Annotated in this window: 62 protein-coding genes and 1 tRNA gene (2 of these 63 only partly in view); 43 read left to right on the top strand and 20 right to left on the bottom strand. The window is 57.4% G+C overall.

The features are described 5' to 3' along the window. The 5 genes from SJY29_RS12880 to SJY29_RS12860 all read left to right on the top strand — a co-directional run. A protein-coding gene (locus tag SJY29_RS12880) for an acyl-CoA dehydrogenase family protein (RefSeq protein ID WP_400083593.1) crosses the window boundary here: on the top strand, nucleotides 1–1,064 show its 3' portion. 97 nt of this gene lie to the left of the window's left edge; the window shows 1,064 of its 1,161 coding nt (coding positions 98–1,161); its start codon lies off the left edge, out of view; it ends in the stop codon at nucleotides 1,062–1,064. Next, nucleotides 1,064–3,094, top strand: a complete 2,031-nt coding sequence (locus SJY29_RS12875) for an acetate--CoA ligase family protein (protein WP_400083591.1) — start codon at nucleotides 1,064–1,066, stop codon at nucleotides 3,092–3,094. The genes SJY29_RS12880 and SJY29_RS12875 overlap by 1 nt, the downstream gene beginning before the upstream one ends. Then, complete coding sequence (locus SJY29_RS12870; protein WP_400083589.1) at nucleotides 3,087–3,872, top strand: carnitinyl-CoA dehydratase; 786 nt, start codon at nucleotides 3,087–3,089, stop codon at nucleotides 3,870–3,872. The genes SJY29_RS12875 and SJY29_RS12870 overlap by 8 nt, the downstream gene beginning before the upstream one ends. Nucleotides 3,873–3,994: 122 nt before the next feature. Further along, nucleotides 3,995–5,029, top strand: coding sequence for a Fe(3+) ABC transporter substrate-binding protein (locus SJY29_RS12865; RefSeq protein ID WP_400083587.1), 1,035 nt, complete (start codon nucleotides 3,995–3,997; stop codon nucleotides 5,027–5,029). A 127-nt stretch (nucleotides 5,030–5,156) separates the two neighbouring features. Beyond that, on the top strand, nucleotides 5,157–5,426 hold the full coding sequence (locus tag SJY29_RS12860; protein WP_400083585.1) for a hypothetical protein: 270 nt from the start codon (nucleotides 5,157–5,159) through the stop codon (nucleotides 5,424–5,426). A 3-nt stretch (nucleotides 5,427–5,429) separates the two neighbouring features. Here the strand turns inward: SJY29_RS12860 and SJY29_RS12855 are convergent, their stop codons facing one another. Further along, nucleotides 5,430–7,088: an ABC transporter permease gene (locus tag SJY29_RS12855; protein WP_400083583.1), complete on the bottom strand. Its 1,659-nt coding sequence runs from the start codon at nucleotides 7,086–7,088 to the stop codon at nucleotides 5,430–5,432. Nucleotides 7,089–7,280: 192 nt separating this feature from the next. Between SJY29_RS12855 and SJY29_RS12850 the strand changes: the two genes are divergently transcribed. The 3 genes from SJY29_RS12850 to cueR all read left to right on the top strand — a co-directional run bounded on the left by SJY29_RS12850 (nucleotide 7,281) and on the right by cueR (nucleotide 10,914). Then, nucleotides 7,281–8,000, top strand: a complete 720-nt coding sequence (locus SJY29_RS12850) for a DsbA family protein (RefSeq protein ID WP_400083581.1) — start codon at nucleotides 7,281–7,283, stop codon at nucleotides 7,998–8,000. Between the two features lie 68 nt (nucleotides 8,001–8,068). Then, nucleotides 8,069–10,528: a heavy metal translocating P-type ATPase gene (locus SJY29_RS12845; RefSeq protein WP_400083579.1), complete on the top strand. Its 2,460-nt coding sequence runs from the start codon at nucleotides 8,069–8,071 to the stop codon at nucleotides 10,526–10,528. Continuing rightward, entirely contained in the window at nucleotides 10,525–10,914 is a 390-nt protein-coding gene (gene cueR, locus SJY29_RS12840; protein ID WP_110278156.1) for a Cu(I)-responsive transcriptional regulator, read from the top strand. The genes SJY29_RS12845 and cueR overlap by 4 nt, the downstream gene beginning before the upstream one ends. Nucleotides 10,915–10,972: 58 nt before the next feature. On the opposite strand, the gene rpsU is transcribed toward cueR, so the two are convergent. Continuing rightward, on the bottom strand, nucleotides 10,973–11,179 hold the full coding sequence (gene rpsU, locus SJY29_RS12835; protein ID WP_007206547.1) for a 30S ribosomal protein S21: 207 nt from the start codon (nucleotides 11,177–11,179) through the stop codon (nucleotides 10,973–10,975). Between the two features lie 107 nt (nucleotides 11,180–11,286). Between rpsU and SJY29_RS12830 the strand changes: the two genes are divergently transcribed. Both SJY29_RS12830 and SJY29_RS12825 read left to right on the top strand, forming a co-directional pair. Next, a complete protein-coding gene (locus SJY29_RS12830; protein ID WP_400083576.1) occupies nucleotides 11,287–11,985 on the top strand; it encodes a COQ9 family protein in 699 nt (232 codons plus the stop codon). Between the two features lie 12 nt (nucleotides 11,986–11,997). Then, a complete protein-coding gene (locus SJY29_RS12825; protein ID WP_400083574.1) occupies nucleotides 11,998–12,969 on the top strand; it encodes an NAD(P)H-quinone oxidoreductase in 972 nt (323 codons plus the stop codon). A 3-nt stretch (nucleotides 12,970–12,972) separates the two neighbouring features. Here the strand turns inward: SJY29_RS12825 and rnhA are convergent, their stop codons facing one another. The 5 genes from rnhA to SJY29_RS12800 form a co-directional block, all read right to left on the bottom strand. Further along, the gene (gene rnhA, locus SJY29_RS12820) at nucleotides 12,973–13,416 is read right to left on the bottom strand and encodes a ribonuclease HI (RefSeq protein ID WP_400083572.1); all 444 of its coding nucleotides are present in this window, start codon (nucleotides 13,414–13,416) and stop codon (nucleotides 12,973–12,975) included. Nucleotides 13,417–13,418: 2 nt separating this feature from the next. Beyond that, nucleotides 13,419–14,012: a class I SAM-dependent DNA methyltransferase gene (locus SJY29_RS12815; RefSeq protein ID WP_400083570.1), complete on the bottom strand. Its 594-nt coding sequence runs from the start codon at nucleotides 14,010–14,012 to the stop codon at nucleotides 13,419–13,421. Beyond that, on the bottom strand, nucleotides 14,012–14,461 hold the full coding sequence (locus SJY29_RS12810) for a DUF3429 domain-containing protein (protein ID WP_110278161.1): 450 nt from the start codon (nucleotides 14,459–14,461) through the stop codon (nucleotides 14,012–14,014). Before SJY29_RS12810 ends, SJY29_RS12815 begins: the two co-directional genes overlap by 1 nt. 5 nt (nucleotides 14,462–14,466) lie before the next feature. Then, the gene (ispH, locus tag SJY29_RS12805) at nucleotides 14,467–15,417 is read right to left on the bottom strand and encodes a 4-hydroxy-3-methylbut-2-enyl diphosphate reductase (RefSeq protein WP_400083568.1); all 951 of its coding nucleotides are present in this window, start codon (nucleotides 15,415–15,417) and stop codon (nucleotides 14,467–14,469) included. Nucleotides 15,418–15,527: 110 nt separating this feature from the next. After that, nucleotides 15,528–16,103: an NYN domain-containing protein gene (locus SJY29_RS12800; RefSeq protein ID WP_400083566.1), complete on the bottom strand. Its 576-nt coding sequence runs from the start codon at nucleotides 16,101–16,103 to the stop codon at nucleotides 15,528–15,530. A 183-nt stretch (nucleotides 16,104–16,286) separates the two neighbouring features. Here SJY29_RS12800 and folK point away from each other — a divergent pair, with 183 nt between their 5' ends. From folK to recO, 12 genes are all read left to right on the top strand, one after another. Next, the gene (gene folK / locus SJY29_RS12795) at nucleotides 16,287–16,805 is read left to right on the top strand and encodes a 2-amino-4-hydroxy-6-hydroxymethyldihydropteridine diphosphokinase (protein ID WP_400083564.1); all 519 of its coding nucleotides are present in this window, start codon (nucleotides 16,287–16,289) and stop codon (nucleotides 16,803–16,805) included. A 100-nt stretch (nucleotides 16,806–16,905) separates the two neighbouring features. After that, nucleotides 16,906–17,259 carry a DNA-directed RNA polymerase subunit omega gene (gene rpoZ, locus SJY29_RS12790; protein ID WP_110278165.1) on the top strand — a complete coding sequence of 118 codons (354 nt, stop codon included), beginning with the start codon at nucleotides 16,906–16,908 and terminating at the stop codon, nucleotides 17,257–17,259. Nucleotides 17,260–17,299: 40 nt separating this feature from the next. Next, nucleotides 17,300–19,450, top strand: a complete 2,151-nt coding sequence (locus tag SJY29_RS12785; protein ID WP_110278166.1) for a bifunctional (p)ppGpp synthetase/guanosine-3',5'-bis(diphosphate) 3'-pyrophosphohydrolase — start codon at nucleotides 17,300–17,302, stop codon at nucleotides 19,448–19,450. 6 nt (nucleotides 19,451–19,456) lie between these two features. Beyond that, on the top strand, nucleotides 19,457–20,098 hold the full coding sequence (locus SJY29_RS12780) for a DUF2062 domain-containing protein (RefSeq protein ID WP_110278167.1): 642 nt from the start codon (nucleotides 19,457–19,459) through the stop codon (nucleotides 20,096–20,098). 26 nt (nucleotides 20,099–20,124) lie between these two features. Next, nucleotides 20,125–20,868, top strand: coding sequence for a pyridoxine 5'-phosphate synthase (locus tag SJY29_RS12775; protein WP_400083561.1), 744 nt, complete (start codon nucleotides 20,125–20,127; stop codon nucleotides 20,866–20,868). 17 nt (nucleotides 20,869–20,885) lie between these two features. Next, nucleotides 20,886–21,347 carry a deaminase gene (locus SJY29_RS12770; protein ID WP_400083559.1) on the top strand — a complete coding sequence of 154 codons (462 nt, stop codon included), beginning with the start codon at nucleotides 20,886–20,888 and terminating at the stop codon, nucleotides 21,345–21,347. Further along, nucleotides 21,344–21,745, top strand: a complete 402-nt coding sequence (acpS, locus tag SJY29_RS12765; RefSeq protein WP_110278169.1) for a holo-ACP synthase — start codon at nucleotides 21,344–21,346, stop codon at nucleotides 21,743–21,745. The genes SJY29_RS12770 and acpS overlap by 4 nt, the downstream gene beginning before the upstream one ends. A gap of 53 nt (nucleotides 21,746–21,798) precedes the next feature. Continuing rightward, nucleotides 21,799–22,635 (top strand): signal peptidase I, encoded by an 837-nt coding sequence (gene lepB, locus SJY29_RS12760; protein WP_400083557.1) that lies wholly within the window; start codon nucleotides 21,799–21,801, stop codon nucleotides 22,633–22,635. Further along, nucleotides 22,632–23,312, top strand: a complete 681-nt coding sequence (rnc, locus tag SJY29_RS12755; protein WP_400083555.1) for a ribonuclease III — start codon at nucleotides 22,632–22,634, stop codon at nucleotides 23,310–23,312. Before lepB ends, rnc begins: the two co-directional genes overlap by 4 nt. Continuing rightward, a complete protein-coding gene (gene era, locus SJY29_RS12750; RefSeq protein WP_400083553.1) occupies nucleotides 23,309–24,226 on the top strand; it encodes a GTPase Era in 918 nt (305 codons plus the stop codon). The genes rnc and era overlap by 4 nt, the downstream gene beginning before the upstream one ends. Beyond that, a complete protein-coding gene (locus SJY29_RS12745) occupies nucleotides 24,223–24,549 on the top strand; it encodes a DUF1491 family protein (RefSeq protein WP_400083551.1) in 327 nt (108 codons plus the stop codon). The genes era and SJY29_RS12745 overlap by 4 nt, the downstream gene beginning before the upstream one ends. Nucleotides 24,550–24,814: 265 nt before the next feature. Then, nucleotides 24,815–25,540, top strand: coding sequence for a DNA repair protein RecO (recO, locus tag SJY29_RS12740; protein ID WP_400083549.1), 726 nt, complete (start codon nucleotides 24,815–24,817; stop codon nucleotides 25,538–25,540). Here the strand turns inward: recO and SJY29_RS12735 are convergent. Continuing rightward, nucleotides 25,537–26,565: an SDR family oxidoreductase gene (locus tag SJY29_RS12735; RefSeq protein WP_400083547.1), complete on the bottom strand. Its 1,029-nt coding sequence runs from the start codon at nucleotides 26,563–26,565 to the stop codon at nucleotides 25,537–25,539. The two genes, recO and SJY29_RS12735, sit on opposite strands and share 4 nt — an antisense overlap. A 57-nt stretch (nucleotides 26,566–26,622) precedes the next feature. Then, nucleotides 26,623–28,308, bottom strand: coding sequence for an acyl-CoA dehydrogenase family protein (locus SJY29_RS12730; protein ID WP_400083545.1), 1,686 nt, complete (start codon nucleotides 28,306–28,308; stop codon nucleotides 26,623–26,625). Nucleotides 28,309–28,485: 177 nt separating this feature from the next. Here SJY29_RS12730 and SJY29_RS12725 point away from each other — a divergent pair, with 177 nt between their 5' ends. Then, nucleotides 28,486–29,226, top strand: coding sequence for a sulfite exporter TauE/SafE family protein (locus SJY29_RS12725; RefSeq protein WP_400083543.1), 741 nt, complete (start codon nucleotides 28,486–28,488; stop codon nucleotides 29,224–29,226). Nucleotides 29,227–29,265: 39 nt separating this feature from the next. Here the strand turns inward: SJY29_RS12725 and SJY29_RS12720 are convergent, their stop codons facing one another. After that, on the bottom strand, nucleotides 29,266–30,864 hold the full coding sequence (locus tag SJY29_RS12720) for a phosphoenolpyruvate carboxykinase (RefSeq protein ID WP_400083541.1): 1,599 nt from the start codon (nucleotides 30,862–30,864) through the stop codon (nucleotides 29,266–29,268). A gap of 313 nt (nucleotides 30,865–31,177) precedes the next feature. Between SJY29_RS12720 and SJY29_RS12715 the strand changes: the two genes are divergently transcribed. Genes SJY29_RS12715 through SJY29_RS12685 form a run of 7 tightly spaced genes read left to right on the top strand, consistent with a single transcriptional unit; the run spans nucleotide 31,178 to nucleotide 36,537 of the window. Continuing rightward, the gene (locus SJY29_RS12715) at nucleotides 31,178–31,879 is read left to right on the top strand and encodes a response regulator transcription factor (protein ID WP_055295931.1); all 702 of its coding nucleotides are present in this window, start codon (nucleotides 31,178–31,180) and stop codon (nucleotides 31,877–31,879) included. 3 nt (nucleotides 31,880–31,882) lie between these two features. Then, a complete protein-coding gene (locus tag SJY29_RS12710; RefSeq protein WP_400083539.1) occupies nucleotides 31,883–33,619 on the top strand; it encodes a sensor N-terminal transmembrane domain-containing protein in 1,737 nt (578 codons plus the stop codon). 11 nt (nucleotides 33,620–33,630) lie between these two features. Next, nucleotides 33,631–34,056 carry an HPr kinase/phosphorylase gene (locus tag SJY29_RS12705; protein WP_400083537.1) on the top strand — a complete coding sequence of 142 codons (426 nt, stop codon included), beginning with the start codon at nucleotides 33,631–33,633 and terminating at the stop codon, nucleotides 34,054–34,056. Then, nucleotides 34,053–34,970, top strand: a complete 918-nt coding sequence (gene rapZ, locus SJY29_RS12700) for an RNase adapter RapZ (protein ID WP_400083535.1) — start codon at nucleotides 34,053–34,055, stop codon at nucleotides 34,968–34,970. Before SJY29_RS12705 ends, rapZ begins: the two co-directional genes overlap by 4 nt. Then, nucleotides 34,967–35,362 carry a PTS sugar transporter subunit IIA gene (locus SJY29_RS12695; protein ID WP_400083533.1) on the top strand — a complete coding sequence of 132 codons (396 nt, stop codon included), beginning with the start codon at nucleotides 34,967–34,969 and terminating at the stop codon, nucleotides 35,360–35,362. The genes rapZ and SJY29_RS12695 overlap by 4 nt, the downstream gene beginning before the upstream one ends. Beyond that, nucleotides 35,359–35,628 carry an HPr family phosphocarrier protein gene (locus tag SJY29_RS12690; protein ID WP_076660943.1) on the top strand — a complete coding sequence of 90 codons (270 nt, stop codon included), beginning with the start codon at nucleotides 35,359–35,361 and terminating at the stop codon, nucleotides 35,626–35,628. The genes SJY29_RS12695 and SJY29_RS12690 overlap by 4 nt, the downstream gene beginning before the upstream one ends. A gap of 30 nt (nucleotides 35,629–35,658) precedes the next feature. Further along, a complete protein-coding gene (locus tag SJY29_RS12685) occupies nucleotides 35,659–36,537 on the top strand; it encodes a lysophospholipid acyltransferase family protein (RefSeq protein ID WP_400083531.1) in 879 nt (292 codons plus the stop codon). Here SJY29_RS12685 and SJY29_RS12680 read toward each other — a convergent pair. Then, entirely contained in the window at nucleotides 36,534–37,409 is an 876-nt protein-coding gene (locus SJY29_RS12680; RefSeq protein ID WP_400083529.1) for a 3-hydroxybutyryl-CoA dehydrogenase, read from the bottom strand. The two genes, SJY29_RS12685 and SJY29_RS12680, sit on opposite strands and share 4 nt — an antisense overlap. A 159-nt stretch (nucleotides 37,410–37,568) precedes the next feature. On the opposite strand from SJY29_RS12680, the gene SJY29_RS12675 reads away from it, so the two are divergent. Next, on the top strand, nucleotides 37,569–38,414 hold the full coding sequence (locus SJY29_RS12675; RefSeq protein ID WP_110278183.1) for a DUF6473 family protein: 846 nt from the start codon (nucleotides 37,569–37,571) through the stop codon (nucleotides 38,412–38,414). A 49-nt stretch (nucleotides 38,415–38,463) separates the two neighbouring features. On the opposite strand, the gene SJY29_RS12670 is transcribed toward SJY29_RS12675, so the two are convergent. The 5 genes from SJY29_RS12670 to SJY29_RS12650 form a co-directional block, all read right to left on the bottom strand. Next, nucleotides 38,464–39,390 carry an electron transfer flavoprotein subunit alpha/FixB family protein gene (locus tag SJY29_RS12670; protein WP_400083527.1) on the bottom strand — a complete coding sequence of 309 codons (927 nt, stop codon included), beginning with the start codon at nucleotides 39,388–39,390 and terminating at the stop codon, nucleotides 38,464–38,466. Beyond that, complete coding sequence (locus SJY29_RS12665) at nucleotides 39,390–40,148, bottom strand: electron transfer flavoprotein subunit beta/FixA family protein (protein WP_400083525.1); 759 nt, start codon at nucleotides 40,146–40,148, stop codon at nucleotides 39,390–39,392. Before SJY29_RS12665 ends, SJY29_RS12670 begins: the two co-directional genes overlap by 1 nt. Before the next feature lie 206 nt (nucleotides 40,149–40,354). Further along, nucleotides 40,355–40,930, bottom strand: a complete 576-nt coding sequence (locus tag SJY29_RS12660; protein WP_076660947.1) for a cob(I)yrinic acid a,c-diamide adenosyltransferase — start codon at nucleotides 40,928–40,930, stop codon at nucleotides 40,355–40,357. Nucleotides 40,931–40,933: 3 nt separating this feature from the next. Continuing rightward, on the bottom strand, nucleotides 40,934–41,140 hold the full coding sequence (locus SJY29_RS12655) for a twin transmembrane helix small protein (protein ID WP_400083523.1): 207 nt from the start codon (nucleotides 41,138–41,140) through the stop codon (nucleotides 40,934–40,936). Nucleotides 41,141–41,199: 59 nt separating this feature from the next. Further along, the gene (locus SJY29_RS12650) at nucleotides 41,200–42,027 is read right to left on the bottom strand and encodes an SDR family NAD(P)-dependent oxidoreductase (protein ID WP_400083521.1); all 828 of its coding nucleotides are present in this window, start codon (nucleotides 42,025–42,027) and stop codon (nucleotides 41,200–41,202) included. A 145-nt stretch (nucleotides 42,028–42,172) separates the two neighbouring features. Between SJY29_RS12650 and SJY29_RS12645 the strand changes: the two genes are divergently transcribed. The 5 genes from SJY29_RS12645 (at nucleotide 42,173) to SJY29_RS12625 (ending at nucleotide 48,445) form a co-directional block, all read left to right on the top strand. Continuing rightward, nucleotides 42,173–44,515: a DNA topoisomerase IV subunit A gene (locus SJY29_RS12645; RefSeq protein WP_400083519.1), complete on the top strand. Its 2,343-nt coding sequence runs from the start codon at nucleotides 42,173–42,175 to the stop codon at nucleotides 44,513–44,515. A gap of 71 nt (nucleotides 44,516–44,586) precedes the next feature. Beyond that, nucleotides 44,587–45,021, top strand: a complete 435-nt coding sequence (locus SJY29_RS12640) for a c-type cytochrome (protein WP_400083517.1) — start codon at nucleotides 44,587–44,589, stop codon at nucleotides 45,019–45,021. A gap of 173 nt (nucleotides 45,022–45,194) precedes the next feature. Continuing rightward, on the top strand, nucleotides 45,195–46,370 hold the full coding sequence (gene tuf / locus SJY29_RS12635) for an elongation factor Tu (RefSeq protein ID WP_110278189.1): 1,176 nt from the start codon (nucleotides 45,195–45,197) through the stop codon (nucleotides 46,368–46,370). Nucleotides 46,371–46,544: 174 nt separating this feature from the next. After that, nucleotides 46,545–47,189 carry a CatB-related O-acetyltransferase gene (locus SJY29_RS12630; RefSeq protein ID WP_400083514.1) on the top strand — a complete coding sequence of 215 codons (645 nt, stop codon included), beginning with the start codon at nucleotides 46,545–46,547 and terminating at the stop codon, nucleotides 47,187–47,189. A gap of 107 nt (nucleotides 47,190–47,296) precedes the next feature. Further along, on the top strand, nucleotides 47,297–48,445 hold the full coding sequence (locus SJY29_RS12625) for a CynX/NimT family MFS transporter (RefSeq protein ID WP_400083512.1): 1,149 nt from the start codon (nucleotides 47,297–47,299) through the stop codon (nucleotides 48,443–48,445). Here SJY29_RS12625 and SJY29_RS12620 read toward each other — a convergent pair. Continuing rightward, entirely contained in the window at nucleotides 48,442–49,131 is a 690-nt protein-coding gene (locus tag SJY29_RS12620) for a lysophospholipid acyltransferase family protein (protein ID WP_400083510.1), read from the bottom strand. The genes SJY29_RS12625 and SJY29_RS12620 overlap by 4 nt on opposite strands. A 213-nt stretch (nucleotides 49,132–49,344) precedes the next feature. Between SJY29_RS12620 and SJY29_RS12615 the strand changes: the two genes are divergently transcribed. The 5 genes from SJY29_RS12615 (at nucleotide 49,345) to nusG (ending at nucleotide 51,846) form a co-directional block, all read left to right on the top strand. After that, on the top strand, nucleotides 49,345–49,644 hold the full coding sequence (locus SJY29_RS12615) for a hypothetical protein (protein ID WP_400083508.1): 300 nt from the start codon (nucleotides 49,345–49,347) through the stop codon (nucleotides 49,642–49,644). 174 nt (nucleotides 49,645–49,818) lie between these two features. After that, nucleotides 49,819–49,894: transfer RNA gene (locus SJY29_RS12610), tRNA-Trp, on the top strand. Nucleotides 49,895–49,940: 46 nt separating this feature from the next. Next, complete coding sequence (locus SJY29_RS12605; protein ID WP_400083506.1) at nucleotides 49,941–50,837, top strand: hypothetical protein; 897 nt, start codon at nucleotides 49,941–49,943, stop codon at nucleotides 50,835–50,837. A gap of 91 nt (nucleotides 50,838–50,928) precedes the next feature. Next, the gene (gene secE, locus SJY29_RS12600; RefSeq protein WP_055296202.1) at nucleotides 50,929–51,129 is read left to right on the top strand and encodes a preprotein translocase subunit SecE; all 201 of its coding nucleotides are present in this window, start codon (nucleotides 50,929–50,931) and stop codon (nucleotides 51,127–51,129) included. A 186-nt stretch (nucleotides 51,130–51,315) separates the two neighbouring features. Beyond that, nucleotides 51,316–51,846 (top strand): transcription termination/antitermination protein NusG, encoded by a 531-nt coding sequence (gene nusG / locus SJY29_RS12595; protein WP_055296201.1) that lies wholly within the window; start codon nucleotides 51,316–51,318, stop codon nucleotides 51,844–51,846. A gap of 69 nt (nucleotides 51,847–51,915) precedes the next feature. Here the strand turns inward: nusG and SJY29_RS12590 are convergent, their stop codons facing one another. Both SJY29_RS12590 and SJY29_RS12585 read right to left on the bottom strand, forming a co-directional pair. Further along, nucleotides 51,916–52,485 (bottom strand): hypothetical protein, encoded by a 570-nt coding sequence (locus SJY29_RS12590; RefSeq protein ID WP_400083504.1) that lies wholly within the window; start codon nucleotides 52,483–52,485, stop codon nucleotides 51,916–51,918. 2 nt (nucleotides 52,486–52,487) lie between these two features. After that, a complete protein-coding gene (locus tag SJY29_RS12585; RefSeq protein ID WP_400083502.1) occupies nucleotides 52,488–53,000 on the bottom strand; it encodes a cytochrome b in 513 nt (170 codons plus the stop codon). 274 nt (nucleotides 53,001–53,274) lie between these two features. On the opposite strand from SJY29_RS12585, the gene rplK reads away from it, so the two are divergent. Further along, entirely contained in the window at nucleotides 53,275–53,700 is a 426-nt protein-coding gene (gene rplK / locus SJY29_RS12580) for a 50S ribosomal protein L11 (RefSeq protein ID WP_055296198.1), read from the top strand. Continuing rightward, nucleotides 53,700–54,398 carry a 50S ribosomal protein L1 gene (gene rplA / locus SJY29_RS12575; RefSeq protein ID WP_400083500.1) on the top strand — a complete coding sequence of 233 codons (699 nt, stop codon included), beginning with the start codon at nucleotides 53,700–53,702 and terminating at the stop codon, nucleotides 54,396–54,398. Before rplK ends, rplA begins: the two co-directional genes overlap by 1 nt. Here rplA and SJY29_RS12570 read toward each other — a convergent pair. Then, a protein-coding gene (locus tag SJY29_RS12570; protein WP_400083498.1) for a hypothetical protein crosses the window boundary here: on the bottom strand, nucleotides 54,395–54,442 show its end. 288 nt of this gene lie beyond the right edge of the window; the window shows 48 of its 336 coding nt (coding positions 289–336); its start codon lies beyond the right edge, outside the window; the stop codon is at nucleotides 54,395–54,397. The genes rplA and SJY29_RS12570 overlap by 4 nt on opposite strands.

Below are 54,442 nucleotides of genomic sequence, written 5' to 3'. Positions count from 1 at the left end.
GGAGTGGGGAAGTTCCAAAAGAAATCGCCGATGAGATCAAACGCAAGACGATTGAACTGGGGTTTTATGCCTGCAACTTTCCGCAAGAGGTTGGTGGCGCAGGCTTGAGCCACGTTGAGTTTGCGCTGGTCGAGCGGGAATTGGGGCGCGGGTCGATGGCGCTGAACCACTTCTTCGGGCGCCCGCAGAATATCCTGATGGCCTGTCAGGGAGATCAGGTTGAGCGGTATCTGCGGCCTGCGGTGCGCGGCGAACGGATGGATGCGCTGGCGATGACGGAGCCTGATGCAGGATCGGACGTGCGAGGGATGAAATGTTCTGCGGTACGCGATGGCGGCGATTGGGTGCTCAACGGGTCCAAGCATTTCATCTCGGGTGCGGATCACGCGGATTTCTTTATTGTCTTTGTCGCAACCGGCGTTGATGACACGCCCCGTGGGCCCAAGAAACGTATTACCACATTTCTGGTTGACCGCGGGACGCCGGGTTTTGAGGTGCGGGATGGTTACCAATCGGTCAGCCACCGTGGATATAAGAATTGCATTCTCGATTTTGATAATTGCCGCCTGCCCGATGCGCAGGTTCTGGGTGAGGTTGATGGCGGTTTTGCGGTGATGAATGAGTGGCTCTACGCCACACGGATTACCGTGGCCACCATGTCGGTTGGGCGGGCGCGGCGGTGCTTCGATTATGCGCTGAAGTATGCCGCTGAGCGCAAGCAATTCGGCCAGCCTATCGGCAAATTTCAGGGCGTCAGTTTCCAGATCGCCGACATGATCACCGAGATTGACGCGGCAGATATGCTGACGCTTGCTGCCGCGTGGCGTCTGGATCAAGGGCTACCGGCAAACCGTGAAATTGCCTCGGCCAAGGTTTATGCCACCGAAATGCTGGCCAGCGTCACGGACGCGACCCTGCAAATTTATGGCGGCATGGGATTGATGAGCGATTTCCCGATTGAACGGTTCTGGCGCGATGCAAGGGTCGAGCGGATCTGGGACGGCACATCGGAAATCCAGCGCCACATTATCAGCCGCGAATTGCTGCGTCCTCTGGGGGCCTGATGGACAGGCTGACGCGGCTTTTTAACCCCTGCTCTATCGCCGTGATCGGTGGCGGGGCATGGGGTGCTGAAGTGATCCGCCAGTGCCAGAAGATCGGTTTTGCCGGAGACATCTGGGTGGTGCATCCCACCAAAGATGACGTGGCAGGCCTTTTACCCTTTCGCGAAATTGCGGACCTGCCCGCGCCACCTGATGCGGTGTTTATTGGTGTCAACAGGCACGCGACCGTCGCGGCAGTAGAAGCACTTGCCGCGATTGGTGCGGGTGGCGCCATTTGTTTTGCCTCGGGTTTTAGCGAGGCGGCACATGAGGTCGCGGACGGGCATGACCTGCAACAGGCGCTTCTGGTGGCGGCGGGTGATATGCCGGTGATCGGCCCCAACTGCTATGGGTTCCTGAATTATCTCGATGGCGTTACCCTTTGGCCTGATCAGCATGGTGGCCTCCGCGTGGACAGTGGGGTGGCCCTGATCGCGCAATCCTCGAATGTGGCGATCAATCTGACCATGCAGACCCGCGGTTTGCCGATTGCCTATGTCGCGACCGTGGGCAATCAGGCGCAAACCGGTCTGTCCGAGATTGGCAGGACGTTGCTGGCGAACCCCAAGGTCACGGCGCTGGGGCTCTATCTGGAGGGCATAGATGACCTCGCGGGTTTTGTGGAGCTGGCTGCGACAGCACGGCGTTCGGGCAAGCCGATTGTCGCGTTGAAAACCGGGAAATCCGAACAGGCGCAAAGAGCCGCGATTTCGCACACCGCCTCGCTTGCGGGCAGCGACGCGGGTGCTGATGCGCTTTTTAATCGTCTGGGGATCGGGCGGGTGTCGTCACTCTCGGCCTTTCTCGAGACTCTCAAGCTTTTGCATGTTGTGGGGCCTTTGGGTGAAGCTACGGTCGCCTCGATGTCGTGTTCGGGTGGTGAGGCCAGCCTGATGGCTGATATGGCGCAGGGACGGTCGATCTCGTTTCCGCCGCTTTCAGAGGCGCAAACCGTTGATCTGCGAAACACTCTTGGGCCAATCGTGGCGTTAGCCAATCCGCTCGACTACCATACCTTTATCTGGGGCAACGAAGACGCGATGGCCGCCACATTTTCCGCCATGATGTCACCGGACATGGCGCTGGGCGTCGTGATCCTTGATTTCCCGCGCCCTGACCGCTGCACAGCCCCTGCGTGGGACTTGGTGCTGAATGCCGTAGAACGCGCGCAGGCGCAGACAGGCCGCCCTATCGCGGTGCTGAGTTCATTGGTCGAAAACCTGCCCGAGCATGTTGCCATTGATCTTGTGGCGCGGGGCATCCTGCCGCTTTGCGGCATGACCGAGGCGATTGAGGCGATCGCGGTCGCGGCGCGTGTCGGGAAGCCGAAAGGGGCAGGGCTGTTTGTCCCGCCACTGGTGCGGCCAGCGCAGGTAATGAGTGAGGCCGAAGCAAAGCAGGTCTTGAAGGGCTATGGCCTGCCGGTCCCGCGGTCGGAATACGTCACTAACATCAAAGGGCTTGCAGATGCCGGGCAGGTGGTTGGCTTTCCAGTTGTGCTGAAAGGTACCGGTGTCGCCCATAAGACCGAGGCGGGCGCAGTTGTCGTGGCGATTGCTGACCAGGCGGCTTTGCTGCGTGCCGCCGAGGCAATGCCGACGGAGACCTTTCTGGTCGAACAGATGATCACCGATGTGATCGTCGAGCTTCTTGTTGGTGTCGTGCTTGATCCGGCGCATGGCTATGTGCTGACACTTGCAGCGGGCGGGACCTGGGCGGAAATTCTGGACGACAGTACGAGCCTGATCCTGCCCGTTGATGCCGGTGACATTAAGCAGGCGCTTGGTGAATTGCGGATTGCACCTGTTCTGAACGGCTATCGCGGCGCGCCTGCGGTCGATACCCAGGCGATCATTGACGCGGTGCTGGCGGTACAGTCCTATGTCATGGCACAGACGCCAATAGAGATAGAAATCAACCCGCTAATGTGTGGCCTAAAAGGGGCCGTCGCGGCGGATGCGTTGATCACAACAGGAGAACGCCATGACTGACGGCCCCATCAAGACCACCCGCGACGGGCATATCCTCGAGGTGACGCTGGACCGCCCCAAAGCGAACGCGATTGATCTGGCGACCAGCCGGATCATGGGCGAGGTCTTTGCCGATTTCCGTGATGACCCTGACCTGCGCGTGGTGATTGTCACTGGCGCGGGCGAGAAGTTCTTTTGCCCGGGCTGGGACCTCAAGGCGGCCGCTGAGGGTGATGCCGTCGATGGCGACTATGGCAAAGGCGGCTTTGGCGGGCTGCAGGAATTGCCGCGCATGAATAAGCCGGTGATCATGGCAATCAACGGGATTTGCTGCGGTGGCGGACTGGAACTGGCGTTGTCGGGGGACATTCTATTGGCCGCTGAACATGCGACTTTCGCTCTTCCTGAAATTCGCTCCGGCACCGTGGCTGATGCCGCGTCCTGCAAGTTGCCCAAACGAATTCCCTATCACATCGCGATGGAAATGCTTATGACGGGGCGCTGGGTCGACGCCGAAGAGGCCGCCCGCTGGGGGCTGATCAATCGCGTGGTTCCGGCGGATCAGTTGATAGATGAAGCGCGCAAGATGGCAGCACTTATCGCGTCGGGGCCGCCGCTTGTTTATGCGGCGCTCAAGGAAGTGGTCCGGGAGGCGGAAGATATGAAATTCCAGGACGCAATGAATCGGATCACCAAAAGCCAGTTTGCCGCGGTCGAGACCCTCTATAACTCGGAGGATCAGTTGGAAGGCGCGCGCGCATTCGCCGAAAAGCGTGATCCGGTTTGGAAGGGGCGGTAGAATACTGTTATAAAACAGAGTCTTAATTTTTCTCCGACAAAAATGATCAGGATATATTGCATATCCTGATCATTTTTGTCAGTTTCCGCGCATCAACTCCAACCTTCGCAAGGATGAAGATCATGCGCACACCATTGAGAAACTCACTCTTCCTGACGGCCGCCCTGACAATTTCGGCGACTTCCGTCTATGCCCAAAGCGACGCAGGCGAAGTGAACCTCTATTCCTCACGTCACTATGACACTGACGAACGGCTCTATTCGGACTTCACCGAGCTGACAGGCATCACGGTGAACCGGATTGAGGCAAACGCCGACGAATTGATCGCCCGGATGCAGGCAGAGGGTGCAAATTCGCCTGCTGATATTCTCATGACGGTTGACACCTCGCGCCTTGCACGTGCCAAAGAGGCCGGTCTGTTGCAAACGATTGATAGCGATATCCTCGAGGCCCGCATTCCCGATTACCTGCAGGACGCCGACAACCAGTGGTTTGGCTTCAGCCAGCGTGCGCGCATCATCTTCTATGACAAAAACCGCGTCGCAAACCCACCGCAGGACTATGTCTCGCTGGCTGATCCTGCATATGAAGGGATGGTCTGTCACCGGTCTTCGACCAATGTCTATTCCCAGACACTGCTGTCGGCGGTGATCGAAAACCACGGTGAAGAGGCCGCGACAGAGTGGGCGCAGGGTTTCGTCAACAACTTCGCGCGTGACCCACAGGGTGGCGATACCGACCAACTGCGTGGTTTGGTGTCAGGTGAATGCGACATTGCCATCTCGAACACCTACTACTTTGCCCGCGCCCTGCGCACTGACGTTGATGGCCTGGACGCCGACGCGCTTGCAAATATCGGCTGGGTCTTCCCTGCACAGAACGCAGAGGGCGCGCACATGAACCTGTCGGGTGGTGGTGTCGCTGTGAATGCGCCGAACCGCGACAATGCGATCAAGTTCCTCGAGTATCTGGCCTCTGATCGTGCACAGCAGTACTTCAGCGCAGGTAACGACGAATATCCTGCGGTACCCGGTGTTGGGTTGTCACCTTCCGTCGCAGCGATGGGGCTTTTCCGTCCTGATGCGGTTGATCTGAGCGCAGTTGCAGAGAACCTGCCAGCAGCACAGCAGATCTTTAATCAGGTCGGTTGGGAATAAGTTCTATCACTCACGGCTTAAAGGGCGCCTCGCAAGAGGCGCCTTTTTTGTATTTGGTGTAATGCGCTCCGTCACTTGACTTGCAATATGCAGGCTTGCTTTTCTGCGGGCAAAAGGAGCCGCGCAGATGCCAATCGACAACAACGATCCCGCCCATGTTTATGTTCAACAGGCCAATCGCAAAGAGGCACAGAACCGTCGGAACGGTGATTTGCGGCGCGCCCGTGCCAAGGCACAAAGCCCATGGTGGTTTGTGTTTTCGGCGAGTTTGCTGGGTTTTGCGACCGTCATGTACGCGCTGGAAAGTAATCGTGCGATCACTGGCATATTCGGCCTATTGACCGCAGTACATGTGTTCTTGGCCTATCAGCAGTGGAAGCGGCGTGCAGAACAATAGGGTTCAGGCGCGACCCGTGCCGATCTTGCGACACAGCAGGATCACAGGGATCAACCCGATTGCCGCAATGACAAGGCTGGGCACAGCAGCACCCTCAAGCCGTTCATCTGACGCCAGCCGATAGGCCTGCACCGCAAGTGTGTCGTAGTTGAATGGCCGCATGATCAGGGTTGCGGGCAATTCCTTCATCACATCGACAAAGACGATCAAGCCTGCGGTCAAAAGGCTGGTGCGCAACAGGGGCATATGGACCCGTCTGACCAGACCGGGAATGTCCTGGCCCAAGGTCCGTGCGGCTGCATCCATGTTGGGTGCAACCGACGCAATTCCGCCCTCATATGCGCCAATGGCTGCTGCGAGGAACCGGATCAGATAGGCAGAAATCAACAGCCAGATCGAGCCTGTAAACAAAAGGCCTGTCGAGATGTCAAAGGTGGCGCGCATCCAGCTATCAAGCGCGTTGTCAAATGCCGCAAACGGCACCAGGAGCCCCACCGCGATAACCCCGCCCGGCACAGCATAGCCGATCCGTGCAAGATAGAGGGACGTGCCGGTCAGGCGGCTTGTGCTCACACGGTGCAGGGTACCGAGGATCAGGGCCGCAAGCACCGTAAGGACCGCAGCGATGCCAGCAAGGGTGAGCGAATTACGGATAAAGCCCAGATAGCGTGGACTGAGCAGGTCTTGCTGCGACCCCACCGCCATAATGCTGAGTGCGATGACAGGCAGGACCACGCCAAGCAGAACAGGTGTGAGACAAAATAGAAACGCACCAAGCTTTTGACCCTTGCTGAGGGTCAGGCGCTGTAAGGGGGCGTTGCGCCTTCCACTGGTGTATTTTGCGTTACCACGGCTCGTCCGTTCCAGCATCACAAGCAGCAGCGCAAAGCTCAACAGACCTAACGCCAGTTGCGCTGCTGCGGCGCGATCCGCCAGAGAAAACCAACTGGTGTAAATGCCCACTGCGAAGGTTTGCACACCAAAATAGGCCACTGTGCCGAAATCCGCGATCGTTTCCATCGCGACCAGCATCACGCCCGAGGCAATCGCCGGTCGTGCCATGGGCAGAGACACATGCATGAACGCCGAAAAAGGTGAGCGGCCCAGAACCCGCGCGGCCAGAAATGTGCTCGATCCTTGCGCCGCAAATGCAGCCCGCGCCAAGAGATAGACATAAGGATACAGCACCAGCGTCAGCATCATCGCCGCGCCACCCAGCGAGCGGATTTCAGGGAACCAATAGTCCCGAGGTCCCCATCCTGTCAGATCGCGGAGCAGGGTTTGCACGATCCCTGGATGGTCGAGCACATGCGTATAACCGTAGGCCAGCACATAGGCCGGAAAGGCAAGCGGCAGCGCCAGCGCGATTTCCATCCAGCGGCGTCCGGGAAAATCGGTCATCGTGACAAGCCAAGCGGCACCTGCGCCGATAAATGCGGCCCCCGCCATGACCAACGCCACAAGGATCAATGTGGTGATTGTGTAGCGTCCCAGAACCGTTTCGGCCAGATTGTTCAGCGTGTCGAACGATCCGGTCAAGGCCGCTGCAAGAACACCGATGTAAGGCACGATACAAACAAGCATCACAAACACGGCGATGCCCTTGAAAAGGGACGTCAGGGCAGGCCTGTGTGACGGCTTGTTTGCGCGCGGTTGTTCCATAGCCTGCACCTAAACGAAAGCAGGCCAGAGGAGCAAGCGATAGGGGCGCGTCATTCCTGCGCATTCGTGTCATTGGTTATGCAGAGCTGTGTCGTTCGGCCGCAGAATTCACATAGATGTATGTGGCCAACGGTGCTGCAAAATGATTGTATGCAGGCGACCCTGCGATTTATCCGATGAAATGGACATGACATGCGTATACTTTTGGCCACCGCCCTGATGACCCTGCTTCCTTTCGGGGCCGCAGCGCAGAGCATGTCAGACGACGAGATCAAGGCACTGGCGCTTGAGGCGATCCGCGAAAACCCGCAGATCATCATGGAGGCAATCGCCCTTATCGAAGAGCAGCGCAGCGCAGCACAGGCCGCGGCACAGGCCGAAATCCTGCTCCGCCAGCGTGCGTTTCTCGAAAACGATCCAAACGCGCCCTCTGTCGGCAATCCCGATGCAGAGACCGTTATTGTGGAATTCTTTGATTACAACTGCCCTTACTGCAAACGCGCAGCTGGTGATGTAAAGGCGCTCCTTGCAGCGGATGACGACGTGCGTGTTGTCTACCGTGAATGGCCGATCTTGGGTGAAGGCTCCGTTCTTGCCTCGCGGGCTGCATTGGCCGCGCGCAATCAGGGCAAATATGCAGAAATGCACTGGGGTTTGATGGAAATGCGTGGGCGCGCGGAAGAGGCGTCTATCTTTGCATTGGCGCGGTCCATTGGTCTGGATGTAGACCAACTGCGCGAAGATATGCAAAGCGATGCAGTCAATAGCCACATTGCCGCGTCCGACCAGCTGGCGCAGAACCTCGGCTTTACCGGCACGCCGGCATTTGTAATTGGCGATGCTTTGGTGCCCGGTGCGATCCCGCTGGCAGAGCTTCAGCAATATATCGCAGAAGCCCGCTCCGTAGAATAACCTGATTGCCCCTTGACCTTCCAGTGAGTGGAAGCCCTATGTAAAGCGTCTACCAAAGGTGGCACGCTATGACAAAAAGTTCTCTGACACTCCAAATCTCGAAACTGTCCTGCGGATCCTGCGTCGCGCGGGCCGAAAACGCGCTGCGCGCCGTTGATGGCGTGAACGAGGTTGCGGTGAACCTCGCATCGGAAAGCGCTGTGGTCGGGTTCGACGCACCTGCAACCCCTGCCAGTATTACGGAGGCTCTTGCGACTGCAGGCTATCCCGCTATTGCCGAGCAGGTGACGCTGGACATCAATGGCATGACCTGCGGATCATGTGCCGCACGGGTGGAAAAGGCCCTTGCCGCCGCCCCGGCGGTGACCGACGTATCGGTAAACCTGGCGTCTGAGACGGCGCTGGTAAAATTCCTTGCAGGTGCGACGACACCGCAGGCCGTGGCAAAGGCATCAACCGATGCAGGCTACCCCGCGCATGTGCATGATCTTTCCGCGCCCAAGGTGGATCACAAAGCCGCCGAGATGGCGGCGCTGCGTCGCCATTTGACGATTGCGGCTGTTCTTACTGCGCCGGTTTTCGTAGTGGAGATGGGGGGGCATTTTATCCCCGGCGTCCATGAGTTCGTCCACCGCACCATCGGGATGCAAACCAGCTGGGTGTTGCAGTTTGTGCTCGTCACGCTCGTTCTCATCTGGCCGGGGCGGTTCTTTTTCACCCAAGGCCTGCCTGCGCTCTTCAAAGGCGCGCCGGATATGAACGCTTTGGTTGCCATCGGCACAGGTGCGGCATGGGCGTTTTCCACAGTTGCGACGTTCTTTCCGGCCGTCCTTCCCGCAGGAACGCGCGCGGTCTATTTTGAGGCGGCAGCGGTCATCATCACGCTGATCCTGCTTGGTCGTTTCCTTGAAGCCCGCGCTAAGGGCAAGACCGGTGCGGCGATCCGCAGGCTGGTCGGCCTGCAGCCCAAGACCGCCTTCCAGATGCAGGATGGCGCAGCGGTTGAAGTCCCGATTTCCGATATTGTTGTTGGCGATATCCTGCGCGTCCGTCCTGGCGAACGGATTGCGGTTGATGGTGTCGTGATCGAGGGCAGTTCCTTTGTCGATGAAAGCATGATCACCGGTGAGCCGATCCCCGTTGAGAAGGCGAGCGATGATCGCGTCACGGGCGGTACAGTGAACGGGACAGGTGTCTTTACCTTCCGTGTGACACAGGTGGGCGCGGATACGATGCTGGCGCAGGTCATCCGCATGGTGGAAGATGCACAGGGGGCCAAGCTGCCCATTCAGGACCTTGTGAACCGCGTGACGCTTTGGTTCGTGCCGGTTGTTTTGGTGCTGGCCCTTCTGACAGTAATCGGCTGGCTGATCTTTGGCCCTGATCCGGCACTCAGCTTTGCTTTGGTCGCGGGTGTGTCGGTCCTGATCGTCGCTTGCCCTTGTGCGATGGGATTGGCTACACCAACCTCGATCATGGTGGGCACGGGCCGCGCGGCAGAACTGGGTGTGTTGTTTCGCAAAGGCGATGCGTTGCAGGCCCTGCGTTCCGCGCAAATTGTGGCCTTTGACAAAACCGGCACGCTGACGCGCGGGCGGCCAGAGGTGACGTCTGTGTTCCTGAACGCGGGCCTTGATGAGGCTGAAGTCATGGGGCGCGTTGCTAGTGTCGAGGCGTTATCAGAGCACCCGATTGCCGAAGCTATTGTGCGGATGGCAAAAGACAAAGGATATCCCATTGGCTCCGCATCAGATTTCCGCGCCGAAGCGGGCTTTGGTGTTGCGGCAATGGTTGATGGCCGGACCGTGATGGTGGGAGCAGACCGCATGATGGAACGCACAGGCATTGCGATTGAGGCTTTCGCTGACCAAGCCGCGCAGATCGCAGCACAGGGCCAAACGCCGTTTTATGCTGCGATTGATGGCACGTTGGTGGGGCTGATCGGGATTTCGGACCCGATCAAGCCAGAGACACCAGCGGCGATCAAAAAGCTTCAGCACATGGGGCTGAGGGTCGCGCTGATCACCGGCGATAACAAGACGACGGCCAATGCCATTGCCGCAGAGCTCGGGATCGACACGGTCATCGCCGAGGTGCTGCCGGACGGCAAGGTGGCCGCCCTACGGGATCTTGCCAAGGACGGTGCCAAGATTGCTTTCGTGGGTGACGGGATCAATGACGCGCCCGCGCTGGCCGCGGCGGACGTTGGGATCGCCATTGGCACGGGCACCGATGTGGCGATTGAAAGCGCGGATGTGGTGCTCATGTCCGGCGACATCAACGGTGTGTCCAATGCGTTCGAGATCAGCCGCCACACCATGCGCAACATCCGCGAGAACCTGTTTTGGGCCTTTGCCTATAACTCCGCGCTGATCCCTGTCGCGGCGGGGGGGCTTTATGTCTTTGGCGGGCCGCTCTTGTCGCCGATGCTGGCGGCAGGGGCGATGGCGCTATCGAGCGTTTTTGTCCTGTCGAATGCCTTGCGCCTGCGCTGGGTCGCGCCTGTGGCAAAGGCGGCTGTGGCATGAATATTGGGGACGCCGCAACAAAGGCAGGGCTGCCTGCGAAAACGATCCGTTATTATGAGGATATCGGGCTGGTCAAACCGGCGCGCGACGCCAACGGGTACCGCGCGTTTGTGCAAAGTGATATTCACAAGCTGACCTTTCTTGCGCGCGCCCGTGCATTGGGATTTTCGATTGAGGATTGCCGCGACCTTCTTGCGCTTTGGGAAGATAGTTCTCGGGCCAGTTCCGATGTGCGCCGGATTGCGCAGGAACACCTGGCGCGGATCGAAACAAAGATCGCCGATCTTGAGGACATGCGCGATACGTTGAAAACGCTGGTCCGCGATTGCGCGGGCGATGATCGGCCGGACTGTCCGATCCTGAACCGTCTGGGTGATCCCGCATAAGAAAACCCCCGCCTGATTGCTCAGCCGGGGGTTCTTGGTCGTCACGTCGGAAGGATGCTTAGAGCATACCTTCGCGCTGGAGCTTCTTGCGCGCCAGCTTACGCTGACGGCGGATCGCTTCTGCTTTCTCACGCGCTTTGCGGATCGAAGGCTTTTCGAAATGCTGCTTGAGCTTCATTTCACGAAAGACGCCCTCACGCTGAAGTTTCTTCTTCAGAGCACGCAACGCCTGATCGACGTTGTTATCACGAACACTAACCTGCATGTGGTTTTCACCACCTCTCTAAGTTAAATTTGCAAAAATTGCAGGAAGTGGGCAGATAGCAAAGGTGGGCTAGTTTGTCTAGTGTGCACGAACAGCAGGAGATCATCATGACAAAGCCCGACGTTGACCCGATCCTGGAGCAACTTCTGGATGCGGCACTGCCCCACGTGGCCTTTGACGGCTGGTCGCCCGAGACATTTGCCGCCGCCATACGTGACGCAGGGGTTGATCCCTCCGTCGCCAAGGCGCTGTGTCCGCGCGGTGCGGTTTATCTGGCGATTGCCTATCACAAAAGGGGTGATGCGGCCATGATTGCGGCGCTCAAGGCCGCCGATCTGGGCGATATGCGCTTTCGCGACAAGGTGGCCCATGCGATCCGCCTGCGCCTGCAAGTGATCGACGATAAAGAGGCGGTGCGGCGTGGCACCACCCTTTTTGCGCTGCCGCATATGGCGGCGGACGGGGCGAAACTGGTTTGGGGCACGGCGGACGCGATCTGGACGACGCTGGGTGACACATCGCGCGATGCCAATTGGTACACCAAACGGATGACGCTTTCTGCGGTTTATAGCGCGGTGATTCTCTTTTGGCTGGGTGATGACAGTCTGAACATGCAGGCCACCGATGATTTCATCGACCGCCGCATCGACAACGTGATGCAGCTCGAGAAATTCAAGGCGCAGGCCAAGGCGAACCCCTTGTTCAAACCCTTTGCCGGCACGCTGGAGCGGATGATGAGCGGCATCAAAGCGCCCGCGACCCATAGCGACCCTGATCTGCCGGGCGTCTGGCGTGATCCGCAGTAAGGACAAGAATTCATGAAGGCTATCGAGATTTCCAAGCCCGGCGGGCCTGATGTGCTGATGCTTGCCGAGCGGCCCATGCCGGAACCGGCCTATGATCAGGTTGTGATCAAAGTGGCCTACGCGGGCGTGAACCGCCCCGATGCCCTGCAACGTGCGGGCCTCTACAATCCGCCCAAAGGTGCCAGTGATCTGCCCGGTCTGGAAGCGGCGGGTGAGGTGGTGTCCTGCGGTGCAGGGGTGAACGGCTTGCGTGTGGGCGATCAAGTCTGTGCGCTATTGCCCGGGGGCGGTTATGCCGAATATGTGGCGACCCCTGCGGCACATTGCCTGCCCATTCCCGAGGGTCTGAGCCTGAAACAAGCGGCCTGCGTGCCCGAGACTTTCTTTACCGTCTGGTCCAACGTGTTCATGCGCGGTGGCTTGCAGGCGGGACAGCGCTTTTTGGTCCATGGCGGCAGTTCGGGCATCGGGACAACCGCCATTCAGCTTGCAAAGGCTTTCGGTGCGCGGGTGTTTGCGACGGCGGGATCAGCCGACAAATGCGCGGCTTGTGTTGCATTGGGGGTAGAGGATGCCTTCAACTACCGCGAGGATGATTTTGTTGAAAAACTGCAAGCGCTTGGCGGCGCAGATCTGATCCTTGATATGGTCGGGGGCCCTTATATCCAGCGCAATCTGAAAGCACTCGCCGACGATGGAAAACTCGTGCAGATTGCATTTCTGCAAGGGCCGAAAGCGGATCTCAACCTTGTGCAGCTGATGACGCGGCGTTTGACGATCACCGGATCAACCCTGCGCCCGCAGTCTGATTTGGCCAAGGCGCGGATCGCAGATGCATTACGCGCCCATGTCTGGCCGCTGCTTGCTGCAGGTAAAGTGGCCCCTGTGATGGATCAGGAATTCGCGCTTGCAGATGCCGCCGCCGCACATGCCCGCATGGAAAGCAGCGCGCATATCGGCAAGATCGTGTTGAAGGTCAGCTAAAGCTCACTTCTTGAACGGCGCCATGCCTGCTCGGGCCAGTTCATCGGCCTTTTCGTTTTCGGGGTGGCCCGCGTGGCCTTTGACCCATTCCCATGTCACGTCATGGCGGGCCTCGGCGGCATCGAGCCGCTGCCAAAGGTCGATGTTCTTGACCTTGCCTTTCTTCCAGTCGCTCTTTTTCCAACTGTGGATCCACTTGGTGATCCCGTCTTTGACATAAGAGCTGTCTGTCACGACCGTGACAGCTGCACCCTTCGACAGGGTTTCGAGCGCGGTGATGGCCGCCAAGAGCTCCATCCGGTTATTTGTGGTTTCCGCCTCACCGCCAGAGAGTTCGCGGGTCTTCACAACAGTCTCGCCCTCGCGCGCCACCAGCAGTGCACCCCACCCGCCGGGGCCCGGATTGCCCGAGCAGGCACCATCTGTGTAAGCATAGAGTTTCGGCATGATCAGGTCTTTTGTCCGCGCATAATAACAAAGGGATCAAGCGTGCCGGCAAGACCGGCCTCTGTTCCCTCTTTCATATAGGTCACCTGATAGCCTGCCGAGGTCAGCAGCGCCATAAGCGCATCGACGGTGACGTAGGTGTAGAGCCGGTTAATTTTATCACGCGCGATACCGGTGCCGGTTTTCATGCCGACATGAATGGTTCCGCCTCGTTTGGTTGCCTTGAAGAGCGTCTCGAAATGGCGCGGCAAATCAGCGGGTGCTGCGTGCAGCAGGCTGAAATTGGCCCAAATGCCATCGTAGATTTCATCGCCGTCGATATCGTCGAATTCGCCCAGCCGCGCGGGAAGCCCGAATTTGTTCCTCGCAATCTCGATCATGCCTTGGGATGCGTCCACCGGATCAGGGACCAGCCCTGCGGCACGCATATGCGCCGATGCTGTGCCCGGGCCGCAGCCCAGATCAAGGACATGTCCGCCTTGTGGCATCAGATCGATAAAGGCCTGGAGCGTCGCATCAGGCGTGTCGCTGGCCACCATCTGCGCATAGTCGACCGCTTTGGCATTATAGGTCGCAATCGTGCGTGCATCCGCCATCAGAAAACGAGTGGCAGGAACGAGATGATCACGATCGCTGTCAGCAATCCGCGGAGATGCATCCACCATGCCGGCGCCAGACCCAAGCGCCAGAAATGCCAATCCAGCAAAAGCAGGCCAAGAAAACCCACGATCAGGTTTACCGCCGCCGTTGTCGGCCCGCCGCCTGTCATAAAGAACGCCCAAAGCGCAGGGATCACCGACAGGACATAGCTGGCGGTGGCCATCTGCCCTGTGGCTTTCGTTGCAAAGCCCCAAAGGACGCCTGACATAAACGACAGGATAATCGCGCCGTAGAAGAGCTGGACATAGGGGCCGATAAAACGGCCGCCGAGCGTCATTTGCCCCCACATGGCAAGATCAGGCAGCAGCACAGTCGCCGCGCCCCAAAGAAACGGAAGCAGACCTGCGAGGCCAAGGAGAAGTGCGGAGCGCGGGATCGTGTTCATTGTATCTAAGCAGGTTCACGCAGCACGCGCGGCACTTTGAATTCAACGTTCTCTTCGGCGGTCACGACCATTTCGACGGTGGTGTCATAGCGGTCCTTGAAGGCGTCGATCACTTCGGTGATGAGCACCTCGGGGGCCGATGCCCCCGCCGTGATCCCCATTGACGTGATCCCTTCAAGCGCCCGCCAGTCAATATCGGTGGCCCGCTGCACCAGTTGCGCATAGTTGCATCCCGCCCGCGCACCCACTTCGACCAATCGTCTGGAGTTTGAGGAATTCGGCGCGCCGACGACCAGCATCGCATCGCATTTTGGCGCCATCGCTTTGACCGCTTCCTGCCGGTTGGTGGTGGCGTAGCAGATATCTTCCTTGTGCGGTCCGACGATGCCGGGGAAACGGGCGTGAAGGGCCGCGACGATATCTGCGGTGTCATCCACAGAAAGGGTGGTTTGTGTGACAAAGGCCAGACGTGAAGGATCGCGCACCTCAACGGTGGCGACGTCTGCAACGGTCTCGACCAAAAGCACTTCGCCCTCGGGCAGTTGTCCCATTGTGCCGACTGTTTCAGGGTGACCCTTATGGCCGATCATGATCATTTGCAGGCCGTTATCCGCATGGCGCTGGGCCTCGATATGCACTTTGCTGACAAGCGGGCAGGTCGCGTCCACATAGACCATCTCGCGCTGGGCGGCGGCGGCAGGGACTGCTTTGGGCACGCCATGGGCGGAAAAGATCACAGGGCGGTCATCAGGACATTCGTCCAGCTCTTCAACAAAGACCGCGCCCTTGTCGCGCAGCGCATCAACCACGAACTTGTTATGCACAATCTCGTGGCGCACATAGACGGGCGCGCCCCATTTTTCCAACGCCATCTCGACAATCTTGATGGCGCGATCAACGCCAGCACAGAAACCGCGCGGGGCAGCGAGATAGAGCTTTAGGGGTGGTTTGGTCATCTTGATCTCCGGTTTCATCACCAGAGGTAAGGGTTTGACGCGGGCAGGTCCAGTATCAGATGCTGCGACGCATTGAGGCGCGGGGTGGACGCGCCTCAATGCGGCGGCATCTAGTCCGCGTCAGTTTCATCGTCGTCCTGCGTTTCACCACGTGGTTCACGTGTTGGACGGCCAACGACATCGCGCAATTCGTCGAGTTCGATGAAGTTGTCGGCCTGACGGCGCAACTCGTCCGCGATCATAGGTGGTTGGCTCCGGATTGTTGAAACAACCGACACACGCACGCCTTTGCGCTGCAGCGCCTCGACCAATGGCCGAAAGTCACCGTCGCCCGAAAACAACACGACGTGATCGACATGGGGTGCAAGCTCCATGGCATCGACAGTGAGTTCGATATCCATGTTCCCCTTCACTTTCCGGCGGCCCATACTGTCAGTATATTCCTTGGCCGGTTTCGTCACCATAGTGAAGCCGTTGTAATTCAGCCAATCCACGAGTGGGCGGATCGGTGAATACTCATCATTCTCCAACAAGGCTGTGTAGTAAAATGCCCGAAGCATTTTCCCGCGGCGCATGAATTCCTGCCGCAGAAGTTTGTAGTCGATGTCAAAACCGAGCGATTTCGCTGCGGCATACAAGTTTGAACCATCGATGAAGAGCGCCAATCGCTCGTCCCGATAAAACATAAGTAGTCCTTCCAAATGCGAACCTTGCGCTATTGTATTTCCGTGAGTGTTGTTAGGTTAACGCAAGTATTTCATCTAAGTAATATATTAAGCAGGTGAGACAACCGCGAAATGATCAGCTCTGAAACCCAAATTGCGCTTATTTGCCTTGGTAGCAACGAAGAATCGGCATGGGGCGATGCTATGGCGACTGTACAAAAAGCTATGCTCAAAGTGGGTATCCTGTCAGAAATACCTGCGAAATCCAGCGGTTTGTATGCGACACCCGCCTTTCCTGCCGGTGCCGGACCGGACTTTGTGAACGCTGCCATGACCATCTTCACGACGCTGTCGCCCCCGGCCTTGCTTGAGCGTTTGCACCAGATCGAGGCCGCAGCAGGGCGCCAACGCGTCAAGCGGTGGGGGCAACGCACACTTGATCTTGATTTGATTGCTGTCGGGGGTTCGATTCTGCCCGACGCGCAAACCTATGCCTATTGGCGTGATTTGTCGTTGCAGGATCAGCTTGTCGAAACGCCGTCACAGCTAATCCTGCCGCATCCGCGCATGCAGGACCGTGCTTTTGTGCTGGTTCCCTTGTGCGATGTGGCGCCGGATTGGCGGCATCCTGTGCTGGGGCGTTCAGTCGCGCAAATCTGTGCAGACCTGCCTTTGGCCGCCCGCGCCGAGGTCACGCCTTTGATTGCCCCGAACGCGCCATAGAAAACAACGCGCAAACGCCGCGCAGGCCCTTGTCAATCTAAGCGGAAGGTTCTAAGTAGGCGGCTTCCAAAGTCCTTATTACTCGACTGGAGTACGTCCCATGGCCCGCGTCACCGTAGAAGATTGCGTCGATAAAGTTCCAAACCGTTTTGAGCTTGTGATGCTTGCGGCACATCGTGCGCGCGAAATCTCTGCCGGAGCGCCGATCACAGTGAACCGTGATAACGACAAAAACCCTGTCGTGTCCTTGCGTGAGATTGCCGACGAAACCCAGCAGGCGGCTGATCTGCGCGAGCGCATGATCGAGGCCAACCAGTCGCAGATTGAAGTCGACGAGCCGGAAGAAGACAGCATGTCTCTCTTGATGGGCGCTGAGACCGATAAACCTGCTGATGACGATATGTCAGAAGAGAAATTGCTGCGCGCATTGATGGATGCGCAAGGACAGCGTTAAGGTCGCCTCGCCGGCCTGACATAGATAGGCGCGCGACCGGATGACGACTGCAGATGATCTGATCGCGCTGGTCCGCACTTACAATCCAAATTCGAATCACGCCTTGCTGCGCGATGCCTTCGCTTTTGGTGAAGAGATGCACGAAGGGCAATTCCGCCATTCGGGTGAGCCGTATTTCACGCATCCTGTTGCTGTCGCGGGTATTCTGGCCGAACAGCAGATGGACGATGCCACCATCATCACAGCCTTGCTGCACGACACGATTGAAGACACCAAAGCTTCTTTCGCCGAAGTCGAAAAACGCTTTGGCCGCGAGATCGCAGAGCTTGTTGACGGTGTCACCAAGCTGACTAATCTCCAACTGACCTCGACCCAGACCAAACAGGCCGAGAATTTCCGTAAGCTCTTTATGGCGACGTCGCGCGATTTGCGGGTGACCTTGGTCAAACTGGCCGACCGGTTGCACAACATGCGAACGATCAAATCCATGCGCCCTGAAAAACAGGCCCAGAAGGCGCGTGAAACGATGGATATCTTCGCCCCGCTTGCGGGTCGCATGGGTATGCAATGGATGCGCGAAGAGCTCGAGGATCTGTCTTTCCGCGTCCTTAATCCCGAAGGCCGCAATTCGATCATCCGTCGCTTTATCACGCTGCAACGTGAAACCGGCGATGTGATTCAGAAGATCACTGCCGACATGCGTGTCGAAATGGAAAAGGCCAACATCGTGGCCGACGTGGCGGGCCGCGCGAAAAAGCCTTATTCAATCTGGCGCAAGATGCAGGAGAAAGAACAGGGGTTCAGCCGCCTGTCTGATATCTACGGTTTCCGCGTGATTGTGGCGACCGAGGCGGATTGTTACCGCGTTCTGGGCGTCATCCATCAGCGCTGGCGTGCTGTGCCGGGGCGGTTCAAGGACTATATCAGCCAGCCGAAATCCAACGGCTATCGTTCGATCCATACCACCGTGTCGGGCCGTGACGGCAAGCAGGTCGAGGTGCAGATCCGTACCCGCGAGATGCATGAAGTTGCCGAAACAGGCGTCGCTGCGCATTGGTCCTATAAGAACGGTGAACGGGTTGAAAACCGCTTTGCCGTTGATCCGGTGCGCTGGATATCGTCGCTGACGGAACGTCTGGACGAAGATCAGGACCACGACGAATTCCTCGAAGCCGTCAAGCTTGAGATGTATCAGGACCAGGTGTTCTGCTTTACGCCCAAGGGCGATGTGATCAAGCTGCCGCGCGGGGCGACGCCGATTGATTTTGCCTATGCGATCCACACGCGGATCGGCTCGGCCTGTGTGGGCGCCAAGGTGGATGGGTTGCGCGTGCCGCTTTGGACCCGTCTGAAGAATGGTCAGTCTGTCGAGGTCATTACCGCCGAAGGGCAAACGCCGCAGGCCACTTGGATTGATATCGCGGTCACGGGCCGCGCCAAGACTGCTATTCGCCGCTCGCTCCGCGAAGAAGACCGCGAACGGTTTGTTCGGCTGGGGCGCGAACTCGCGCGCGTGGCATTTGAAAATGTGGGCAAGAAAAGCACCGAAAAGGCGCTCAAGACGGCAGCCAAGGCGCTGGCCATTGATGGCGTCGACGAATTGCTGGCCCGCTTGGGCAGTGCCGAAATCACCGGACGCAAGGTGGTCACCGCGATCTATCCAGAGCTTGAGAATGCGCAGGGCGAAGAGATTGATCAGGGGCGGGCCGTGGTCGGCCTTGCGCCGGATCAGATCCAGCAGCGTGGTGCGTGCTGTCAACCTGTGCCGGGCGAACGGATTGTGGGCATCACCTTTCGTGGTCACGGGGTGGTCGTGCATGCGATTGATTGCGCGGCACTGGTGGATTACGAAGATCAGCCGGAGCGCTGGATCGACCTGCATTGGCAAGAGGGCACACATGGCGCGGTTAACACCGTGACATTCGATGCGACGATCGCGAACGACTCGGGTGTACTGGGGCGTATTTGCACATTGATTGGCGAGCAGAACGCCAATATCTCTGACCTCAAGTTCATTGACCGCAAGCCAGACTATTTTAGATTGTTGATTGATGTTGATTTGCGTGACGCCGAGCATCTGCACCGCGTGCAAACAGCGCTTGAGGCGGAAAGTAATGTGTCGTCAATCAAACGCCACAAAGATCCGGGACTAGCGATCTTGGGAGCGGGTACGCCGCGCAGGGAAGGATGACGAGTATTGGTCTTCAAACGTAGGGATAGACGGGCGATCTGGCAGATCGTGCTGGATTTCTTCTATCCTCGTGGTGGTTGGACCCGTGCCTTCGAGTACGTCAAACATCGCGTCCGCCGTTTGCCCGATACACCGCAGAAAATCAGCCGTGGTATCTGGGCCGGCGTGTTCGTTTGCTTTACGCCGCTTTTTGGTCTGCACTTTGTCTTTGCCGCGATCATCGCGCGTTTGATGCGTGGCAATATCCTTGCCGCCCTGATGGCGACGTTCTTTGGCAACCCGCTGACCTTTCCGCCCATCGGCTTTCTGTCGATCAGTCTGGGCTCATGGCTTTTGGGGCTGCCACCCGGCCGCAATGACCATCTTGGTCAAAAGTTCGCTGATGCAAGCTATGACCTCTGGAACAACGTCGTTGCGATTTTTACGCCGGACCCGATCAACTGGCGCGGTTTGCAGGTCTTTTATGACGATGTTTTCTTTCCCTATCTGGTGGGCGGCATCCTTCCGGGGCTGATTACCGCGACGATCGCCTATTACCTGGCTGTTCCGGTGATCAGCGCCTATCAGACCCGCCGCAAAAAAGCGCTGCTGGCAAAGCTTGACCAGTTGAAGAAAAAGACATCACCTGAACAAGGATCCGGCCAATAGCCTGACCAACGGAAGGACGAAAAACGATGACAAATGCTTTGCGCCTTGGTGTGAATATTGACCATGTTGCCACTGTCCGCAACGCGCGCGGCGGTGCCATGCCCGATCCTGTGCGCGCAGCGATCATGGCTGAAGCGGCCGGCGCTGACGGGATCACTGCACACTTGCGCGAGGACCGCCGCCACATCACGGACACCGATATCGAAGGCTTGATGGCCGCGCTTAAAGGTCCGTTGAATTTCGAAATGGCCGCTACGGCAGAGATGCAGGCGATAGCCTTGCGTCATAAGCCCCATGCTGTCTGCATTGTGCCGGAAAAGCGCGAAGAGCGCACAACAGAAGGCGGACTGGAGGTCGCGCGCGAGGAAAACGCGCTGGCCCATTATATCGCCCCGCTACGTGACGCCGGATGCCGTGTGTCGATCTTTATCGCCGCCGACCAGCGCCAGATCGAAGCGGCGCATCGCATCGGCGCCGAAGTGATCGAACTGCATACCGGCGCTTATTGCGACGCCCATGCCGAAGGTCGATTTGATGCGCGCGATGACGAGCTGCGCAAGCTGACAGATATGGCCGCTTTCGCCCATGATCTGGGCCTTGAAGTTCACGCAGGCCACGGTCTGACCTATGACTGCGTCAGCCCAATCGCTGCACTGCCGCAGGTGATGGAGCTGAATATCGGGCATTTCATCATCGGTGAAGCGATTTTCCGCGGATTGGGCCCGGCAATTGCCGAGATGCGCCGCATCATGGATGAGGCGCGGGCGTGACAGCCGAGCAGATGAACATGACTGAGGTAGAACAGGACGCGATGCGTGCTGTGACGGATCATGCCTGCGCACTGCATGCGGCAGGCCGCGACATCGTTTTCACCGCCGCCGTCGTTCTGGACGATCAAGTTATCGCAACGGCCCGCAACGAAGTAGGCGACAGCGACGATCCCAGCCGTCATGCCGAGGTTGTGGCGATTGCGCAGGCGGCCAAGGCAGCCGGTGATCGCGATCTGTCGGGGGCAACGCTTCTTGCGTCCTGTCAGCCCTGCGAGATGTGTCTGGCAACGATGCGCTGGGCCGGGATCGGGCGGGTGATTTTTGCGGCCCAACAGGAAAACATTGCAGATACCTATTTCCGGTTTCCGAAGCTGAAGATTTCGGATTTCCATGCGGCTTGCGACAGGGCGTTCGATTTTCTTGGCGGTGTTCAGGAAGAGCGCGTCGCGCATATCTATGCGGCAAAGGGTGACGCATGATTTTGGGCATTGGCACTGATCTTGCGAATATCGAACGGATCCAAGGCACATTGGATCGCTTCGGTGACCGTTTCCGCGATCGCGTGTTCACTGACGTCGAGCAGCGCAAGGCCGAGCGCCGCAAAGATGTGGCGGGCACGTACGCCAAGCGCTGGGCCGCCAAGGAAGCTTGCTCGAAAGCTCTGGGTACGGGTTTGCGGATGGGTATTTCATGGAAGGATATGGCGGTGTCCAATCTGCGCACAGGCCAACCGGTCATGGCTGTCACTGGCTGGGCCAAAGAGCGGCTCGACCAGATGACCCCGGAAGGCCATGAGGCCATCATTCACGTGACACTGACCGACGATCACCCTTGGGCACAGGCCTTTGTGGTGATCGAGGCACGCCCCATCGCTTGACAGGGCAGTCCCACAGGCTCATGTAGCCACAAACCTATTGCAAGGATCAGAAAATGGCCGAGAAAACAGGATTTATCGCCTGGCTAATTGATACAGTGAAAACCGTTTTCTGGGCACTGGTGATTGCCGGCATTTTCCGCACACTCTTTTTTCAGCCGTTCTGGATTCCCTCGGGATCAATGAAAGATACGCTGCTGATCGGTGACTTCCTTTTCGTCAACAAGATGGCTTACGGTTATTCCTATGCGTCCTGTCCGTCGATCCGCATTCAGGGGTTGGGCATTGATATCGGTGCGGATGATTTTTGCGGGTTTATCGAGGATCGCGAAGATCGTATCTTCGGTTCAGACCCCGAACGCGGTGATATCGTGGTCTTTCGTCACCCTGTCGACGGCCGCGATTTCATCAAGCGTCTGATCGGTGTCCCCGGTGACCGCATTCAGATGGTCGACGGTGTGCTGCAGATCAATGATGTTCCGGTTCAGGTTGAACCCGCAGGTGTGTTTACCGAAACCATGGCACCACAAGGCCCGCTTGGTTTGCGCCCGCAGTGTGCGAACGGTCCGGTCGGCTCCGGCGCTTCTTGTGAAAAGAACCGCGCGATCGAGACGCTGCCGAATGGCGTCAGCCACGCGATCTTGGATATTGGACCGCGTCCGACGGACAACACGGGCGTCTTCACCGTACCGGAAGGGCAGTTCTTCTTCATGGGTGACAACCGCGACAATTCGACCGACAGCCGCGTGTCTCCAGCGGCAAACGGTGTTGGCTTTGTCGAGCGTAAGGATATCGTGGGACGTGCTGACCGTGTGATGTTCTCTTCTGCAGGGCGTTCGATGTTCGCATTCTGGACATGGCGTTCTGACCGTTTTCTCAAGGCCCTCGATTGAAGCTCTCAGCCGAACTTTCCGCCTTTTCCAGAAGGCTAGGGTACAGTTTTCAGACGCCCGAGTTGCTGATCCGGGCGGTCACCCATTCGTCCATCGTCAGCCCGCACCGGGATGACAACCAGCGGCTTGAGTTCTTGGGTGACCGTGTCTTGGGGCTCGTCATGGCTGAGGCACTGCTCGTGGCGGACCCTGCTGCGCCCGAAGGCCTGCTTGCTCCGCGTTATAACGCGTTGGTGCGCCGCGAGGCCTGTGCGGATGTGGCGCGCCAGATTGATCTGGGGGCGGTGCTGAAACTGGGGCGCTCCGAGATGAAATCGGGCGGTCGCCGGAAAGAGGCGCTGCTTGCCGATGCGATGGAAGCGGTCATTGCGGCGATATATCAGGACGGCGGTTTCGACGCCGCACGTGCTGCCATTCTTCGGTTATGGGGCGCGCGGATCACCAACGTCGCCGATGATGCGCGCGATGCCAAAACCGCCCTGCAGGAATGGGCGCAAGCCCGCGGTGAGGTGCCACCGCAGTATATCGAGGTGGGCCGCACTGGACCTGACCACCAGCCTGTGTTTACCATTGAGGTGCGCTTGGCATCTGGCGCATCCGAGCAGGCCACAGCCGGCTCAAAACGCCAGGCCGAACAAGCGGCGGCAAGCGCTCTTTTACAGAAAGTCGATCAATGACTGACGTCCCAACCAAAGCCGGATTTGTCGCCCTGATTGGCGAACCCAATGCCGGAAAGTCGACGCTTCTGAACCGCATGGTCGGCGCGAAAGTGTCGATTGTAACCCATAAGGTCCAAACCACCCGCGCCCGTATTCGCGGTGTGGCCATGGCGGAAAACGCGCAGTTGATCTTTATCGACACACCCGGCCTGTTCAAACCGCGCCGCCGCCTGGATCGGGCGATGGTGGCCGCTGCTTGGGGCGGGGCCGCCGATGCGGATGTTGTGGTGTTGATGATCGAGGCGCACCGTGGTGTCACCCCAGGTGTAAAGGCGATTTTGGAAACCCTGTCCGAGCGGTCAGGCAAATCGCCGGTGGCCCTTGCGATCAACAAGATCGACAAAGTGAAATCCGAAGTGCTGCTTGCGCTGACCAAAGAGATGAATGAGGCGTTTCCCTTCGCCGAAACATTCATGATTTCCGCCGAGCGGGGGCATGGCTGTGACGCGCTGCGCGACTGGCTGGTCACACAGGTGCCCGAGGGCCCGTATCTTTATCCCGAAGACCAGATTGCCGATCTGCCAATGCGCATGATCGCCGCCGAGATGACCCGCGAAAAACTGACCCTGCGTCTGCATCAGGAGCTGCCTTACGAGTTGACGGTTGAAACCGAAAACTGGGAAGAGCGCCCCGATGGATCGGCGCGCATTGACCAGCTGATCTATGTCGCGCGCGACGGTCATAAAGGCATTGTACTGGGCAAAGGCGGCGAGACCGTCAAGGCGATCAGCCAGGCCGCGCGCATGGAACTGGAAGAATTCCTTGGCCGCCGTGTGCATTTGTTTGTGAAGGTCAAGGTTCGCCCCAACTGGCTGGAAGATGCCGAACGGTATTCCGAGATGGGGCTTGATTTCAAAGACGGCAACGCTTGAAGCTGACTGCGGACATCTGGGTCTCGGCCTATCTGACGCGGCTGCGCTTGACTGAAATTCCCGCCTTTGTGGTTCAGCGCGGTGACAGCACCGCAGGTGCCGTGTTGGTCAAGTTGAACACGCTGGATGGCAAGGCGTGCTGTTATCAACGCAGCTTTGATCTGATGACAGGCGCGCGCAGATGGATGGTGCTGGTTGCGGGCGATGAGGTGGAAGTTGATGCTTCGATCGTCAAACAGCGTGGCTTTGATCCTGATCTGTGGGTAATCGAGGTTGAAGATCGCCAAGGACGTCACCTGCTGGATGAACCGGGGTTAGACTGACTTTTATGCCTCCGGCGGGAGTATTTTTGGCAAGATGATAAGACATCTTTAACCAAGTCATCCGAGACTGCTGTCATGGTACAGGCTGGAGAGCCGATGGCCACGCAAGGTGATGAGCTTTGGTTCGTCTCTGGGGCAAGGTGGTCGTTATCATCTTGCCCCAAATACTCCCCCGCCGGAGGCGTGCAGCCTGTGCAGGCAACGCGGCGCTTGCAACTGCGCCGATCCCGGTCTGTTATGCGCAAATGAAACGGACGTTTTCCCTATGATTGAATGGCGAGATGAAGCCGCACTTCTGTCGTCGCGCCCCTTTGGTGAGAACTCTGTAATCATCGAGGTGTTCAGCGCGGCACATGGCCGTCATGCAGGCGTTGTGCGTGGCGGGACCAGTCGCAAGCTGGCACCAGTCCTGCAACCGGGTGCGCAAGTGGCGGTGGCCTGGAAGGCGCGGCTGGATAGCCATCTTGGGAGCTTTACGGTTGAGCCGATCCGAAGCCGTGCAGCGGCGGCGATGGGTGACAGGCTCGCTTTGGCGGGGCTGAATGCGGTGTGTAGCCTCTTGACCATGGTCTTGCCGGAACGCGAGGCACACGGCCCGCTCTATGATCGCACGATCGGGCTGCTTGATCTTTTAGGGCAGTCCGAGGTTTGGCCACTGGCCTATCTGCGCTGGGAACAGGCGCTTTTGGAGGAAATGGGATTTGGGCTTGATCTCTCGGCCTGTGCCGTGCGCGGCGTGAATGAAGACCTCGTCTTTGTGTCTCCGAAATCAGGCCGCGCTGTCAGCCGCGAGGCAGCAGGTGAATGGGCCGACCGCATGTTGCCCTTGCCGCCTGTACTGGCGGGCAAGGGAGATGCGTCTAATAGCGAGATCGCCAAGGCACTGGGGACCACAGGTTATTTCATCGAACATCGTCTGATCAAAAGTCTGGGCGAGCGTCCGGTGCCGGTCGCACGCGCGCGGCTGGTTGATGCGATCATGCGGGCCTAGGCTGGTTTGTTGTCGATCAGATAGGCCGCTGTCTGAACGGCAGACTTATGCGCTTGCCGCATCCCGCGGCCCAAGGTGGCAATTGCGCGCGCGTTATCCAGCTTGTCCACACGCCCCAGACCCGGGGTGATTGATTTGATCGCTGGATCGAACATCGCCAGAAACCGCACGACGAAATCGGGTGCGACACGGGTTACGATCTTGCGGTCAGGGTAGGCTGTCTTGATCGCTTTTGCCAAATCCACGAATTTCATGAAGCGATCGACCGTCATGATCCGTTGGCCGTATGTTTGCGGCTTGTCGATTGCGACCACATGCATTTCGGCCACATCACGGACGTCGACGGTCGGGAAACCGAAATTCGGCAACATCGGGTCTTTGGCGCGGAATATCCGTTCGATCACTGAAACGGATGTGCCGAATTTATGGTCGAGTGGCGCGCCAATAACAAAGCCGGGGTTGATGGCTGTCAGGTGCAGGTCGGGCGCAATGTCGCGCACAAAATCCCACGCCGCTTGCTCGGCCAGTGTTTTTGATCGCGTATAGGCAGATGTGTCCGGATCGGTGGGGTCGGTCCAGTTGGTTTCGTCAAAGGATGTGTCCCCTGCGGGCAAAGCGGAGCCGCTGATCGCGGCTGTGGAGGACGTCAGGATCACACGCGAAATACCGGCGTTATGGGCCGCACGCAGTGCACGCAGCGCACCATCAACGGCAGGCCGGATCAGGTCGTCTTCGTTCTTGGGTTGGGTCATTGGGAAGGGTGAGGCGGTATGCATCAGCACGTCAACCCCGTCCATTGCGCGTTCCCAGCCGTCATCCGCTGTCAGGTCCAAGGCGATGAAGGACAGCCTGTCATCGAGCGTGGAAGGGTCGCTCAGGTGCGGGCGCAGGGCGTCAGTTACTTCCGCGCAACGTTCAAGGCTGCGGACGGTGCCGCGCACATGATACCCCGCCTCAAGGAGCTGGAGCGCAATATGCTTGGCGATATAACCGGATGCGCCGGTCAGCAGGACGGTTTTGGGCACTTGGCGTTCCTTATCACTCACGCGCAATCAAGTAGCCGCGCGTGAGCCAAAAGCAACCTAGTCCAGCAAACGGCGTGCGATCACTTGGGCTTGGATTTCGGCTGCACCTTCAAAGATATTCAGGATACGCGCATCGCAAAGAATCCGGCTGACCTTATATTCAAGCGCGAAACCGTTGCCGCCATGGATTTGCAGCGCGTTGTCCGCGCAGGCCCAAGCGATGCGCGCGCCCAAGAGTTTCGCCATGCCTGCTTCGAGGTCGCAGCGGCGGTCGTTGTCTTTTTCATGTGCACTGAAATAGGTCAGCTGCCGCGCGACCATGATCTCGACCGCCATCATGGCAAGTTTGCCGGCAACACGGGGGAAATGGATCAGGGATTTTCCGAACTGCTTGCGGTCCTGTGCGTATTGCATGCCCACATCCAGTGCGGATTGGGCAACGCCGACAGCACGGGCAGCGGTCTGGATACGCGCGCTCTCGAAGGTTTGCATCAACTGCTTGAACCCTTTGCCGGTTTCGCCGCCCAGCAGGTTTTCACCCTTCACTGCAAAGCCGTCAAAGGCCAGTTCGTATTCCTTCATGCCGCGATAGCCCAGCACCTCGATCTCTCCGCCGGTCATACCTGGGGTCGGGAAGGGGTTTTCGTCCGTACCGGGTGTTTTTTCAGCAAGGAACATGGACAGGCCGCGATAATCGGTTGTGTCAGGATCGGTGCGCGCCAGCAAGGTCATCACATGCGTGCGCGAGGCGTGGGTGATCCACGTCTTGTTGCCGGTCACTTCCCAGTCGTCGCCTTTCCTGACGGCGCGGGTGCGCAGGCTGCCAAGGTCGGACCCTGTGTTGGGCTCTGTGAAAACGGCTGTCGGAAGAATTTCTGCCGAGGCAAGGCCGGGAAGCCATTTTTGCTTTTGCTCTTCGGTGCCTCCGCAGAGGATCAGCTCTGCTGCGATTTCCGAACGTGTCCCGAGCGAACCGACGCCGATATAGCCGCGCGAAAGCTCTTCTGAAACAACACACATTGACGCTTTGGAGAGGCCGAAGCCGCCGTACTCTTCGGGTATCGTCAGGCCGAATACGCCCATCTCGGCCATCTCGTCGATGATCTCAAGCGGGATCAATTCGTCTTTGAGGTGCCACTCGTGGGCGTGCGGTTCAATGCGGTCGATGCTGAAACGGCGGAACTGCTCGCGGATCATCTCAAGCTCGTCATCAAGGCCGGAAGCCCCGACGGTGCTATTGGCCGATTGCTCTTCCATCAGTGTAACAAGCCGCATGCGGGCGGCCTGCGTGTTGCCGGACTGAATTAGTGTCGCGATTTCGGGCTGCATCAAGGGGGCCGTGTCTGCGGGGGTCAGGCCGATATCCTGCAGGCGCAGGATTTCACCTTGGCTCATCGGGATGCCGCCCGAGATTTGCGCCAGATATTCACCAAAGGCGATCTGGTGCAGCAGCTGTTCAACTTCGCCAAATTTGCCGTCAGCCTGCAGGCGTTCGGCCCACTTCTGCATTTGCTGCAAAGACTGTGCGTAGGTCGCCAGCCATGCCAGACCATGTGCTGCGGTCTGGTTCTCTTCGATCAGCGCACCCGAGATACGCGCGCCGTCGGTGACAATCGCGCGCACAGCTTCCTTGGCGCGTCCAAGCACGTCTTCGACCGCAGGAATGGAGGCAGCGGTGAGCGCCAAAAGGTCGCCCAGTAGGGGGCTTTGGTTCAACGTCATATCCTGTCCATCATGCGGCATTTTTCGACTCCGTTCAATTTGCAGGTGCAGAGATAATCATAATGCAGTTGCAGCGCAATAAATATTCACAAATATATCATTAAACGAACAAAAGTGTCGCAGCGAATTTCCTGCTGGCATGCTGTATCCAATGTCGTAAGAGACTATATGCCTGAATTTTCGCCTCTTCTCACCCCTATGATTTTTCTCTTCGCCTTTGCAGTTACGATGCTGGGCGGATTTGTCAAAGGTGCCGTTGGGTTCGCAATGCCGCTGATCATGATTTCCGGCATGGGTATTCTGATTCCACCTGAACTGGTTGTTGCTGGCATTGTTTTTCCCATCGTGATCAGCAATGCGCTACAGGTAGCGCGTTCGGGGTTTGGCAATGCACAGGCAGCTCTGAAAGATCACTGGCGCTACGTGCTGGTGGTTTGCGTGATGATCCTTGTGGCGGCGCAATTTGTACGCAGCATCCCCGGCAATGTCATGTTTATCGTGCTGGGCGTGCCGGTTGTCGGTCTCTGCATTATTCAACTCGTCGGTTGGCGACCTCAGATCTCACCACGATGGCGGCGGCCTTTTGAATGGGTTGCAGGCGCGCTGGCAGGAACGCTCGGCGGACTGGCAGGAACGTGGGGACCACCCACAGTTCTGTATTTGCTTGCATTAAACACACCGCGTTCAAGCCAGATGTCTGTGCAGGGTGTAATTTACGGGCTCGGGTCCGTGATGCTTTTACTGGGGCATTTACAGTCGGGCATCTTGAATGCCCAGACTTGGGGATTTTCCGCAGCACTTGTCTTGCCTGCACTGATAGGAATGTGGCTCGGGTTCCGTTTGGGTGACCGCTTTGATCAAGAGCGCTTCCGGCGTGTCACGCTTTGGGTACTCGTGATTGCAGGCGTCAACCTGATCCGGCGCGGGCTGATGGGGTAGGGAAGGGGGAAGGTGGATCAAGATCCACCTTACGTTATTTTACCCGATTGCAGCTGCTTTGACGTCGTCATCAATGAAAGGGACGTACTTTTCAAAGTTGTCGCTGAACATTGCGACCAGCTTGGCCGCTTGTTTATCATAGGCTTCTTTATCTGCCCATGTGTCACGCGGGTTCAGCAACTTATCGTCAACACCGTCTACGGATATCGGCACTTCAAATCCGAAGTGGGCATCCTTGCGGAAGGTGCTTTCGATCAATGTCCCATCCAGTGCGGCAGACAGAAGCGCACGTGTTGCCTTGATCGGCATCCGTGATCCTGTTCCGTATGCACCGCCTGTCCAGCCGGTGTTCACAAGCCAGCATGTTGCACCATGGCTTGCGATTTTCGAGCGGAGCAGGTTGCCGTAAACCTCAGGACGGCGCGGCATAAAGGGGGCGCCAAAGCAGGTGCTGAATGTGGGTTCGGGCTCGGTTACACCGCGTTCTGTGCCGGCAACCTTTGATGTGAAACCGGACAGGAAGTGATACATCGCCTGCGCTGGCGTCAGTCGCGCGATGGGGGGAAGCACGCCGAAAGCATCGCAGGTCAGCATGATGATATTTTTGGGGTGACCGCCCAAGGCCGTTTCAGACGCATTGGAAATGTAGTTGAGCGGGTAGGCACAACGCATGTTCGCAGTCAGGCTGTCGTCTTCAAAGTCCAGTTCCAGCGTCTCAGGATCGAAAACCATGTTTTCGATCACCGTATGCGGCATAGAGCAGGTGGCGTAGATTTCCGGCTCTGCTTCTGGGTCGAGACCGATTGTCTTGGCGTAGCAGCCACCTTCGAAGTTGAAAGTGCCGCGCTCGGACCAGCCGTGTTCATCGTCACCGATCAGAACCCGGGTTGGATCAGCGGAAAGCGTTGTTTTACCTGTCCCTGACAAGCCGAAGAATACGGCTGTGTCGACCGGATTGCCCGGGGCGTGGTTGGCCGAGCAGTGCATGGGCATGATGCCCTTTTCAGGCAGCAGGTAGTTGAGCAGGGTGAAAACGGACTTTTTGTTTTCGCCCGCGTATTCCGTGCCACCAATCAGGATCAGCTTTGCCTCAAAATTCAGTGCGATGACAGTCTCGGACCGGCATCCGTGCTTTTCGGGGTCTGCCTGGAACGTGGGGCAGTTGATGATTGTGAAATCCGGCACAAAGGTTTCAAGCTCTGCTGCGTCCGGGCGGCGCAGCAGGTGGCGGATGAACAATCCATGCCAAGCCAGTTCGGTCACAACGCGCACATCAAGACGATGTGCCGGGTCGGCGCCACCAAACAAATCTTGCACGTTGTAGGTGCCGCCTTTCATGTGCTCCAGCATATCCGCGTAGAGCACATCAAATTTCGCGGGGTCCATCGGGGGGTTGTTCTCCCACCAGATCGTATCAACGACGCCATCGGTTTTGACGACGAACTTGTCTTTGGGCGAGCGTCCTGTGTGCTTGCCAGTGGTGACAAGGAATGTTCCGCCTTTGCCGGTCACACCTTCGCCCGCCGCAACGGCCGCTTCATGCAGTTCGGCCTCAGAGCGGTTGTAATAGACATAACCCAGCCCTGTGATGCCTTGATCCTCAAGTTTCATCGATGGGTTGACCGTACCTTGGTCCATGGGTTCGCTCCTTTTTGAAATGGCCGACGTGGCTAGCGATGCACATCCATAGCACCAAGTTTTCAAGGGCCGATACCCTCGTTTCGCATCGTTAGCGCAACCAATCCGATGTTAGCGCAACCATTGTGCCGGATGGACGGGATGCGGCCAGAATAATGTCAGGGGATTTTCCGTATTCTCGGCAAAAGTACCGCAAATATGGCATTTTCGTGGCATAGGATGAGTTAAGTGTTGATTCGCTTAGGTAAAACGTTGAAAAGTCTCAGTCAGCGCCTCGAAGAGCGCCGAGCATATCGAAAGAAGGGTTTCCACCATGTCAAGAATTGCACTTGTAGACGATGACAGGAACATCCTCACGTCCGTTGCCATGACGCTAGAGGCGGAGGGTTTCGAGGTTGAGACCTATAATGACGGTCTCTCAGCGCTCGAGGCTTTCAACAAACGGATGCCTGACATGGCTGTTTTGGACATCAAAATGCCACGGATGGACGGAATGGATTTGTTGCAAAGACTGCGACAAAAAACCTCCATGCCCGTTATTTTCCTGACTTCCAAGGACGATGAGATCGACGAAGTGCTTGGTTTGCGCATGGGCGCTGACGATTACGTAAAAAAGCCATTTTCTCAGCGTTTACTCGTCGAACGAATCCGCGCGCTCTTGCGCAGGCAAGATGCGATTGCGGGCGAAGAGATTGAGGAAACCGAAGACACCAAAGTGATGGTCCGCGGTGAGTTGGTGATGGATCCGCTCCGTCACGCAGTGAAATGGAAAGGGAGAGACGTATCCCTAACGGTGACGGAATTCTTGTTGTTGCAGGCGCTGGCCCAGCGGCCCGGCTTTGTCAAAAGCCGCGATCAGCTGATGGATGTGGCCTATGATGACCAAGTTTACGTGGACGATCGGACGATCGACAGCCACATCAAGCGGCTGCGGAAAAAGATGCGTAACACAGATGACGAGTTCTCTGCGATCGAGACCCTTTACGGAATCGGGTACCGCTACAACGAAGAGTAAGCCATGACGGCTTCGCCCAAAATTGACGTACGCGACCTCAAGTCCGTGCGCGCAGCGGCGCGTACGCCTGATCTTGTGCTCGGCGATGATTGGGTCGATCCGGACTTTGTCACCGAAGAGATCGAAGTTGACGAGATTCCGGGCGGACGTCTGTTCGCGCTGCGGCGGTCGCCAATTGCACGCAAGATTATCACGTTCAATCTAATCGGTTTGATCATGTTGATTTCGGGCGTCCTCTATCTCAGCCCGTCGCGCGATAGCCTTGCGTTTCAGCGCGCAAATGGGTTGGTGAATGAAGCACAATTGATTGCCGATGTCTTTGAAGCGCAACTGCCCAGAATTGCACCGGTGAACCTTGTTACGGCAGACGGGATCAATCCGACAGCCACACTCCAAGGTTTGAACCTGCGTGGCGGTGTCGAGGTGTCGGTTTTTGCGCCAGATACGACGTTGGTAGCGCGGGCAAGCGGCAGTCTCAATCAAGCGCAGATCGCCGAGCTGGAAACGCAGACCGGTGGAACGTTCATTCTCGATTTCCTTTTGTCGGTTTGGGATGGTTTGGTCAGCCTTGGATCTTTTGGACAAGAAGATGTGGGCCAAGAGGAGGTTCTCATCCGGCTTACACAAGAAAATGTGCGCAGTGCGATCGCAAACGGAACCCAGTTGCGAGCGTCAGAAATCAACGGTGCGACAAGCTTTATCGTCACAACGCCCATCATGCGCAACGATGTGGCCGTCGGGGTTATCGCTGTCACAACCGCCGCTGGCGAGGTTGACAGCCTTGTCCGCCGCGAACGCGAGCAATTCCTGCGCCTGTTCTTTGTTGGCGTTCTGGTCAGTGTCGGCCTGAGTTTGGTTCTTGCCTCGACCATCGCCAATCCACTGGCACAACTGGCCACTGCCGCAGAGGCTAGTCAGGAAAAGAATGCGCGCAAGATGTCCCCCGGCCGTGTGCGCATTCCTGATCTGAGCGGGCGCCCTGACGAAATCGGCCGTTTGTCCGCGGCACTGCGCAGCATGGTGTCGGCCCTTTACGAACGGATCGAGGGAAACGAGCAATTTGCCGCAGATGTGGCGCATGAGATCAAGAACCCCTTGGCCTCGCTGCGATCTGCTGTGGGCACGATGCGTGTGGCCAAACGCGACGACCAGCGCGAGCGTTTGCTGGAAGTGATCGAACATGATGTGAAGCGTTTGGACCGTCTTGTCAGCGATATATCGAACGCGTCACGGCTCGACAGCGAGCTTGTCAAGGAAGAGGAGGAGTCCTTCGACCTGATCAAGATGCTTGGAAATATCGGTGAATTCCTTGGCAAGGACGCCAGGCTTCGTGGCGTTGATTTCGTCACTGACCTGCCCGAAGGTACGCTTATGGTCCAGGGCCTCGAAGGGCGGATGGCGCAGGTCTTTGTCAATCTGATCACAAATGCGATTTCGTTCTGTGACAAAGGCGATGCAATCCGCATCTGGGCGCGCACCCGTCAGAACCGGGTGCTGGTGGTGGTCGAAGATACTGGCCCCGGCATTCCTGATGATGCGTTGACCAAGATTTTCCAACGCTTCTATTCCGAGCGCCCCGAAGGACAGTTCGGCAACAATTCCGGCCTAGGTTTGGCGATCTCCAAGCAGATCGTAGAGGCCCACGGTGGCGCAATCTGGGCCGAGAATATCCGGCCAACAGATGCTGACCCAACATCTGAGCCGTTGGGTGCCCGTTTTGTTGTTGGCCTGCCGATCTAGGGGCATCCGTTATGGCAGCATCCCAAATCCTGCACGCGACCTGTGTGGCATGGGCCGATCGCGCCGTAATTATCGTGGGGAAATCCGGGTCGGGTAAATCTGCCTTGGGGCTGCAGCTTATGGCGCTGGGCTGTAAACTGGTCGCGGATGATGGCGTGCGCCTCATGTCGGAGCACGGTCTTGTGTTCGCGCAGGCACCGGACACCATCAAAGGGCTGATAGAAGCACGCGGTATCGGCATCTTGAATGCAGAAGTGCAGAGCCGCGCAAGGGTTGTTTTGGTGGTAGACCTTGATCAATCCGAACCCGCGCGCATGCCCGAGGCGCGGTTTTTTGAACTACTGGGACATAATCTCCCCTTGATATGCCGCGTGGACGCGCCACACTTTGCTGCAGCAGTATTGCAAACTCTCAAATCCGGTTGGAGCGATCGATGACCAAGGCGGGAGCAGCCCCAGAAGATCAGGCCGCGAGTGTGGTCTTGGTCACCGGTCCATCCGGTGCCGGACGCTCGACGGCAATCAAGGCGCTTGAGGACTTGGGATATGAGGTCATCGACAACCTGCCTTTATCGCTATTGCCGCGCTTGCTGGATGGTCCGCCGCCCGTGCGTCCGCTGGCTTTGGGTATTGATGTCCGCAACCGTGATTTCAGCATCAGTGCGTTGATTGACACGATTGACCGGCTGACAGGCAAGGGTCAGTTTCCGGCGCAGGTTCTCTATATGGATGCCAATGAGGAAGAGCTTGTGCGCCGCTATTCCGAAACGCGGCGGCGGCATCCTTTGGCCCCGGGTGGTCCGCCGCTTGCCGGTATTCAGGCCGAGCGGGACCTCTTGATCCCTATCCGTGCGCGTGCCGATGTGCTGATTGATACGACGGGCATGTCGCCCCATGACGCGAAGGCTGAGGTTGAGCGATGGTTCAGGACAGGCGAGGGCGGTGCCAAGCTTGGCGTGACATTGCATTCTTTTTCTTACAAACGCGGTCTGCCGCGTGGCATGGACATCGTGATTGATTGCCGTTTTCTGCAAAATCCCCATTGGGAGGAAAACCTACGCGTTCTCGACGGCCGTGATTCTGCCGTGGCGGCCTATGTCGCGGCTGATCCGCGCTTTCCGCCATTTTTCGCACAGGTGAAGGGCCTCGTGGATTTGCTTCTTCCTGCGCATAAGGATGAGGGCAAAGCGCACCTCTCAATCGCCTTTGGCTGTACAGGGGGCAAACACCGCTCTGTTGCAATGACAGAACGGCTTGCAGAGGCACTTGCACAAGACGGGTGGCATGTGTCTAAACGACATCGCGAACTAGAGCGGCGCGATGCGCAAGGGAAAAGGGAAGACGTGGTTTGATTGGTATCGTCATCGTGGCGCATGGGGGGTTGGCGCAGGAGTATCACGCCGCAGTCGAACATGTTGTTGGACCGCAGCCCGGCATGGTCAGTATTGCCATTGGCCCCGATGATGACCGCGCGGCGAAACAGACTGAAATCTGCCAGGCTGCAGATGATGTCGATACCGGTGACGGTGTAGTCATTGTCACGGACATGTTCGGTGGTTCGCCGACCAACCTTTCGCTCAAGGCCTGTAGCCCGGAAAACCGCCGCATCCTTTATGGAGCAAACCTGCCGATGCTTATCAAGCTTGCGAAATCCCGCAAGGCCAGCGTGCCGGATGCTGTCGAAGCGGCCATTGCTGCGGCGCACAAATACATCAATAGTCACAACGGGGGGCTTCCCCAATGACCCAGATGCGTTTGAAGATCGAGAACATCAAAGGTTTGCACGCGCGCGCGTCCGCCAAACTGGTCGAGGTTGTCGAAAGCTTTGATGCCGAAGCTATCGTTAGCAAGGATGGTGAACGTACCAGCGGTGACAGCATCATGGGGCTTTTGATGTTGGCAGCCTCCATCGGAACCTTTATTGACGTGGAAACACGCGGACCGCAGGAAAAAGAGCTTGCTGCGGCAATTGAAAACCTTGTTGCCGATAAATTCGGTGAAGGCGACTGATGAATGTCAGGATCGGATAGGACAAGTGCATTGACCGATACGACTCCCAAGGCCCCTGCACAGCCCTCCGTATCAAAGCCTGTCCCGCACGTGTATAATCGGCGGGCGCTAACCTATTCGGAAACGTTTGATCACCCCGTGCGGCGCACCGTGATCAAGACGATCGAATGGCTTACGGGGAAAATCAAGATTATCCGGATGGTCCGCGAGTTTGAAAAGCGGGGCAAGTTCCACGGTCAGGCGTTCTGGCGCAATGCGCTGGATGTGATGGGGATTGATGTGACGACGCCGGACGAGCAGTTGGCACGCATTCCCCAAACCGGGCCTGTCGTTGTTGTCGCAAACCATCCGCATGGGCTGGTTGACGGCATGATCTTTGCCGAACTGATCGGGCGCGTGCGCAGCGACTACCGTATCCTGACGCGCGCTTTCCTGACCGACATTGATGAAGGTGCCGGTAAGTTCCTGATCCCTGTCCCGTTTCCGCATGAAGAAGGCGCACAGGCAAAGATGGTCGAGATGCGCAAGCAAGCCATGGCGCATTTGAATGCCGGTGGCGTCGTTGCCGTTTTCCCTTCCGGGGTCGTCGCATCATCTGACACGCTGTTTGGTCCCATGATCGAGAGGGAATGGAACCTTTTTACTGCCAAAATGATCCGGATGTCAGGTGCTCGGGTTGTACCGCTCTTCTTTCCGGGTTCGAATTCGCGCTGGTATCAAATGGCCAACCGTCTATCGCCCACCCTGCGCCAAAGCCTGTTGATCTATGAAATCGTCAGGGCCTGCGGCAAGCCGCAAAAGCCTGTGATTGGCCATCCGTTTGACGCAGAGGAAGTCAGGTCACGCCTGAGTGACCAACGCGCCTGTATGGATTGGATGCGGCAAGAAACGCTGCGCCTGAAAGACTAGCGCGTGGGTACAGGCGTGCCACTGCGGTAGTCATAGAAGCCGCGTTCCGATTTACGGCCCAGCCAGCCTGCCTCGACATATTTGGTGAGCAACGGGCAGGGGCGATATTTGGTATCGGCCAGACCGTCGTGCAGCACGTTCATGATCGCCAGACAGGTATCCAGACCGATGAAATCGGCCAGTTCCAGCGGCCCCATCGGGTGGTTCGCGCCCAGTTTGAGCGAGGTATCAATGGATTGCACCGACCCAACCCCTTCATAGAGCGTATAGATTGCCTCGTTGATCATCGGCATCAGGATACGGTTGACGATGAAGGCGGGAAAATCCTCTGCGGTGGCAGAGGTTTTGCCCAAGCGTTCCACAACCGCATGGCAGGCCTTGAAGGTGGCTTCGTCGGTCGCGATGCCGCGGATCAGTTCGACCAGCTGCATGATCGGAACAGGGTTCATAAAGTGGAACCCCATGAATTTTTCGGGCCGGTCTGTCCGTGATGCCAGCCGCGTGATCGAGATTGACGAGGTGTTCGACGTCAGGATCGTGTCCGGCTTGAGGTGCGGCACAAGATCTTCGAAAATCGCGGTCTTGATCGTCTCACGCTCGGTCGCGGCTTCGATGATCAGGTCGGTCTTGCCCAGATCGGTCAGAGTTGGTGTCGTCGTGATCCGTTTCATCGCGTCGGTTTTTTGCGCCTGGGTGATCAGGTCTTTGCTGACCTGACGATCCAGATTGCGCTCGATCAGCGCGACGGCGGCTTTCAATGCGTCCTCGCTGATATCGGTCATCAGCACTTCATATTCCGCAAGGGCAAAAACATGGGCAATGCCGTTGCCCATCTGACCTGCGCCAACGATGCCTACCTTCTCAATTGTCATGATCATTCCTTTAACGGTTGGCCGCACCATAGGCCCCTGCGGGGGTCACCTTCAAGTCGGGCGTGTAGGTAAAAGTTTTATCAAATGCCGTCATTAGCAAATTCGCAAAAGAATTGGGCGAATCTGCGCCTTGGGTGATGACAGAAAGGGGCGGTAGCCATGCGACATGAAACGATTGAAACAGGTGAACTTTCGTATTCGCCGTGCCGTTACGGGAATTCACGGATGTTGTTTCGCGGGCCGCGCAAACGACTTGATTTGCCGTATCTTGCCTTCATCGGTGGCACCGAAACCTATGGCAAATTCATCGAAAAGCCGTTTCCAACCCTTGTTGAAAAGGCCATGCGCCAGACATGTGTGAACTTTGGGTGCGTCAACGGCGGGATTGATGCCTTTGTCAATGATCCGACAATCATGGATATCTGCGCTGAAGCCGATTTGACCGTAGTGCAGGTGATGGGGGCGAATTTTCTTTCAAACCGGTTCTATTCGGTCCATCCGCGGCGAAACGACCGGTTCCTGCGCGCATCAACCGTCTTGCAGGCGATCTATCAAGAGATCGATTTTTCGGAGTTTTCCTTTACGCGCCATATGCTGGGTGCGCTGCATGCCACATCTCTCGAACGGTTTGACACTGTCGTGATTGAACTGCGCGCGGCTTGGTTGGCGCGCATGCGCAATATGCTGGGCCAGATCGGGCGTCGGACCATCCTGCTGTGGTTTTCCGAAGATGCCATGACAGATACGCATTGGGCCGACCGCCCAGGCCAGTTGCAGGTTGATCCGCTGTTCATCACAGCATCAATGATCGATGAGTTGCGGCCTCTGGTCAAAGACGTTGTCGTCGTGAACCCGACGGAACGTGCCTTGTCGCAGGGCTCACGCGGCATGTACTTTCCACCAAGCCAGACAAAAGCCGCCTCAGAAATGCTGGGTGTTGATTGCCATGTCGAGGCGGGCGCGGCACTGATCCAATCCATCAGAAACCAGCTTTATGCCATATAAAAAAGGCCCCAGCGCTGCCGGGGCCCTTCATTCGCAATGGCGCAATTGATCAGAGCTTGCCGGTCAGTTCCGGCACGGCTTCAAAAAGGTCTGCCACGAGGCCGAAGTCTGCAACCTGAAAAATAGGTGCTTCTTCATCCTTGTTGATGGCGACAATGATCTTGCTGTCTTTCATGCCCGCAAGGTGCTGGATGGCACCCGAGATGCCAACGGCCACATAGAGTTCAGGCGCTACGACCTTGCCGGTCTGGCCCACTTGCCAGTCATTGGGCGCGTAGCCACTATCCACAGCAGCGCGTGATGCGCCAACAGCGGCGTTGAGCTTATCGGCCAGCTTTTCGATCAGAGCAAAGTCTTCTTCAGAGCCGACACCACGACCACCGGAAACAACAACACCGGCAGACGTCAGTTCGGGGCGATCAGAAGCGGCTACTTTGTCTTCGACCCATTCAGACAGGCCCGGATCGCCGGCGGCACCGATGCTTTCAACGGATGCAGAACCACCCATCGCCGCAGCATCAAAGCCAGCGGTACGGATGGTCATGACTTTGACAGCGTCAGAGGATTTGACTGTCTGGATCGCGTTGCCAGCATAGATCGGACGTTCGAATGTGTCCGCGTCAACCACGGCAGTCACTTCAGAGATGATCATCGCGTCCAAGAGTGCAGCGACCCGTGGCATGACGTTTTTCGCGTCCGTGGTGCCGGGGGCGGCGATATGCGTATAATCGCCTGCGAGTGATACAATCAGAGCGGCGGTAGGCTCGGCCAAGCGGTGACCAAGGGCCGGATCTTCAGCGCAGAGCACTTTGGAGACGCCTTCAATCTTGGCTGCCTCGTCAGCGGCCGATTTCGCTGAGGCACCCGCGCAAAGCACGGTCACATCACCCAAAGACTTCACCGCAGAGACGGCCTTTGCCGTCGCATCAACGGCCAATGCGCCGTCAGTTACTTCACCAATCAGAAGAACAGCCATTATACAGCCCCCGCTTCTTTGAGTTTCTCGACAAGTTCATCAACCGAACCCACAATGATACCGGCCTTGCGGGCCGCTGGTTCTGTGGTGCTCACGATGCTGAGGCGCGGCGCGACATCAACGCCGTAATCGGCAGGTGTCTTTTCATCCAAAGGCTTTTTCTTGGCCTTCATGATGTTGGGCAGCGACGCATAGCGCGGCTCATTCAGGCGCAGGTCCACAGTCACAATTGCTGGCATTTTCACCTTGATCGTCTGCAGGCCGCCATCAACTTCGCGGGTGACGGTCGCACTGTCGCCATCAACATCAACCTCAGAGGCGAAGGTCGCTTGTGACCAGCCCAGCAGGGCCGACAGCATCTGGCCAGTGGCATTCATGTCATTGTCGATTGCCTGCTTGCCGCACAGCACCAGACCCGGCTCTTCTTCCTTGACGATCGCGGCAAGAATTTTCGCAACAGCCAGCGGTTCAATGTCGGTGTGCACATCGTCAGCAGCAACAACAAGGATCGCACGGTCGGCACCCATCGCCAGCGCGGTGCGCAGTGTTTCCTGGCTTTGTTTGACGCCAATCGAGACCGCGACGATTTCTTCAACTTTACCCGCTTCGCGCAGGCGGATCGCTTCTTCTACAGCGATTTCGTCGAACGGGTTCATCGACATCTTGACGTTCGCGAGATCGACACCGGAGCCGTCCGCTTTCACACGAACTTTCACGTTGTAGTCAATCACGCGCTTGACGGGTACGAGGACCTTCATATGCGTTTCTCTCCCAAGAATCTGAAAATTACACTTCTCGCCCCGTTGTTAGCCTGCGCTGCCGCGTGAAAACAGTGCAAAATCGACGCGGCAGATGTCACCGACGCCACGTTCTTGACGCGAACGTAAGGTCAAACCCCTTGGACGGGGTCTGGTATGCAATAAGCGGATCAGGTCCGATGACGGTTTTTCTGCTGAAAAATCGCTTAGCCGCGGTTTGCGCCGGGCACCCAAAGCACATCATCATTGCCGTTGTTATTGGCGATGCGCGAGGCTTGGAAAAACCAGTCAGACAAACGGTTCAGGTATTTCACCGCCGCTGGATTGACCGACTCGTATGTCGCCAATTCGACGGTCAACCGCTCGGCACGGCGCGACACGGTACGGCAAAGGTGCAGATGTGCCGCGAGTGCGGACCCACCAGGCAAAATGAAACTGCGCAGGGGCTCGACCTCTTTGGTCATTGTATCAATCTGGCTTTCAAGGCGCGCAACTTGCGCATCGGTCATGCGCAGTACGGGGTATTCTGCTTCGCCGTCTTTTTCCATATCAGGGCGGCAAAGGTCCGCACCAAGATCAAACAGATCATTCTGGATCATGGCAAGCTGGGCATCCATCTCGCCGGTGGCATGCAGGCGCGCCAAACCGACGGTTGCATTCGTTTCATCGACCGTGCCGTAGGATGTTACCCGCATCGAGTGTTTGGCAACGCGGCTGCCGTTACCAAGGGCCGTTTCGCCGGAGTCTCCGGTTTTTGTGTAGATTTTGTTGAGAACGACCATCGGTTAGTTTCCTCCACCGCGCAAATAGACAAAAATCAGGATCATCACGACCGCAACGAATTGTGCACCAATGCGCCAGCGCATGATCTTGTTTGCGTGTTTGCGGTTATACTCACCGCCCTTGCCAAAGCTGCCGATACCCCACATCAAAATGACGAGCACAACCAGCACTGACACAGACATCGCCCAAAAAAGCGGGTCATTGGCCATTGGTTCGATCCTTCCTTAATTCCTCTCGCATGTAGCAGGGCGTGCCGGAAAGAAAACCCTCAGCCACGCAAAATGACCGCATCAAGAAGCCGCGTCGGCAACACGCGCCGCAAAAAACCCATCAGATAGGTGGGGGTTGTCACATAGTAGCGCGGTTTCGGGCGTGCGGATGTGAGGGCATGCAGGATCTTTCTGGTCACCGCCGAGGGGGGCAACTCGAAACGGTCCGGTCCGTTGTCGTCATAGAGCCGTGATCGCAACTGCGCATATTGGCCGGCCCGGGCCGATCCTTCCCAGTCAATCCATTTCTCGAAGTGCGGGATCGCATTTTCGCGGATCTTGGCTGTGATGGGGCCGGGTTCGATCAGGATCACCTTGATCGGCGTATCGCTCATTTCGATGCGCAAGACATCTGTCAGGCCCTCAAGCGCGTATTTGGTCGCCACATAGGCCCCGCGCCAGCGCAGTGCGACGAACCCCAAAACGGATGAACAATTGATAATCCGCCCATGCCCTTGGGCGCGCATCACGGGCATGACCAGCCGTGTCAGCTCATGCCAGCCAAAGACGTTGGTTTCGAAAATCTCGCGCAGGGCGCCAACCGGCAAATCCTCGACGGCACCGGGGCAGGCGTAAGCGCCATTGTTGTAGAGCGCGTCCAGCGTGCCGCCGGTTGCCTCGAGTGTTTCGGCAAGGCCGGTGACGATGCTGTCGGCGTCGGCGTAGTCAATGCGCGGGCTCTCGAACCCTTCGCTGCGCAGCCGGTCGCAGTCTTCCTGTTTGCGGCAACTGGCAAAGACACGCCAGCCTGCGGCGCGCAGCCCATATGCGGCGTCATAGCCGATGCCAGAGGAACAGCCTGTGATCAAAATGGATTTCTGTGTCATGCGCTTGTCTTTGCACCGCGGATTGCCAGCTGACAAGTGGCCGCGCGTTGCAACGGCGATCGAACGCCTGTTGTCAATCGAGATTGCGCAACGCAGTGCATATTCGCCGCTTTACGCCAGAATCGAGGCCCGCTAAACCAGTCCCATGAATGATGAGATCGAGACCGGCCTAGGGCCCAACGACGTGACCGAAAGCCTCCGCCGCGCCATTGGCGACCGGTATCTGACCTATGCGCTGTCCACGATCATGCATCGTGCCTTGCCCGATGCCCGCGACGGTCTGAAACCGGTCCATCGTCGTATTCTCTATGCGATGTCGCGCCTGCGCTTGTCGCCCACGGGCGGGTTTCTGAAATCTGCCAAGATCAGCGGCGACACGATGGGTGATTTCCACCCGCACGGCGATGCCGCGATCTATGATGCGATGGCGCGTTTGGCGCAGGATTTCAACGTCCGCTACCCGCTGGTCGATGGTCAGGGGAACTTTGGCAATATCGACGGCGATAACCCTGCCGCTTCGCGCTATACCGAGGCGCGGATGACAGCCGCCGCCGAGGCATTGCTGGAAGGTTTGTCCGAGGACAGTGTCGATTTCCGTGACAACTATGACGGGCGGCTGACCGAGCCGGCAGTCTTGCCGGCCACATTCCCCAACCTTCTTGCCAATGGATCAAGCGGAATCGCTGTGGGGATGGCGACGAATATTCCACCGCACAACTTGCATGAACTGGTGGATGCCTGCCTGCATCTGATCAAAACACCTGATGCGCGCGATGATACGCTGCTGAACTATATCCCCGGTCCCGATTTTCCGACCGGTGGTGTGATTGTCGAACCCAAAGAGAATATCGCCGAGGCCTACCGCACAGGGCGCGGGTCTTTCCGTTTGCGCGCCAAGTGGGAGGTCGAGGATCTGGGTCGCGGTCAGTGGCAGGTTGTCGTGACCGAAATCCCCTATCAGGTGCAGAAATCGAAACTGATCGAAAAGCTGGCCGAGGTGATCCAGCTCAAGAAGGTGCCATTGCTGGCCGATGTCCGCGACGAGAGCGCCGAGGATATCCGCGTTGTCCTCGAACCCCGCGCCAAGACCGTCGATCCCGAGGTCATGATGGGCATGCTGTTCCGCAATTCCGATCTGGAAACGCGCTTTAGCCTGAACATGAACGTGCTGATCGACGGGCTGACGCCCAAGGTCTGTTCCCTCAAGGAAGTGCTGCGGGCTTTCCTTGACCACCGCCGCGACGTCCTGATCCGCCGCAGTAGATACCGTCTGGAAAAGATCGACCACCGGCTTGAGGTGCTTGAGGGCTTTATCATTGCCTTCCTCAATCTCGACCGCGTGATTGATATCATCCGCTACGACGACGATCCCAAACAGGCCTTGATGATCGAGGATTGGGGGCAGGATCACGCGCGCGCCACGTCCGAGGCGGACTACCGCTCGCCGATCGTGCCGGGTGCGGATCCTGAAATCTCGCTCACTGAAGTACAGGCCGAAGCGATCCTGAATATGCGCTTGCGCAGCTTGCGCCGGTTGGAAGAGCTGGAACTGATTGCCGAGCGTGACGCGCTGATGGAAGAGCGCGCAGGGATCGAGGATTTGCTGGAAAGCGATGATCTGCAATGGGCGCGGATTTCCGAGCAACTGCGCGAGACCCGCAAAATCTTTGGCCGCGATAGCGAAGGCGGGGCGCGTCGCACGCAATTCGCCGAGGCGACCGAGGTTGTGGATGTCCCGCTTGAGGCAATGATCGAGCGCGAGCCGATCACTGTGGTTTGCTCTGAGATGGGCTGGGTCCGCGCAATGACCGGGCATATTGATCTGACCCGCGAGTTGAAATTCAAGGATGGTGACGGCCCGCGCTTTATTTTCCACGCGGAAACCACTGATAAACTGCTCGTCTTTGGCGCAAACGGCCGTTTCTATACAGTCGGCGCCGCCAATCTGCCCGGCGGGCGCGGTATGGGCGAGCCGTTGCGTTTGATGATCGATCTACCCAATGATGTCGCGATCGTCGATTTCCTGATCCATAAACCGGGTGAAAAGCTGTTGGTTGCCTCGGCTGAGGGCAACGGGTTTATCGTGCCCGAAGAAGAAGTTCTGGCGCAGACGCGGACCGGCAAGCAGGTTCTGAATGTCAAAGACACTGTCGCGAAGGTCTGCCGCCGCGTCGCGGGCGACCATGTCGCGGTGGTGTCCGAGAACGCCAAGCTATTGGTCTTTGAAGTGGGTGAATTGCCTGAAATGGGGCGTGGCAAAGGCGTGCGCATCCAGAAATATAAAAAGGCGGCCGGGCGGCAGGGTATGCTTGAGTTGGATGGCGGGTTGTCGGACATCACGACATTCGCTTGGGAAGACGGGCTGTCCTGGCAGATGGGTGGTGGCAAAACACGGACCGAGCCGGACATGACAGAGTGGAAAGGCGCGCGTGCCGGTGTCGGCAAGCGCCCGCCACACGGTTTCCCCAAGAACAACCGGTTCATTTAATCGTTTGACCTTCCAGCGTGGGAAGTTCCTAGCTTGTCCGCAAACGGAGTTGTAAATGAGCGATGCTGGTTATGAATAGAGTTGCAATCGGTGTATTTGCGGCGGTCGTAGGCGCTGGGGTTTACCTGATGATGGGTGCCGCTGATGCGCCAAACGTCGCTGATACAAAACCTGCAGCCGAGGCTGGCCCGTTGGTTGATGTCATAATTCCAGCGCGCTTTACCGAGCAGCAGGCGATGGGGCAGATTGCCTTTGAAGCCAATTGCGCGGTGTGTCACGGGGTAAATGCAGTTGGGCGTGATGGCGTCGGTCCTCCGTTGGTTCATAAGATTTATGAACCGTCGCATCACGGCGATGAGGCATTTCAGCGGGCTGTCGCACTTGGCGTGCGGGCGCACCATTGGCCGTTCGGGAACATGGCCGCAGTTGAGGGCCTGACGCGCGCTGATGTTGAGATGATTATTTCATATATTCGCGCGCTTCAGGTTGAGAACGGTATCGATTAGGCCTGTATGGACACAGCGCCATCGTGCAATTGCCCAACAACCGGATTTACTGATTTGCATTTCGTTTCCGTTATCGCAAATGCGCCACTTGATTTCCCATCCATTTCCAAATACATCGCCCGCGATGTTGGACCGGGCCGCTTGTGGCCCCTCAGAATTAAGGGCCCTGCAAAATGGCAAAGGCAAAGTTTGAACGTAATAAGCCGCACGTAAACATTGGCACAATCGGCCACGTTGACCACGGCAAGACCACCCTGACCGCTGCGATCACCAAGTATTTCGGTGACTTCAAAGCCTACGACCAGATTGACGGCGCGCCCGAAGAGAAGGCCCGTGGTATCACGATCTCGACCGCACACGTCGAGTACGAGACAGAGACACGCCACTACGCCCACGTCGACTGCCCCGGCCACGCTGACTATGTGAAGAACATGATCACCGGTGCCGCCCAGATGGACGGCGCGATCCTGGTTGTGAACGCAGCCGACGGCCCGATGCCACAGACCCGCGAGCACATCCTGCTCGGCCGTCAGGTGGGTATCCCTTACATGGTCGTTTACATGAACAAGGTTGACCAGGTTGACGACGCAGAGCTGCTCGAGCTGGTCGAGATGGAAATCCGTGAACTGCTGTCTTCTTACGAGTACCCCGGCGACGACATTCCTGTGATCCCGGGTTCGGCTCTGGCTGCACTGGAAGGCCGTGACGCGGAGATCGGCGAGAACTCGATCAAAGCGCTGATGGAAGCTGTCGACACATATATCCCGACACCGGCCCGTGCGGTTGACCTGCCGTTCCTGATGCCGATCGAGGACGTGTTCTCGATTTCCGGCCGTGGTACTGTTGTGACCGGCCGTGTTGAGCGTGGCGTGATCAACGTCGGCGACGAAATCAGCATCGTTGGTATCCGCGACACCACAAAAACGACCTGCACAGGCGTTGAAATGTTCCGCAAGCTGCTGGACCGTGGTGAAGCCGGCGACAACATCGGCGCACTGCTGCGCGGTGTTGACCGTGAGGGCGTTGAGCGTGGTCAGGTTCTGTGTAAGCCGGGTTCCGTGAACCCGCACACAAAGTTCGAGGCAGAAGCCTATATTCTGACCAAAGAAGAGGGTGGCCGTCACACACCATTCTTTGCGAACTACCGTCCACAGTTCTACTTCCGGACCACTGACGTGACCGGCACAGTTGTTCTGCCCGAAGGCACCGAAATGGTGATGCCGGGCGACAACCTGAAGTTCAACGTCGAGCTGATCGCACCGATCGCGATGGAAGACGGCCTGCGCTTCGCGATCCGCGAAGGCGGCCGCACCGTCGGCGCTGGTGTTGTATCGAAGATCGTCGAGTAAACCGTCGGTCGGGGCCCGCCCCGACACATCGGACCAAACAAACGAAAGGCCGCTCCACTTGGGGCGGCCTTTTGGTTTTCGCTGATATGTGCTAAGCGGCTTGCGTAACCAATGGAGGCCGACATGGATCATTCAACGCTGTAACCTTTTCTCAATTCAGCACAAGGATGTCCCATGACCTTTCCATCCCCCAAAACCCGAAATCCGGTTGTTCTGCCTGACGGCAACGCACATGAAGGCACAGTCTTTCTTTCCGCGGCTGTTGATCATCCGCGCTTCGAGATTGGCGACTACACATATGCCAGCGCGCACAAGCCACCCGATGATTGGGCCGCGCATCTTGCGCCCTATCTTTATGCGTTTTCGCCCGAGAAGCTTCGGATCGGGAAATTCTGCCAGTTCGCGGATGGCGTGACGTTTATCACGTCGTCAGCGAACCATCGTTACGATGGGTTTTCGACTTTTCCCTTTATGATCTTTACAGGCACTGGTCCGGACGGCCCTTCCATGCCTGATCCCGGACCCGATACTGTTATCGGCAACGATGTCTGGATCGGACAGGGTGCCACCATTTTACCCGGTGCCCGGATTGGCAACGGCGTGATCGTTGCGGCGGGTGCAGTTGTGAGCGGACAAATCCCGGATTACGCGATTGTCAGGGGCAACCCTGCGCAAATCAGCAGGATGCGGTTTGACGATCAGACGATTGCAGCCCTGCTTGAGATCGCGTGGTGGGATTGGGATATCGACAGGATAGTTGCCCAAGAGGCTGCGATTGTCGGCGCTGATCTGGCCAAGCTTCGAAGCGGTGCCGCGTAAAGTCAGCCGCAGCACTGCTCAAATTCACCTGCAGTGAAGGGCCAGTGGCCGTGGGCTGTGATCTGCGTTTCAGTTGCGCAAATGGTGAATGTCGGAAAAGGTGATGCATGACCTCAAATCGCTGGCTGATTCTGGCCATCCTGTTTTTTGCACGGCTTACAATGGCTTTCCAGTTTCAGGCCGTTGCTGCGCTGTCGCCGCTCTTGATGGAAACGTTCGGCATCGGATTGGCCGAAATTGGCTTTCTGATCGGACTTTATTTTGCGCCGGGCATCTTCTTTGCTCTTCCCGGCGGTGCCGTGGCTGCCCGATTTGGTGACAAACGTATCGTGGGTGCCGGTCTTCTCTTGATGCTGCTTGGAGGCACCATGGTGGCAGTGACCGAGAGCTGGAATGTGCTGGTGGCTGGTAGGTTCATCATGGGGACCGGCGGCGTGATCCTGAACGTCCTTATGACCAAGATGTTGGTGGATTGGTTTGCGGGTCGTGAAATTTCGACGGCGATGGCGATCTACATCAATTCCTGGCCTGTCGGGATCGCGCTTGCACTCATGCTCCTGCCTTTATTGGCCAATGCCGGTGGCATCGCTTTCGCGTGGTGGACGCTCTGGGGCTTGGTTGCCGCCGCCTTTGTGATCTTTGCGCTGTTCTATCATTCTCCAGAGGGGATTGAGGTGACGACCGCTATGCTGGAACGGGTGTCATTTCCCTATGTTGCGCTGACACTGGCGGGTTTGGTTTGGGCGCTCTACAACACCGCGCTCGCGATGGTGTTCAGTTTTGGTCCTGCTCTTCTGGTGCAGCAAGGGTGGTCGCTGACGCAAGCGGGCTCTGTGACCAGTCTGTTCATGGTGCTGTTTTCTATCGCGTTGCCTATTGGAGGCATTATTGCGGATCGGACCGGCCGCAAGGATGCAATTATCTATCTTAGTCTGATCAGCTTTGCATTTTTGATGCCTGTCATCCTTTATGCTCCGGCCTTGGCGCTCACCGTATTTTGCGTGTTGGGCATCTTGTTCGCATTGGGCGCGGGGCCGGTCATGACCTTGCCCGGAGATGTGCTTACGCCGAAATCGCGTTCGTTGGGGATGGGCGTCTTTTTTACGATCTACTATGTCGTGATGATGGTGGGGCCACGGTTTGGCGGCGGACTGGCCGACGCAGCAGGTGATGCGGGAATGGCGATATTGGCCGGGGCAGGGATGTCGTTTGCGGCTGCGGTGTGTTTGCTGTTCTTCAGGCGCGCGACAGTCTAGGGGCCGTGCGGCAGATCGATCATCGCATCCGCACGCGCTGTGCTGGCGTCGATGAAACTTGCGATATCCTTACGGAGATTTGCCAGTTCGGCCGCGTCTGGCTTGCGTGGTACCTTTTGGGGAAAGCGGGCAAAGACATAGGCGCCTTTGCCGAATAGCCGCGGTATCAGCAGTTTATCCCATGACGCCGCGCGTCGCTGACGGGTGGTTGAAAAAGCGTAGCAAAAGATCGGCAATCCGGTCGCGCGCGCCCACTCAAGCGGTGGATCCTTCAACTGTAGTGCAGGCCCGAGTGGTCCATCGGCCGTCAATCCGATACTCACGCCTTCCTTGACGCGTTTGAGTACCGTGCGTGATGCCACGATGTTTGACACTTTGGCTGACATTTTCATAGGTTGCAGCCTCCTTTGTCGGTGAACAGCACCGACGACCCGCGCAATTGGCGAGGTATCATGCAGGCTGGAGAGCGATCCGCTTTCAACTGGCCAGTGGTGCGCGATCATCATGAGCCGACTGTGCCACATCACAAGCAATACAGGCCCTTCCGCCATTGCGGCGCGCAATTCTTCCACGCCGTCGGACTGCCACCGTGTCGTGCGCTGGACCAGGTTGAGGTACAGCAAAACCAAACGTCCGACCGCGTTCACGAGCCGTTCTGAATTCTCGATGCGTCTGCGCAGTGACATCTTGGGCGGTGCCTTTGTTTACGTGTCATCCTCTGTTTTCGCAGGTCTGCACCTGAACACAAGCTGCGAGCGTCCTGAACCGCGCCGCACATGAACACAATTCGACTAAAATCAGCATGATTTGGGCCTAAGTCTGCCATTTTGGCTTTCTATCGTCCGCTCGTGCTCATGGTGCCTGTGCCATGTTTTATTTATCGAGTTACGGAGCCTGAAATGACCCCCTTGAAATCAATTGCGCTTTTTGTTGCCGTCAACGTTGTTGTCGGTCCTGTTTTTGCAGAAGCCGTTTTGAGCAATGACAAGAGCCGCCTTTATGAGGCTGACTATGAAGCTGTTCTTGGCGAGAATGGCATTGCAGTTGGTGCAGCCCTCTACGGATCATATGATGCCAGCTACGATGTTTATTTGACGGATGCGGATCTGTTTCCGCCGCTTCTGGGCAAATACGATGCTGACTATGAAGTGGTCCTTGATTACGCAGCCTTTGCGCCGGTAGTGATCGCTTCCCGCTAAAGTCCTAGCCGAAGGTCGCAAAAATCCGGCTTCTTGGGCCTGTTTAAATATGGATTGCGCCGATCTTGTGTCGGCGCAGACCGTTCCCAAACTGAAATCGGACGGTCCGGCGGTTTCACGGCACCTTCCCTCTTGATCCTGCCTGAGTTTCGGACTACCTCGCTACTCGGTCGTAGGGGTATAGCTCAGTTGGTAGAGCGGCGGTCTCCAAAACCGTAGGTCCCGGGTTCAAGTCCTGGTGCCCCTGCCAGACCAGATCACCGACACGCTTGTGCGCGGAGGTTCATTTAGTTTCTATGACATCCAAACCTCTTTCCGTTGCGTTCCATATCGGGGCACACAAGACGGCCACCACGCATCTGCAACGCTCGCTCAAATCTGCTACCAACCAGTTGGCAGAGCATGGCGTGCAGTATTATGGCCCCGATACGCTGCGATTGCCGGGGCGGTCTTTGCAATCGCTGTTCGGACTGAAGCATCAAGCACCTGACGATATGGAAAAGCGTCCAGCTGCCGAGCAACTGGCAAGGCTGCGACAGGATGGCCATCGGCTGGTCTTCAGCGAGGAGAATTTTATCGGCGCTTTGAATACGCCGAACGGCCGCAAGATGAAGCGCCGCTACAAGTCCGCAGACGCGCGCCTCACGGGGCTGTCAGCGGCACTTGGCCAGACTATTGATGTCCACCTTGCCGTGCGCCGCCCAACGGCTTTTCTTAATTCAGCCTATTGCCAACTGCTCTTGGGCGGCAGGGTACAACCGTTGAAATCCTACCTGAAAAGTCATGGAATAGGCACCGTCGATTGGGTGGATCTGGTTGGTCGACTGCGCGCTGCGCATGGCGTGGGGGCTATCACGGTCTGGCGATACGAGGACTATGGTGCCCTGTTTCCGCAGATCATCGCCGGACTGGTCGGGCAAGATGCCGCCGCAGCTGTGCGACCACCACGGCGTCGTGTGAACCGTGGTCTGTCTGCTGCTGCTGTTGCGCAGGTGTTGGAACAGGCGGGTGACGTGACCGCAGAGAATTCCGCAAGAGCGGCCCGCAAGGCGCTTTCCGTGGAAGATGGACATCCGCCCTTTGACGGGTTCTCGAAAAAAGAACACGCCATCAGTGATGCGGCCTACGCGCGTCAGATCGCGACGATTGCACAGATGGATGGCGTTACCTTGCTGGATCCCGACAAGCACTGACGCGTTCATGATGACCAGTCGGTCCTAACGGGCTTGAATTTGTGGGGCAGAGGCCGTAAGTCCGTCATGTTTTTACAAAGGACGATCAGCCATGGCACTCGCCAATCCCGTTAAGTTCATCCAAGAAGTCCGTTCAGAGGTGGGCAAAGTCGTATGGCCGACCCGCCGTGAAGTGGTGATGACCACGATCATGGTGTTTATTATGGCCGCGCTGACAGCGATTTTCTTCTTTTTGGTCGATCTTCTGATCCGGACAGGTCTGAACGGCGTTTTGACTTACTTTGGTAGCTAATGCGCCGCTTTTCCCGCCCGCCTCTTGAAAACCCCGTAAGGCAGCGGTAAGAGCCAACAACTTCCGAAAATGGCGTGCGGCGAATCAAGTTGCACGCCGATTTTATTTTCGGGACTGGCGGTTCAACTGCCGAACTGAAATGCAATAGCGGCCCTGTGGCTGCGTGACGACAAGGTGCTCTGACAGATGGCCAAACGTTGGTATTCGGTAAGCGTTCTCTCAAACTTTGAGAAGAAGATTGCAGAAGCGATCCGCACAAAGGCAGAAGAGCAGGGGCTCAGCGATCAGATCGATGAGGTTCTGGTGCCGACCGAGGAAGTGATCGAGATCCGCCGCAACAAGAAAGTGACTGCCGAGCGCCGCTTTATGCCGGGTTACGTTCTAGTCCATATGGAAATGTCGGATGAGGGCTATCACCTGATCAACTCGATCAACCGCGTCACAGGCTTCCTTGGCCCACAAGGCCGCCCGATGCCAATGCGCGATGCCGAAGTACAGGCAATCCTTGGCCGCGTCCAAGAGGGTGAAGATGCGCCACGCACGCTCATCCACTTCGAGATTGGCGAGAAGGTCAAAGTCAACGATGGTCCGTTCGAAGACTTCGACGGTATGGTCGAGGAAGTCGACGAAGAGAACCAGCGCCTGAAGGTGACGGTCTCTATCTTTGGCCGCGCCACGCCGGTCGAGCTGGAGTTTACGCAGGTTTCCAAGCAGTAACGGAGACCGCAGCAATTGAAAAAGGGGAGCGTCGGACGCTCCCCTTTTTTGTTTCTGCTGTTGTGTTCTTTAGGACAGCGAAAGCACAACCTGAGTGCCGTCTGCTGTCAGCGTATAGTCAGGGATCGACAGGTATTCGCCTTCTGATGCGCCAGCGACCCCCATGCCGACGGCATTATAAACCGATCCGTGCCGCGACCCGCGGTCAAGGCAGGCAAAGGGCGCGTCCGGGTTACCTGTCAAACCAATCGCCTTGCCACGATGCGTACACAGCAGGTTTACGACAAAGTATTCAGGGTTCTGTACCGTGCCCGCCCGATCATTCGCCGCGCCAAAGGCGACCTGCTCTGCCGTGCGCCGATGCACCGCCACATATTGCATCATGCCCGTTGTCGAAAACTCCGCGTCATCTGTGGGGCGCGCGATCACGGCGACTTCACCGGGTTGCAAGGCCGATATCTCGACCTCGGCTGCGCCTGCAGAGACTGTAATCAACTGGTTTTCACCTGTGGGGCGGTCTTCTGGCAGGCCGGCCCATTCGGCCTCGAAATTTGTTTGCGCGTTCAAGATCGCAGGGCAGAGCAAAACGGCTGTGCTGGAAATTGTCGTCATCACATGGCGGCGGGTCATTTTTTGCATAGTCATTCCTTTCGTGGGGTGAGGGTCATATTCGACAAGGGCAAATCTTTGTCCCAAAACCGGTGTTTCAGAACGGCGATGATGTGGATGGCAAACAGCGCCAAAAGGATCCATTTCAACGTGAAATGCGCCTCAAGAAACCACTCGCCCGTATCCGAGCGCGCAAAGCCTTGGTCAACGGCGGCGATCAGCAGGGGATCGCGCAGGCCCGAGGCGGCGATATATCCGGTCACCAGATAGGCGATAAGGCAGATATAAAGCCCGACATGGACGATTTTCGCCATGACAGCCTCGAGTGGATGGTGGGGTTTGGCGGCTGGTGTTGCAGGGTGCCAGAAGCGTGCGATTACGCGCGCAATAACCAGCACGATAAGGATCTGGCCCGATATCTGGTGCAGTTGCATCGTGCCTGCATCAACCCAATCATATGTATAAGCGAGGCCCGTCAACACCATCACGAGCAGAACGGCAGCAGTGAGCCAGTGAAAAATGATTTGAGCTTTTGTATAGGTCATAACGCTTTCCTTTGAGATCGATTTATTACGGTTTCCCTAAAGGCAACGCCGTGGTGGATCACGTGGGCGTTATTGGCTGCCGCAACGATGGATTTTCAGTGCATTCGTGCCGAAAACCACTTGCTAAATGGGGGTTGCCCGACTAAACGGCGCACTTGTCGCCCTTGAGGCGGCACTCATGTGGGAGGCGAGGGGCACGCGTGCGCCGGACCGGACCACACAACGAAAAGCCCTGCGGTCGCGACCAAAGGGCGTTGGAATAGGAGATGGCTTCATGGCCAAGAAGATTATGGGTACGCTCAAACTGCAGGTTCCTGCAGGCGCTGCTAACCCTTCCCCACCCGTCGGCCCAGCATTGGGTCAGCGCGGCATCAACATCATGGAATTCTGTAAAGCGTTCAACGCCAAGACAGAAGGCATGGAAAAGAATGCCCCGTGCCCGACAGTAATCACCTACTATCAGGACAAGTCGTTCACGATGGAAATCAAGACGCCACCTGCGTCTTATTACATCAAGAAGGCCGCGAACCTGAAGTCTGGCAGCAAGACACCTGGCAAGGATGTTGCCGGTACAATCACAGGCAAGCAGGTTCGTGAAATCGCAGAAGCGAAGATGAAGGACCTCAACGCGACGTCCATCGAAGGCGCAATGCTGATCATCGCGGGTTCCGCTCGCTCTATGGGCATCGAGGTGAAGTAATGGCAAAATTTGGTAAGCGTACAACTGCAGCACGTGCTGCATTCGCAGGCAAACAGAACGTCACAGTGTCCGAAGCGGCTGCTTTGGTGAAAGACAACGCCAACGCAAAGTTCGACGAGAGCGTCGAAATCGCAATGGTGCTGGGCGTTGATCCACGTCACGCCGACCAGATGGTTCGCGGCACAGTGAACCTGCCACATGGTACAGGTAAAACCGTACGCGTGGCTGTATTCGCACGCGGCGAAAAAGCGGAAGAAGCGAAAGCGGCTGGCGCAGATATCGTTGGTGCAGAAGACCTGATGGAAACTGTTCAGGGCGGCAAAATCGATTTTGACCGCTGCATCGCGACACCTGACATGATGGCCGTTGTCGGTCGTCTGGGTAAGGTTCTGGGCCCGCGCAACCTGATGCCAAACCCACGCGTTGGTACAGTGACCATGGACGTCAAGGAAGCTGTGGAAGCAGCAAAGGGCGGTCAGGTTCAGTTCAAAGCGGAAAAAGCTGGTGTTGTTCATGCCGGTATCGGCAAATCCTCTTTCTCTGCACAGCAGATCGAAGAGAACATGAAAGCCTTTGTTGACGCGGTTGGCAAAGCCAAACCGACAGGCGCAAAAGGCACCTACATGAAAAAGATCTCCGTCAGCTCGACAATGGGCCCGGGCGTCTCTGTTGATGTCGCGTCTGCGACCGGCAACTAAATTCCTGTCTTCAGTTTGAAGCAATCTTCGGCAGGCCAATTTGG

The sequence above is a fragment of the Yoonia sp. R78084 genome (genome assembly GCF_044595625.1).
GTDB lineage: Bacteria > Pseudomonadota > Alphaproteobacteria > Rhodobacterales > Rhodobacteraceae > Yoonia.
This window is presented reverse-complemented; position numbering and strand designations above follow the sequence as displayed.

Coding starts and splice junctions, on each gene's coding strand:
- SJY29_RS12875 (WP_400083591.1), top strand. CDS start 1,064: ATGGACAGGCTGACGCGGCTTTTTAACCCCTGCTCTATCGCCGTGATC.
- SJY29_RS12870 (WP_400083589.1), top strand. CDS start 3,087: ATGACTGACGGCCCCATCAAGACCACCCGCGACGGGCATATCCTCGAG.
- SJY29_RS12865 (WP_400083587.1), top strand. CDS start 3,995: ATGCGCACACCATTGAGAAACTCACTCTTCCTGACGGCCGCCCTGACA.
- SJY29_RS12860 (WP_400083585.1), top strand. CDS start 5,157: ATGCCAATCGACAACAACGATCCCGCCCATGTTTATGTTCAACAGGCC.
- SJY29_RS12855 (WP_400083583.1), bottom strand. CDS start 7,088: ATGGAACAACCGCGCGCAAACAAGCCGTCACACAGGCCTGCCCTGACG.
- SJY29_RS12850 (WP_400083581.1), top strand. CDS start 7,281: ATGCGTATACTTTTGGCCACCGCCCTGATGACCCTGCTTCCTTTCGGG.
- SJY29_RS12845 (WP_400083579.1), top strand. CDS start 8,069: ATGACAAAAAGTTCTCTGACACTCCAAATCTCGAAACTGTCCTGCGGA.
- cueR (WP_110278156.1), top strand. CDS start 10,525: ATGAATATTGGGGACGCCGCAACAAAGGCAGGGCTGCCTGCGAAAACG.
- rpsU (WP_007206547.1), bottom strand. CDS start 11,179: ATGCAGGTTAGTGTTCGTGATAACAACGTCGATCAGGCGTTGCGTGCT.
- SJY29_RS12830 (WP_400083576.1), top strand. CDS start 11,287: ATGACAAAGCCCGACGTTGACCCGATCCTGGAGCAACTTCTGGATGCG.
- SJY29_RS12825 (WP_400083574.1), top strand. CDS start 11,998: ATGAAGGCTATCGAGATTTCCAAGCCCGGCGGGCCTGATGTGCTGATG.
- rnhA (WP_400083572.1), bottom strand. CDS start 13,416: ATGCCGAAACTCTATGCTTACACAGATGGTGCCTGCTCGGGCAATCCG.
- SJY29_RS12815 (WP_400083570.1), bottom strand. CDS start 14,012: ATGGCGGATGCACGCACGATTGCGACCTATAATGCCAAAGCGGTCGAC.
- SJY29_RS12810 (WP_110278161.1), bottom strand. CDS start 14,461: ATGAACACGATCCCGCGCTCCGCACTTCTCCTTGGCCTCGCAGGTCTG.
- ispH (WP_400083568.1), bottom strand. CDS start 15,417: ATGACCAAACCACCCCTAAAGCTCTATCTCGCTGCCCCGCGCGGTTTC.
- SJY29_RS12800 (WP_400083566.1), bottom strand. CDS start 16,103: ATGTTTTATCGGGACGAGCGATTGGCGCTCTTCATCGATGGTTCAAAC.
- folK (WP_400083564.1), top strand. CDS start 16,287: ATGGCGACTGTACAAAAAGCTATGCTCAAAGTGGGTATCCTGTCAGAA.
- rpoZ (WP_110278165.1), top strand. CDS start 16,906: ATGGCCCGCGTCACCGTAGAAGATTGCGTCGATAAAGTTCCAAACCGT.
- SJY29_RS12785 (WP_110278166.1), top strand. CDS start 17,300: ATGACGACTGCAGATGATCTGATCGCGCTGGTCCGCACTTACAATCCA.
- SJY29_RS12775 (WP_400083561.1), top strand. CDS start 20,125: ATGACAAATGCTTTGCGCCTTGGTGTGAATATTGACCATGTTGCCACT.
- SJY29_RS12770 (WP_400083559.1), top strand. CDS start 20,886: ATGACTGAGGTAGAACAGGACGCGATGCGTGCTGTGACGGATCATGCC.
- acpS (WP_110278169.1), top strand. CDS start 21,344: ATGATTTTGGGCATTGGCACTGATCTTGCGAATATCGAACGGATCCAA.
- lepB (WP_400083557.1), top strand. CDS start 21,799: ATGGCCGAGAAAACAGGATTTATCGCCTGGCTAATTGATACAGTGAAA.
- era (WP_400083553.1), top strand. CDS start 23,309: ATGACTGACGTCCCAACCAAAGCCGGATTTGTCGCCCTGATTGGCGAA.
- recO (WP_400083549.1), top strand. CDS start 24,815: ATGATTGAATGGCGAGATGAAGCCGCACTTCTGTCGTCGCGCCCCTTT.
- SJY29_RS12730 (WP_400083545.1), bottom strand. CDS start 28,308: ATGCCGCATGATGGACAGGATATGACGTTGAACCAAAGCCCCCTACTG.
- SJY29_RS12725 (WP_400083543.1), top strand. CDS start 28,486: ATGATTTTTCTCTTCGCCTTTGCAGTTACGATGCTGGGCGGATTTGTC.
- SJY29_RS12720 (WP_400083541.1), bottom strand. CDS start 30,864: ATGGACCAAGGTACGGTCAACCCATCGATGAAACTTGAGGATCAAGGC.
- SJY29_RS12715 (WP_055295931.1), top strand. CDS start 31,178: ATGTCAAGAATTGCACTTGTAGACGATGACAGGAACATCCTCACGTCC.
- SJY29_RS12710 (WP_400083539.1), top strand. CDS start 31,883: ATGACGGCTTCGCCCAAAATTGACGTACGCGACCTCAAGTCCGTGCGC.
- SJY29_RS12705 (WP_400083537.1), top strand. CDS start 33,631: ATGGCAGCATCCCAAATCCTGCACGCGACCTGTGTGGCATGGGCCGAT.
- rapZ (WP_400083535.1), top strand. CDS start 34,053: ATGACCAAGGCGGGAGCAGCCCCAGAAGATCAGGCCGCGAGTGTGGTC.
- SJY29_RS12690 (WP_076660943.1), top strand. CDS start 35,359: ATGACCCAGATGCGTTTGAAGATCGAGAACATCAAAGGTTTGCACGCG.
- SJY29_RS12680 (WP_400083529.1), bottom strand. CDS start 37,409: ATGACAATTGAGAAGGTAGGCATCGTTGGCGCAGGTCAGATGGGCAAC.
- SJY29_RS12675 (WP_110278183.1), top strand. CDS start 37,569: ATGCGACATGAAACGATTGAAACAGGTGAACTTTCGTATTCGCCGTGC.
- SJY29_RS12670 (WP_400083527.1), bottom strand. CDS start 39,390: ATGGCTGTTCTTCTGATTGGTGAAGTAACTGACGGCGCATTGGCCGTT.
- SJY29_RS12665 (WP_400083525.1), bottom strand. CDS start 40,148: ATGAAGGTCCTCGTACCCGTCAAGCGCGTGATTGACTACAACGTGAAA.
- SJY29_RS12660 (WP_076660947.1), bottom strand. CDS start 40,930: ATGGTCGTTCTCAACAAAATCTACACAAAAACCGGAGACTCCGGCGAA.
- SJY29_RS12655 (WP_400083523.1), bottom strand. CDS start 41,140: ATGGCCAATGACCCGCTTTTTTGGGCGATGTCTGTGTCAGTGCTGGTT.
- SJY29_RS12650 (WP_400083521.1), bottom strand. CDS start 42,027: ATGACACAGAAATCCATTTTGATCACAGGCTGTTCCTCTGGCATCGGC.
- SJY29_RS12645 (WP_400083519.1), top strand. CDS start 42,173: ATGAATGATGAGATCGAGACCGGCCTAGGGCCCAACGACGTGACCGAA.
- SJY29_RS12640 (WP_400083517.1), top strand. CDS start 44,587: ATGAATAGAGTTGCAATCGGTGTATTTGCGGCGGTCGTAGGCGCTGGG.
- tuf (WP_110278189.1), top strand. CDS start 45,195: ATGGCAAAGGCAAAGTTTGAACGTAATAAGCCGCACGTAAACATTGGC.
- SJY29_RS12630 (WP_400083514.1), top strand. CDS start 46,545: ATGACCTTTCCATCCCCCAAAACCCGAAATCCGGTTGTTCTGCCTGAC.
- SJY29_RS12625 (WP_400083512.1), top strand. CDS start 47,297: ATGACCTCAAATCGCTGGCTGATTCTGGCCATCCTGTTTTTTGCACGG.
- SJY29_RS12620 (WP_400083510.1), bottom strand. CDS start 49,131: ATGTCACTGCGCAGACGCATCGAGAATTCAGAACGGCTCGTGAACGCG.
- SJY29_RS12615 (WP_400083508.1), top strand. CDS start 49,345: ATGACCCCCTTGAAATCAATTGCGCTTTTTGTTGCCGTCAACGTTGTT.
- SJY29_RS12605 (WP_400083506.1), top strand. CDS start 49,941: ATGACATCCAAACCTCTTTCCGTTGCGTTCCATATCGGGGCACACAAG.
- secE (WP_055296202.1), top strand. CDS start 50,929: ATGGCACTCGCCAATCCCGTTAAGTTCATCCAAGAAGTCCGTTCAGAG.
- nusG (WP_055296201.1), top strand. CDS start 51,316: ATGGCCAAACGTTGGTATTCGGTAAGCGTTCTCTCAAACTTTGAGAAG.
- SJY29_RS12590 (WP_400083504.1), bottom strand. CDS start 52,485: ATGCAAAAAATGACCCGCCGCCATGTGATGACGACAATTTCCAGCACA.
- SJY29_RS12585 (WP_400083502.1), bottom strand. CDS start 53,000: ATGACCTATACAAAAGCTCAAATCATTTTTCACTGGCTCACTGCTGCC.
- rplK (WP_055296198.1), top strand. CDS start 53,275: ATGGCCAAGAAGATTATGGGTACGCTCAAACTGCAGGTTCCTGCAGGC.
- rplA (WP_400083500.1), top strand. CDS start 53,700: ATGGCAAAATTTGGTAAGCGTACAACTGCAGCACGTGCTGCATTCGCA.